We start from the raw sequence: 57491 nt of genomic DNA on the forward strand, positions 1-57491 counted from the left end.
GGGCGGCGCCTACGACGGGAACGAGGCACCGGGAGCCGCGCCTTGGGCGACCAACCTGGGGGTCGAGTGGGATGTGCCCGGCATAGCCGGCCTGACGCTTTCGGGCCGTGTCATCAACACCAGTTCGCAGTACGTGGACAACGCCAACAAGCTCAAGATACCGAATTGGACCCGCGTGGACGTCGGTGCGCGCTACGCCACCAAGGTCAGCGCAACCCCGGTCGTTTTCCGTGCGGGCATTCACAATCTATTCGACAAGAACTATTGGGAGGGCGTCAACTCCCCGGGCACGATTACCCTTGGCGCTCCGCGTACCTTCATGCTTTCGGCTACGATAGATTTTTGACTGGTCTGATCGAACACGAGCATGTCTTCTTCAATACATAGGGGCTGGGTGCTTACGCATAAATGGTCCAGTTTGATCTGCACCGTCTTTTTGCTAGTGATTTGCGCCACCGGGCTGCCTTTGGTTTTTTCCGAGCAAATCCACGACTGGCTGGAGCCGCACACCTATGTGCAACTGCCTGCGGGCACGCCGAACGCCAGCCTCGACGAGCTGGCCTCGTCCGCCCGTGCTTTGTATCCGCAGGAAGTCGTGACCTCGATCTTCGTGGACGACGACGAGCCGCAGGCCTACGTCTGGATGGCGCCGTCGTTCGAAACGGCCAAGCGCGATCCGAAGTCCGGGCACTTCGTGCGCTTCGACACGCGCACGGCCCAGGTGCTGGAGCAATCCAAGCCGATCGGGCAGCGTCCGCTGGGCTTCATGGACTGGATGCTGCGCTTGCACATGGATTTGTTCGCCGACTTGGCCGGCGAGCTGTTCCTGGGGGCGATGGCGGCGCTGTTCGTTGCCGCGATCGTGTCCGGCGTGGTGCTGTATGGGCCCTTCATGAGAAAGCTCGATTTCGGCACGGTGCGTTCGGGCCGCAGCCGGCGCCTGAAATGGTTGGATCTGCACAACCTCCTGGGCGCCGTGACGCTGGCCTGGGCCTTCGTGGTGGGGGCCACGGGCCTGATGAACGAGCTGTCCACGCCCTTGTTCGCGGTCTGGCAGCGCACCGATGTCAAGGCCCTGCTGCAGTCCTATCGGAACGAGCCGATGCCGCCCCAGGCCGGATTGAGTTCGGTGCAGGCCGCCTACGACACAGCCCGGCGCGCGGCGCCGGGCACGACGTTCACCGGCATCACCTATCCCGGCGCCGAAGGCGGCAGCCCCTATCATTACTTGCTCTGGGGGCACGGCAGCAGCACGCTGACTTCACGGCTGTTCACCCCGGTGCTGGTGGATGCCCGCAGCGGTGCGCTGACGGCGGTCGTGAAAATGCCCTGGTACCTGCGGGTACTGGAGGTCTCTCGCCCGCTGCACTTCGGCGACTATGGTGGCCTGCCGCTGAAGATCATCTGGGCGTTGCTCGATCTCATCACCATCGTGGTGCTGTGCAGCGGCCTGTATCTGTGGTTCGCTCGGCGCAGGACTCGTGCAGGGCGCCTGGAGCGGCTCGTCACGGCACGGGTGAGCAGATGAACCCGAGTGACTGCTGGGTCATATGATGGGGCCAGCGATGAAGTGTTTTCCGCCACATATATTTCGGGCTTGAACAACCTTTCAGAAGTGCATACCGTTGAGGACAGAAGACATGCCAGAAGGACGAAATGTATGGTTGTTCTCATACGGAACATTGCAGCTCGAGAACGTCCAGATCGAATCCTTCGGTCGCCTGCTGGAGGCCGAGGCCGATGCCATGCCCGGCTACAGCCAGACGATGGTAGAGATCACCGACCCTGAAGTTCTCCGTAAAAGCGGGCAGAAATTTCATCCCATAGTCGCGGCCACGGGAAATCCGGCCGACGAAGTCCCCGGCAAGGTTTTTCGCATCACGCAGGCGGAGTTGGCCGCGGCCGATAGTTACGAAGTTTCCGATTACAAGCGTGTTCTGGTTCGGCTCAAGTCTGGCAAGGATGCATGGGTGTATGTTCGCGCCTAAAGGCAGGGAGAGCATTGCAGCATGACGCTATCGGCCAAAGAGGCCGCGTAGGGCCGAAGTTCAGCGCCGCGGCCATGTGCCGCGCCCAGGCGCTGACTTCCACCTTGCCGATCATCGGTGTCGGGCTGAACGCCTGTGCCGGACGGTAGTGGTTTTTGAGCGCATGGGAACTTCGTCTGGTGTAGGGCGACCGGCCCGTTGAAGCTTGTGATCTCTTTTTGAACAGGGCGCCCGTATGGCGTTGCAAAAATCGCCTCTAATGGCGATAATTGATATTAATTCTTATTTAGATTGGTGCTGCGCTATGCAGACACCATGGATCAGCCCGTGCCAGATCAGGCATCTTCACCCAGCGTCGAGACTCTTTACTACAGCCATCATGGGTGGCTGCAGGGATGGCTGCGCCGCAAGCTCGGCAATGCGTTCGACGCGGCCGACCTGGCGCAGGACACCTTCGTGCGCGTGCTTCGTGGACGCGAACAGGGGGCTATCCGGGAGCCGCGGGCTTATCTCACCACTATTGCCAACGGCCTGGTCGTCAGCCACTGGCGCCGCAAGGCGCTCGAACAGGCTTGGCTCGACACTCTGGCAGTGCAGGCGGAAGCGGTCGCGCCATCCCCCGAGCAGCGTGCTTTGATCCTGGAAACGCTGGAAGAGATTGCCGCCTTGCTCGATGGTTTGCCCTCTCGCGTCCGGGAAGTCTTTCTATTTTCCCAGATCGACGGTCTGACATACCCAGAGATCGCTGTCCGCCTGGGCATCACCGTCAACGTGGTGCAAAAGGCCATGACCCGAGCCATGGCACAGTGCTACAAGGCACTGTACGTCGGTGGCTGATGGCCTTTGCTCGCTAATGGAAGATTCCGCCCGCTCCCCTTTGGATATCGCAGCCCCGGGTGCCGCCTCTGCCGTGGCGGGCGAGCCCGGAGGCGGGCATATCCCCGAGGCCATCGTGGAACGGGCCGTTGCCTGGTATGTGCGGCTTGCATCGGGCACAGCGACAGCTGGGGATCGGGCAGAATTCGACCGCTGGCGGGCGGCCCACCCCGATCATGCCCAGGCCTGGGCGCGCCTCGAGCACCTGGGCACCCGCTTGCAAGGCAGCGCAACGCGTGTCGCTCCGGCCCTTACCCGGGCGACGCTGGCACGGGCAGCCTCTTTTTCCAGCCGGCGCCGGGCGTTCAAGCGGTTGGCGTGGATCGGCGCGGGCGGCGCCGGCCTTTATCTCTTCCAGGATCAGGTTCCTTGGCGCAGCGAGCTTGCCATTGCGCTCTCGGATGTGCACACGTCGACCGGCGAGCGCCGCAGCCTGGTGCTTGCGGATGGAACGCGGCTGTTGCTGAACACGGCTACGGCCGTCGATTTGCGTTTCAGCGCCCGCGAACGCCGCATCGTCCTGCGCGGCGGCGAAATCATGATCGCTACAGCGCAGGATCCCGCCCGCCGGCCGTTCATTGTCGCCACGGCTGACGGAGAATTGAGGCCCATCGGAACCCGGTTCACGGTGCGACGCGACGCCGATGCCGGCGACCGGCACTACACCCAGCTCGCCGTAACCGAAGGCGCCGTCCAGGTTCGCGCGATACACGCAGGGCCGTTGCTCGTTCAAGCTCATCAACAGGTGCGTTTCACGCCCGACCGTATCGAGGCGCCTGTAGCGCTGGACGAAGATGGGCAGGGGTGGATCCATGGCATGTTCTCGGCCGAAGGCATGCGGCTGGCCGACTTTGTCGCCGAGTTGAGCCGCTACCGCCATGGAAGGCTGCGTTGCGCGCCGGAAGTGGCGAACCTGCGTATTACCGGCGTCTGGCCCCTGGACGGCCCCGATGCGACGGAACGGATACTCGACTCGCTGGGGCGGCGTCTGCCCGTACGGATAGTCCGTTACACCCGATACTGGGTGACGGTGGCTGCCCGATGATTCATTGTGCTTGCGCTGCCTGGGTTTCGGGTAGGCGATAGATACATCAAATTACAAATTGCCTGGCAGGTTTTTCGATCTCATGCGGCTTCCTTTCTAGAAGCCCTCGGGGATTGTTTTTATCCGTTCCTCGTCGGCGCTTTTCTTGATAACAAGCATCTACCGAGGAATCCGCATTATGGCTGCTCGCCGGGCACATCCGTCTTTTTCACCGACATCCCGCAGGCACCGCGATACAGGCGTTTGCCGTCCCGCCATGCTGGCGCGGCATTCGTGGGCACCTGTTGCACAGGCCGTGCTGTGGGTGTCGATGAGCGCCATGGCGTGGGCGCTTCCTGCGTCTTCCCAGGCCCAAAGCACGCAGGCCGCGGCGGCCGAATCGCGTCATCGTTTCGATATTCCGTCCGGCTCGCTGGACCAGGCGCTGGGCCGCTTCGGCCGGCAGTCAGGTGAGGCCATATCCGTCAACGCGGCGCTTACCGCTGGATTGAACAGCCCTGGCCTGCGTGGCAGCTATACCGCCGGCGATGCCCTGCGCCGGCTGCTGTCCGGCACCGGCCTGCAAGCAGTCCGTGACAATAATGGAGAATATACGTTGAGGCCTCTGCCGGTCTCCAAGGCCAATGGGAATGTGGCCACCTTGCCGGCGGTGACGGTGCTCGGAACCACGGAGACGGAGGCCGAGCGGCTCAATCCTCCCTTGTCGGTGGGATCCAAGACACCGTTGACGCAGCGCGAGATTCCGAATTCGGTCAGCGTGATCACCCAGCAGCAAATCATGGCGCAGAACGCGACCTCGGTCGACGATGTGCTGAAGTATGCGCCCGGCGTGGCCGTGGCGCTGGCCAACCCGAACGACACTTCTTATCTCGTGCGCGGCTTTCCGATCACGGCCATCCAGCTGGACGGCGTGCCGACGACGATTCCGTCCAGCGGCAGCGCGACGGTCGCCGACGATATCGCGATGTTCGATCGCGTCGAGGTGCTGCGCGGGCCAGCCGGCCTGTTCAATGGTTTCGGCGGAGATGGCGGTGCGGTCAATCTCGTGCGCAAGCGTGCGCCCTCAGCATTCGCGGCCTCGGCGGATTTGTCGGTGGGAACCTATGCCGACCATCGCGAACAAGTGGACATTGGCGGCCCGTTGAACGAGGCCGGCACACTGCGCGGCCGGCTGGTGGCAGTGCAGCATGATCAGCATTTGATGCAGGAAGGATCCTGGCAGCGGGATCAACAAGTATATGGCACGCTGGAAGCCGACCTGACTCCGACGCCGACCTGACTCCGACGACGACGGGTCGTATCGGCCTGAGCTATTCGAAGCAATCCGGCCATGTCATGTACGGGCTTCCGACTTATCTGGATTATTCGATCGTCGCTTTGCCACGCGACCGGTATCTCGGTGCGGACTGGGATCACCTGTCGGCCGAGAAGTGGAATGCCTTCGCCGAGATCGAGCAGAAGCTGTCCCATGGCTGGGCCGCGAAACTTGCATACAACCACATGCAGTCCAGCCAGCATTTCATGAACGGGATTCCGGGCTCGTATGTCGACCCGGTTACGTACGACGGCAATCCATACAGCTACAACTACAAGGACCGGAACACGCAGGATGCCGTCGACGCATATGCCAGCGGGCCATTCACGTTATTCGGCCGCAAGCATCAGTTGACGATAGGCGCGAACTATCTGCATCAGTCCGACCGCTCGACACAGTACTTCATCAATCCGGCCAGCGGGCTCGACATGTGGGGGGATTTCTTCACGAGCATCCTGGACACATCGGTTTATTCGAACGATTTTGCCGGAGGCCCGCAGAACGATTTCCGCACCGTGACCAACCAATACGGGGTCTACGGCAACGCACGCTTCAATATTCTCGATCCGCTGACGCTGATAGTCGGCGGGCGCGCCACGTGGTGGGACAACACCCTGACGCCGAATGCCGATCCCTACTACAACCAGTTCGGCGAAACCTATTCGCACAACCGGGCCGGGCCGAAAGTCACGCCGCTCGCCGGACTCGTCTACGACATCAACAACACTTATTCCGCGTATGCGAGCTACACATCGATCTACAAGCCGCAGACGTCGTTTTTTACCTATGACGGCCAGATGATCAAGCCCGTGACCGGCAAGCAATATGAAATCGGCCTGAAGGGCGAATACTTCGGCGGCAAGCTGAACACCTCGTTTGCATTATTCCAGATCGACGAAACCAACCGGGCCTTCTCCGACCCGGAACATGTGGGCTTTTATGTTGCCCAGGGCCGGGCGCGCAGCCAGGGGGTCGAGCTGACCGCAAGCGGCGAAGTCCTGCCCGGCCTTACATTGTCCACCGGCTACACGTATGTGGCGGTGCGCAGCCTCGACCAGAGCGTGACGTCCAGCACGCCATTCTCGTTCACGCCCAGGCACCAGTTCAAGCTGTGGGCGAACTACCAGTTGCCCGGCCAGTTGCATGATTGGAATGTCGGCGGCGCGCTGTACGCAACCAGCAGCACTTATTTCTCGGACGGCGTGGGCGACACGGTTGCTCCGGGCTATGCGACGATCGACGCGACGGTGGGCTATCAGTTTTCGAAGAAGCTGTCGGCATCGCTGAGCGTCACCAATCTGCTCGATCGCAAATATTTCTCGACAGTGGCGGGCGCTGCCGGCAATTACTACGGCAATCCCGCGAAAGTGCTGCTCGCGCTGCACTACAAGATGTAGCGGAGGAAATAGCGGGTCATGCGATCACATCGGGCTGGGAAAATGGTCAATGGCGTGATGCTGCTGCGAGGCTGCGCCCGCCGTCGGGCGCGGAATGCTTGCGCCTCGGCCTGCAGCCCGGATTGATAGGGGCGGCCGCGGTATGCCTGTCTCCTTGTGTTTCCCTGTATCGGCACGGCGCCTGGTTCTTGTGCTGGTTCTGGTCTTGCTGGCGTTTGCGCTGTGGTGGTTGCTGTTTCGTACCCGCGAGATCGTGGAAACCGTGCCCATAGTCCGCGGCGACATCGAGGTCAGCGTCACGGCGCTGGGCACCTTGCAGCCGCGCAGCTACGTGGACGTGGGGGCGCAGGCCTCGGGCGAGATCCGCCGTATCGCCGTCGAGCCGGGCAGCGTGGTGAAGAAGGGTGATCTTCTGGTGGAGATCGACCCGGCGGTGCAGCAGGCCAAGGTCGATGCGGATCGCGCCGCGCTCGACAGCCTGCGTGCGCAGCTGGCCGAGCAGGAGGCCGAGCGCGGCCTGGCCCAGGTGCAGTACGCCCGCCAGCGCCGCCTGGCGGAGCAGGATTCTGTCAGCCGGCAAGACCTCGACGCCGCCCGGGCAAGCTGGCGCGTGGCCGTGGCCCGCGTTGCGGACCTGCGGGCCCAGATCGAAGGCGCCTCTTCGACGCTCAAGGGCGACCAGGCTCAGCTCGGCTACACCCGTATCTACGCGCCGATGAGCGGCACGGTCATCACGCTCGATGCCCGGCAGGGCCAGACGCTGAACGCCACCTACCAGACGCCGAAGATCCTGCGCATCGCCGACCTATCCGCAATGACGGTCTGGATCCAGGTGTCGGAGGCCGACGTGCGGCGCGTCAGGCCCGGCATGCCGGTGTACTTCACCACGCTGGGCGACGATCGGCGCTGGACGGGCAGGGTGCGCCAGATCTTGCCCGCGCCGCCCAATCCGCCGGAATCCGCGTCGTCCGACTCCTCAAAGGCTGCCTCGGCGCCCACCGCCGGCAAGGTAGTGCTCTACACGGTGCTGTTCGACGTGGACAACGCCGACGGCGCGCTGATGCCGCAGATGAGCGCGCAGGTGTTCTTCGTCGAAGCCGCCGCGCATGGCGTGGTGCTGGCGCCGCTGACCGCGCTGCAGGCCATAGTGGGCAAGCCGGATCGGTACACGGTGCGGATCCAGGCCGCAGACGGCGGTATCGCGGCCCGCGAGATCCACACTGGTGTGCGCGACCGCCTGACGGCCGAGGTGTTGTCGGGCCTGGCGCCGGGCGACCGGCTCGTGACGGGCATCCGCCATGAGCGCGCCGCCGCCGGGAGGTTCAGGTGGTAAGGCAAGGTGCACCAGAAGGTATCGGTGCGCCGCTCGTCGAGGTGCCGCTGATCGAACTGCGCGAGGTGCGCAAGTCCTACGGCGGCGAGAATGGCGCCGCGGCGGTGGAGGTGCTGCGCGGCATTTCGCTGTCGATCCGCACCGGCGAGTTCGTGGCGCTGATGGGCGCCTCGGGCTCGGGCAAGTCGACCCTGATGCACATCCTGGGCTGCCTGGATCGGCCCGGCTCGGGCACCTACCTCTACGCCGGCCAGGACATCGCCGGCTTCTCGGCCGACGAGCTGGCCTGGTTGCGCCGGGAAGCGTTCGGCTTTGTGTTCCAGGGCTACCATTTGATCCGCACGCTGGATGCCCTGCGCAATGTCGAGGTGCCGGCCGTCTATGCCGGCCTGCCGGTGCCGGCGCGAACCGCGCGGGCGGCGGAACTGCTGCGGCGCCTGGGCCTGGGCGGGCGCCTGGGAAACCGGCCGGCGCAGCTCTCCGGAGGCCAGCAGCAGCGGGTGTCGATCGCTCGCGCCTTGATGAACGGCGGCCATGTCATCCTGGCCGACGAGCCCACCGGCGCCCTGGACAGCAAGAGCGGCGCCGAGGTCATGGCCCTGCTCGAAGAACTGGCCGGGGCGGGCCATACGGTCATTCTCATTACCCACGACCGCGATGTGGCGGCGCGGGCGCGGCGCATCGTCGAGATCCGGGACGGCCGGGTCATCGCCGATACGCAGCCGGCACAAGAGCCCTCCGCAGCGGCGCCATCCGCTGTGCCGCGAGCGGCATCGGCCGCCGCTTTGCCCTCATCTGGCGAGTTCGCCTTGTCATCCGCCGAGTTCGCCACGCAGATGCGGGCCGGCGTCGGCCATGCCGCCAGCGCCTGGATGGACGCCCGCGAGGCCGTGGCCTCGGCCTGGCGCACGCTGGGCGTGAATCGCTACCGCACGCTGCTCACGCTGCTGGGCATCGTCATCGGCGTGGCCTCGGTGATCGTCATGCTCGCCATCGGCATGGGCACCCGGGCTCGAGTCATCGAGAAGATGGCGCTATTCGGCACCAATCGCATGTACGTCGTGCCCGGCGGTGACAATCCCCGGGGCCTGGGCGGTACGCTCTCCGAATCCGATGTCACTCTGCTGCGGCCGGTGCTCAATGTAGCGGCGGCCATGCCGTTCCTGCAGGGACAGGTGACACTGCGGGCCGGCAACGTGGATGCGGCGGCCCGGGTGTGGTCGGTGACCCCAGACGCCCCGCGCATCCTGAACTGGAAGCCGTTGCGGGGCGTGTTCTTCACTTGGCAGGACGAGCGGGATCTCGCGACCGTGCTGCTGCTGGGCAAGAAGGTGCGCCAACGCCTGTTCGGCGCTACCGATGCCGTGGGCAGGTACGTGCTGGTCAACAACGTGCCGTTCCAGGTAATCGGTGAGTTAGCCGAAAAGGGCGCCGTGACCGGGGATTCGGACGACGACAACGTGGTGCTGATGCCGTTTTCTACCGGTAGCCGCCGGGTGCTCGGCCAGACCCATCTCTCCTGGATCTCGGTGCTGGTGGACGACCTGTCCAAGGCCGACGCCACGGAACAGGCCATCGCCGCGCAACTGCAGGCGGCGCATCACGTGAAGGATTTCCGCATCTACAACCAGGCCGCCGCCGTCAAGGCTCAGGAAGAGACGCAGAACACACTGACCCTGATGCTGGGGCTGATCGCCGCGATCTCGCTGCTGGTGGGCGGCATCGGGGTCATGAACATCATGCTGATGACAGTAAAAGAGCGCACGCGCGAAATCGGTATCCGCATGGCCACCGGGGCGCGTCAGCGCGACATCCAGCGCCAGTTCTTGACCGAGGCGGTGATGGTGTCGCTGGTGGGTGGCAGCGCCGGAGTGGTGCTGGGCCTGGTCATCGGCGCGGCGCTGATCTTCTGGAAGGTGCCTTTGATCTTCTCGGTGCGTGCGATCCTGGGAGCCTTCGGCTGTGCGCTGGCCACGGGGCTTATCTTCGGTTTCATGCCGGCGCGCCAGGCCGCACGGCTTGATCCGGTGGTGGCGCTGGCGAGCGAATAAATGTGATCCGCTCTTAGTCGAAACGAAGGAGTTCGCAGAGTCCGTGCTTATTGCCGCGACCTGTCCGCTCATCTGAGGCAAATCCATGTCGACTAAGATTCTCGTACCCAACGGGCGTGCTTGGCCGAACGTTGTTCGCGGCGCTGTAGGATGAGCGCTACTGCGAGGGCTGCGATCGCACTGGCCAAGCCCGTTGCGAATCCGCCGGCGTACCCCAGATGCGCGGCGATGCCGGTCACGGTGGAGGAAGTTGCCACTTCCCCCAGATCCCGGGTGCTCTGCACTGCCGTAATGTCGGTGCCGGCCTGTGCGCCGCGGCGGGCGAAAGCCATCGCCATGGTCATCACCGCTACCGAGGTGGCTCCCGCGCCAAAGCAGCCCAGCGCGGTTGCCAGCCACACCCACACGGCGGGAAGAGCGGGGCCGAGCGTGGACAGGCCTAGCCATAGCGCGCTTGCCAAGGCCGAAATCGCCACCCCGGCCACGAAAATAGTGTGGGAACCCAGCCGGCCCACCAGCCATGCGCCGCCCCCGCAGCCCAACACGACGGTTACCATGCCGCCCGCCATGCCAACGCGGCCCACGGCGTCGAGCGGCCATCCGGCGTCCACCAGCAGCAGCTTCGACAAGCCGTAGCCGGCCGCGGCGGTCATGGCCGAGAGCAAGGCGATGCACAGCAGGAGCAAGGCACCGGGGCGGCGGACAAAGCCAGCGAGGCTTGCTGGCTCCCGCGCCTGCAAGGCGTCGGGCGCGTCTTCGCGCCAGACTGCCGCGAGCAGCAGGCTGGCGCCTGCGACTGCGGCCAGCACGGTTAACGCCGCATGCTGGCCGAACAGACCAATCATGACCAGGCAGCCCGAGCCGCCGAAGAAAAACCCCACCATGGTTCCGCCGACCTGCAGTGCGTTGGCGCGCGCGAGTGCCGCGCCTTCGAAGTGTTCGGCAGTGAGCCCATCGGTTGCGATGTCCTGGGTGGCGCTCGCCAGCGAACCGATGGCGGCGAGTGCCACGATCCATGGCGCCGTGCCGGACGCCATGTCGAGCGCCGCAGCCGTGGCCAGACACAGCAGGACGGTCGCTTGCATGGGCAATATCCAGGTGCGGCGCCGACCCAACTTGGCGGACCAGCAGTTATCGACGCGGGAAGCCCACAGGAACTTGAGTACCCAGGGCAAGCCTACGAGGGGCAGAAAGGCCAAACTTGCCAGCGAAGCACCTTCACGGCGCAGCAGCGCAGGGAGCGCCTCCATCGCCAGGCCGAGTGGAATGCCCTGTGAAAAGTACAGCAGCGCGATCAAGAGCCACAGGTGGGTGCGGCGCAGTACGGGTTTCATGGTTGAGCCTCCAGGTCGGCACTACCCACACGGCGGTGTTCGCTGCCTTGGCTAGGTGTAATGAACATCAGCTTGCCGGCTTGCTGCACGCGCAGGCGATGCCAGTTGCCGCGCGGCACGATAAACCCCTGGCCGGCATGCAGTAGAACCGAGCGCTCGGAACCGCCCTCGCACGACAGAATGATCTCGACCTGTCCGGCGAGCAGGCAGAGGATTTCCTCGCCGCGTGGATGACGCTCCCAGTAATCCGCATGGACGGTACTGCCGTCGCTCACGGGCTTGATGCCCACGATCCAGTCGGCATCGACCCTCGCACGCTCGGCAAAAGGAACGCATCGGGCGGCCGAGTCGGTGTGCAGCGTCAACAGATTGCCGGTTAACTCAAAGGTTTGTTCCGTCTCATCAAGAGGAAATCGTGTCATCGGCAGATCCTTGGGGAAAGAGGGTAGTAAAAGGGTATGCGCGGGCGCGAAGCTTGCCGGCCAGCGAGCACAGGCCGCCTCCGGCAAGCAGCAAGAAGACGTCAATAACGAGTGCCGGCGCTTGGGCGCTCCATGCAAGGCCGGCGCTGCAGACTAGGTCGATGGCGCCCGCGAGCAAAAAACCCGGGCCAGATACGGCGGCGATGATAGTCACGCCATGGCGGCGGTACGCCGGCAGTGGCGACAGCACTGCGAAGGCCGCCCATACGACCCAGAACACCATTTGCTGTATCTCCGGCTTGGCCGGGAAGGAAGCGGGTAGAGCGCTGGTGACGAACATGAGTAGGGCGATCGCGCATAGCAGGCCGCCGCAAGTGCCCAATGCTGCGGCATGCACGGTGGCCACTTGTTGGTCTTGCGACTGGCGGCGCGCCAGCCACATCAGAATGCCGCTGGCCGTTAGCAATGCCGCGGCCAGCCCGCCGACGAAATGCAGGAGTGTGACGAGGGCGCCGCCATACTGTGCAAAGTGCAGGGGCTGGATCGCGATGAAGGCGCGCAGCCACATGCCCCGCCCGGCCATGCTGGCGTGGCGCAGCAGTTGGCCGTCGCCGGCTCGATACTGGTATTTTTCAAAGAGCGCCGTGCTCAATTGGCCGGGTTCGGTGCCGGCCAGGGTCAGGGTGGCGTTGGCATCGCCCCAGGATTGAAGGGTGACCGTCTCGAGCCGGAATGCGGGATGCGCAAGCTGGTGGCGCGACACCCGTTCATTGAGACTGGGCATGACTGCGGGATGCCCGGCCGGCCGGATCGTGGGAGCGGCCATCAACTCGCTCATCGCCTGTGGCATTCCGCCTGGGAATACGGCACGGGAAAGCGTCATCGTGCCTAGCGCACCCAGGCCGCTAAACACCCCAGTGACGCTGATCAACAGTAATAAGGGAAATAGCCAGAGGCCGATGAACTTATGTGCGTCGGCGGCCAGAGTGCGCCAGCCGCCCCGGATACGCAGTCGCGCACAAGCTGCCCAGCGGCGCGGATGCAGGACGATACCGCCCAGCAGCAATAGCGTCATCGCTACCCCCAGAAGAGAGACCGTGATGCGTCCGGCAAAGCCGCCATATAGGCTCTTGTGCAGTGTCGTAACGATCGCGCTCATCCGGGCCGGTTCGCGTACGACGACCCGCAGGCCCGCAGGATCCAACCACAGTGGCGGCGTGTGTGACGCGCCGCGGCGCTGATGCGCCCGAACCAGCCTTGTTCCATCAATATTCCGCGCGCAGTGTGAGCATGAGGCTGCGCGGCTCGCCGTAGCGGTTGTTCCAGGATGGGCTGGACAGGCTTTGGTAATAGGTTCGGTCGAACAGGTTGTTGACGTTGACCGCGGCCGTCACGCGGCGGCTGATGCGATAGCCGATCCTGGCGTTGACCAGCGCGTAGCCGCCTTGGCGCAAGGTGGTACCGCCCGATTGAACGGAGTAATCGCTTTGCGCCAGGACATCGAGCCCGATGCTCAGGCGCCGCGCATTCCAGGCAGGCGTATAGTTGCCCCACAGCCTCGCGATGTGGCGCGGCGTGAAGCTGGCGAAAGGTTGGCCCTCGGAGGTGGCGTCCTTCAAATATTTGGTGGTGTTGTAGGTATAGCTGGCCGACACACTCAGATTCGGTGTGAGCCGCCCAGTCGCTTCGGCTTCGATGCCTTGGCTTCTGACATCACCTCCCGTGATGTAGTAGCAAGCCTGGCCGACGCAGGGATGAGCGGGATCGGGCTGGGCACGGTTTCGCTGCCGGATGTCGAACGCCGCCAATGACACATTGAGCCTGCCGTGAGCCAGTTCTCCCTTTATGCCGGCCTCCAGATTGGTGCCTTCTATCGGGTTCAGCGCCTGGCCGCTCCAGGTCGCCTGGGTCTGTGGCTGAAACACCTGGGCGTAACTGGCATAGACCGACCATTGTGGAGTCAGCGCAAAGACCAGCCCGCCGTAAGGAGTGAGCTGAGTATCGGGCTTGGTGGTGGCGGTCGGCGTTTCCTGCTTCCACTGGCTCAGGCGCGCGCCTACGATCAGTTTGAGCGGATCGGCCAGGCTGAAGCGGCCCATGGCGTACAGGCCCGACTGATCGATGCGGGTCGATCCCGGCGAGCGGTAATCGCTTAGTGCGGGCTCGGGCACGCTGTGTGGATCCCAGGAAAAGACGTTCACAGGGACATTCAAAGCGGGCACGAAGCTTGCGGTGTACTGCTCGGTCTCGGTGTTCTGGAAATTCGCACCGAACAGTAATTCATGAGTACGCCCGAACAATTCGAAGGGGCCTGTGGCGTAGCCGTCCACGCTAGTCTGGGAGTTTTCGAACCGATAGGCCGCGCCCGTCAGGCGCGCACCCAGGCCGGTCGTGCGGTCGATGGCGCCGTTGGATCCGGCATATTTCAGGTGCGCATCGCTCGAAAGATGGTTGACGAGGATCTTGGACTGCCAGCCGTTGGAGAAATGGTGCTCCAGGCCCCCGAACATGCGGGTCGTGTCCCAATCAAAGCTGTCCCACGACGCGTCTAAATAGGTCGATCGTGGCAGGCCGATATCGCCGCCATCCGAATAGAAGGGCACGCCCGCCATGTTGGTGACCGAACGGATGCGCTGGTACTGGATGCCGGCGCTCAGCGTCGTGCGGCTACCCAGGTCGAGTTCACCGATGCCATAGAAATTGCTCGAGCGCTGCTTGCCGACATCGTAAAAGTAGCCACGGTCTTCCTGGCTGGCCACGACGCGGCCCCGCAGCGATCCGGAGGCATTCAGCGGCCCGCCCACATCCGCTTCGGCGCGGTAGCGATCCCAACTGCCGGCGCTGACCGCGGCGCTCGCGCCGAACTCTTTTTGCGGGCGCTTGGGCACCAGATTGACCGTGGCGGCTGGGTTGCCCGAGCCATGGAGCAGGCCGTTGGCGCCGCGCAGGATCTCCACGCGCTCATATATAGACATGTCCTGCGGCGGGGATGCCGTATTGCCCATCAGGATGGGTACGCCATCCTCTTCGAACGAGTCGATCTTGAAGCCCCGAGCGTAATAGGCGGTGGTGAGCTGCTGATAGGGCTGTACCGTGATACCCGGCGCCTGCTGCATGACATCGTCGAGTGTGCGCAGGTTCTGCTCCTGCATGCGCTCCTGATCGATGACGGTGATGGACTGGGGTGTGTCTTTGATCGACTGGGGAATTTTGGTGGTGGCGCTCACGTCCTCGTCGGGCGCCCCGGTCACCGTGATGGCGGGCAGCATGGCGGCGGCCCGGGACGCGTCCGCTACGTTGGGCGTGCCTTGCGCCATGGCGGCGCCGCAATATGCGTACAGCACAGACAAGGCGGCGCTTTCAATGTGCCGTTTCAATGCCCGTTGCGTAGGGCGGCGTGGTGCACGCCGTATTGTTGTCTTGGATGCGGGATCGACCATGGAGCTTGCCTTGTTATTGAGAATTAATCTCAATAGATGGTATGGGCAAGCCTGTGGAATCCTGTAGCGTTTGCGGAAGTTTTTCTGGCGATCGGGAAAGTTTCGAACCGGCGGGTACTTCAGCGCAGCAAGCTGGGTGCGATGCCGTAGCGCTTGCGAAATACTTTGGTGAAGTGCGAATCGGTGTAGCCGCAGGCATGCGCAGCTTCGGCCACGCTGATGTCGCCGGCGGCGAGCATCTGATGCGCCAACAGCAGGCGCTGGTCGCGCACGAATTCGTAGACACTGTGGCCGAATGCCTGGCGAAAGCCCGTGCTCAGCTTGTTGACGTTCAGGCCGGCCAGGCGCGCCAGTTCAGGCAGCGTCGGCGGTGATTGCAGCCGCTGCAGCACAATGTCGCGGGCCCGATTCAGCCGCTGCACGTCACTCGAGCGTAGTGATGCAGCAACGGTGCCGGTTTGCGCCGTCAGGGCGGCCATCACCGTTGCCGTCAGCTCGAGCGCCTTGCCTGCCAGATAGAAGGTGCGCATAGGCCCGGGGATCGGTGGCGAGAGCATCTGCCTGCCCAATGCCAGAATCGCCTTGTTGGCCCGTTGGTTCAGGCCGGCGGGAGACAGGCCAAGGCGTGTTCCGAAGCGTGGTGACAGCCAAGCGGGATCGAGGTCGAGATCATTGGCCAGCGTGTCCAGCGGCATCCGGACAGTCACATACTGCAAAGGCTCGGCAGTGCCGAACCGATGCTGAACACGATAGGGTGTTTCGCTGAGCGTGACGTGGTAAGCCGGGCCCGCGACACCAACCACTTCCTCGTCGGGAAAGCGCAACGACAGATGCCCGCCTAGGATCACGGCAAGCTTCAATCCCGGTTCGTTGTCTTCGATGATCTGCTCGGGCTCAGAGAACGTCAGCACGCCACCACTCAGAGAAACGCAGGGCGCGACAGAGGGCAACTCCCATCCGTAGGAGCGGTGGCTGGTATGGGGCATCGACAACGGCCTCCAGGGCAGGGTGCGTGACCCGTGGTTGATATCGATAAGGAAAGTATTAATTATAAACGAGAATCATTATCAATAATGTGGGCCGTGGACGTCGGCGAATAAGCCTTGCTGGCTGGCGCAGTAGGTCATTAGCGACAGTCGGAGCGCCAGCTTTCACCGTGTGCACAAAAATGTTGAATTTTCGCGCGATCCTGCCGCGCTAGTTCGCGTGCATTCTTCAAAGATACGTCGGGGAAGCGGCCGAGCACTTTCTCTTTGTTCTGTCCCCCCGAAGCGATATCGTAGACCCACGAAGCTTTGCCTTCGCGCGCTTGCCAGAGCGGCAACAATGGTGAGGCCATCCCCTATGCCTCGATCTACGGAACCGGCGTGTAGCCACGCCTTAAGTGTTCTATCTGTGACGGTCGTCGATTTAGCCACAATACGTTCTCCGATGTGTGTTTACGCAATAAACACCGGAGAACACGCGTGCTAACGCTGTTACAAAAGGGCGATTTAAGCAAAACCCGCAAAGCTAGCACTGGCGCGGCCTCCGGCCGGATCTGTGGGGGTTGTCGCGAAAATTTCGTGTAACAAGCCCAAAACCGAAATTTCCCCCACAGATACCCCCACAAATAGCGTGCGCTGCCCTGAGACCGCCTGCTACCTCTTGAAAGCCAAATTCATTAAAAACCAACGTTTTCGTGGAGTTTTCGGGGTGGTATGGAACCCCGTGAAACCCTACTCCAAATTTTGGGCCTGCTCTCTCATCTGTTCTATCAATAGTTTCAGATCAATGGCGGCGCGGGTGACGTCCAGGCCGCCTGCCTTGGAGCCCAGGGTGTTGGCTTCGCGGTTCATTTCCTGGAACAGGAAGTCCAGGCGCTTGCCGGTGCTGCCGGCCGTTTTCTTGCCGGCGGAAGCAGGGGCGGCGGAAGCCTGGTTCTTGCCGCGCCCGCTGGCGGGCTCGCCGCCGCGCAGCAGGTGCTCGAGTTCGGCGATGTGCGAGCGCAGGCGCGACAGTTCTTCGGCCACGTCGATGCGCAGCGCGAACAGCGAGGTTTCCTGGGCGATGCGGGCCGACAGTTCGGCGCCGCTGATCTGGGCAAAGCCGCCGGGGTTGGCGGCTTCCAGCGCTTCGCGCAGCCGGTTGGCAAGCTTTTCCTGGTGCTCGGCCAGCAATTGCGGCAGCTGGCTTTCTACTTGCCCGACGATTGCACCGGCCTGCGCGGCGCAATCGAGCATCATGGCCGCCAGGCGCTGGCCCTCGCGCTCGCGGTTGGACTGGAATTCGCCCAGCGCCTGCGTAGCCGCCTGCACGCAAGCGGCCGTCCAGGCATCGGGCTCGCTGGCGTCGGACTGTGCGCCGTTCGAACCGTTGAGCAATTCGCTCAGGCGCGGCGCGCGCAAATCGGGGATGACCGCGCGCGCGGCGGCCAGTTGTTGCGCGACCGTGGCCAGGTATTCCGGGTCGAGCTGGGTTTCGGACTTGGTGCGGGCCCGCGCGTACGAGGCGCGCACGTCCACTTTGCCGCGCAGCACGGCCTGGCCGATCAGCTCGCGCAGCGGGCCTTCGGCCAGGCGCAACTCGTCGGGAAGGCGGAAGTTCAGATCCAGGTAGCGGCTGTTGACGCTGCGCAGTTCGATGCTGAGGGTACCTTCGGGGGATTCGGCCCGTGCGCCGCCAAAGCCGGTCATGCTGCGTATCATGGAGTGTCCTGGATGAGATCGTCAAACCGACATTATTGCCGATCTTGCGCGTGGCTCTTGCCGGGTGCATACATGGCTATTGCCCGGGCTGTCCACTTCGCACCGGCAGCTTGCTGACCGGGCTGTTGCCGTAGCGGTTTCCAGAGGCTTATTGCCAAGACGGTTTGCGAAGACCGCAGCCCAAGACCATACCGCCGCCGCGCGCGTTCTAAAATACTCGTTTGCCCGGCCGCGCCCAGAGGTCGCAGCCGCTTGCCACCCTCTCTGGAATGATGATGTCGCCTGATACTTCGCCTGTACGCGCCTCGGCGCGCGCCCTCGACGAGCTGCGCCCGCTGTCGATCGAAACCGGCTATACGCGCTATGCCGAAGGCTCGGTGCTGATCCGCGCCGGCGGCACGCACGTGCTGTGCAACGCCAGCGTGCTGGACAAGGTTCCGCCGTTTCTGAAGGGCCGGGGGCAGGGCTGGGTTACCGCGGAATACGGCATGCTGCCGCGCGCCACGCATACGCGCGGCGACCGCGAGGCGGCGCGCGGCAAGCAAAGTGGCCGCACCCAGGAAATCCAGCGCCTGATCGGCCGCAGCCTGCGTGCGGTGTTCGACCTGCAGGCATTGGGCGAACGCACCCTGCACTTGGACTGCGACGTGCTGCAGGCCGACGGCGGCACGCGCTGCGCCAGCATTACCGGCGCCTGGGTGGCGGCGGCGCTGGCGGTGCGCGGCCTGCTGGACGGCGGCGCCATCGCGGCGGATCCGATCCGCGACAGCGTGGCGGCGGTTTCGGTCGGCCTGGTGGGGGGTGTCCCCATGCTGGATCTGGACTACGGCGAAGATTCGGGCTGCGATGCCGACGTCAATGTGGTGATGACGGGTGCCGGCGGCTACGTGGAAGTGCAGGGCACGGCCGAAGGGCTGGCCTTCGAGCGCGCCACGCTGGATCGCCTGCTGGATCTGGCGCGCGACGGTATTGCCCGTCTGGCAAGCCTGCAGCGCGAAGCACTGCAGCGCCCCGCGTAAGCGGGCCGTAAATGGCCCCAGGCCGCTTGATTCGCTGGTTCGAATCGTTCGAATAGTTCGAGTAGGAAATACATATTCATGTCCGAAAATTCTAGCCATAGCCCGGCACCCGGCCATAACGCCGCATCTGTTCGTGGCCCGGCATCTGGCCATAACGCAGAGTCTGTTCGTGGCCCGGCATCTGGCCATGGCGTTGCATCCGGCAACCGGGTGGTGCTGGCCTCGAACAATGCCGGCAAGCTGCGGGAGTTCGCCGCCATATTGGGCCAGGCCGGCCTGGCCATGGTGGCGCAAGGCGAGCTGGGGGTGGGCGAGGCCGAAGAGCCTTACGCGACCTTCGTGGAAAATGCCCTGGCCAAGGCGCGGCATGCCGCGCGCCACACCGGGCTGGCGGCGCTGGCCGACGATTCGGGCCTGTGTGTCGACGCCCTGGACGGCGCGCCCGGGGTATATTCGGCGCGCTACGCCACGCTGCATGGCGGGGAAAAATCCGATGCCGCCAATAATGCCTGCCTGATCCGCAATCTGGCGGGCGCGGTGGATCGCAGCGCCTCGTATGTGGCGGTGCTGGTGTACCTGCGTTCGGCCGACGACCCGCGGCCCTTGATTGCCCAGGGCGTGTGGCGCGGCAGCGTGCTGGAAGCGCCGCGCGGCTCGAACGGCTTCGGCTACGATCCTTATTTTTATCTGCCCGAGCTGGGGCACAGCGCCGCCGAGCTCGACCCGGCCGAGAAGAACCGGGTCAGCCATCGCGCGCGGGCCCTGGCCAGGCTGCTGCAGGCCTTGCGCGAAGAATAAAAAGGCGGAACCCGTGCCGCACCCGATCTTTACCATCCACCCCGATAAAAGCCTGCCGCAGGGCGCGACCGCCGCTGTCGAAGCGTCGTCCCGCCTGCACAGCCTGCCGCCGCTGTCGGTGTACGTGCACGTGCCCTGGTGCGTGCGCAAATGCCCATATTGCGACTTCAATTCGCATGCGCTGCGCGGCGAGCTGCCCGAGCGCCAGTACCTGGATGCCTTGCGCAGCGACATCGAGCAGTCGCTGCCGCTGATCTGGGGCCGCCGGGTCACCACCGTCTTCATCGGCGGCGGCACGCCCAGCCTGCTGTCGGCCGCCGCCGTGGACGAGATGCTGGCCATGCTGCGCAGCTATCTCACGGTGCTGCCGGATGCCGAAATCACGCTCGAAGCCAACCCCGGCACGGCGGAGGCCGGGCGCTTTGCCGATTACGCCCGCAGCGGGGTGAATCGAATTTCATTAGGTATACAAAGTTTCGACGACCGTGCCCTGCAGGCCCTGGGCCGCATCCATGACGCGCGCCAGGCGCGCGCCGCGGTGGATATGGCGCAGCAGGCGGTGCAGCGGGTCAACCTGGATCTGATGTACGCGCTGCCGGGCCAGACGCTGGACGGCTGCGCCGCAGACCTGCGCCAGGCCATGGCATACGGTACCAGCCATTTGTCGCTGTACCACCTGACCATGGAGCCCAATACGGTGTTCGCCAAGTATCCGCCGGTAGTGCCCGACGACGACACCAGCGCCGCCATGCAGGAACTGATCGCGCAGCACACGGCCGAGGGCGGCTGGGAACGCTACGAGGTCTCGGCCTACGCGCGGCCCGGGCAGCGCTGCCTGCACAATATGAATTACTGGGAATTCGGCGACTATCTGGGCGTCGGGCCCGGCGCCCACGGCAAGCTGTCGTTTCACGACCGCATTCTGCGCCAGGCGAAGGCGCGCAACCCGCAGTCCTGGATGGAGCGCGCATCACGCATGGACGGTAGCCATATCGCCGAACAACGCGAGGTGCAGGCGCAGGAACTGGGTTTCGAATTCATGCTGAATGCGCTGCGCCTGAAGGCGGGCGTGCCGGCCGCCCTGTTCACCGAACGCACCGGCCTGTCCATTCTGGCGCTGGCGCCCGCACTGGAAAGGGCGACTGCGCGCGGCCTGGTGGTGGCGGATCCTTCCAGGCTGCAGGCCACCGAGCTCGGCTGGCGGTTTTTGAATGATTTGTTGGCCGAGTTCCTGGAATGATGTGTGCCCAGCCCCGGCTCTGTTTTGCCCGTTACGCACTGTAATGGTGCATTATGGTTTTTCTCTTGCACTATAATTTGCACCATATTGGTGCGAATAGTTGGTGCGTTTGATGTTTTGCTTTTTTCGACCCGCGCTGCGATGCAAAAACACCCCAGGGATATTGCATTCAAAGCTGGCACAAGTATTGCTTTATACCTGGCAAACCTGTTTTCGGTTTGACCTAATTCCAGTCTAGGAGCCCCTATGTCCACCCCCGAAGATGTCGTACAGCTCATCAAAGACCGCGAAGTCGCCTTCGTCGATTTTCGCTTCACCGACACGATCGGCCGCGAACACCATATATCGGTGCCGGCCCATTCCGTGGATGAAGACAAGCTGGAGTCCGGCCAGGCCTTCGACGGCTCGTCCATCCCCGGCTGGAAGGGCATCGAAGCCTCCGACATGCTGCTGATTCCCGACCCGGAATCGGCCCGCCTGGATCCTTTCCGCGAAGAAACCACCCTGATCCTGACCTGCGACGTGGTCGAGCCCTCCGACCTGAAGGGCTATGACCGCGACCCGCGCTCGCTGGCCAAGCGTGCCGAGGCCTACCTGAAGTCCAGCGGCCTGGGCGACACCGCCTATTTCGGCCCGGAACCCGAATTCTTCGTGTTCGACGGCATTACCTGGAACGACGATATGTCGGGCTGTTTCGTCAAGATCAAGTCCGAAGAAGCGCCCTGGTCGCGCGGTCTGGAACTGGACGGCGGCAACCTCGGCCACCGCCCCGGCGTCAAGGGCGGCTATTTCCCGGTGCCTCCGGTCGACTCCTTCCAGGACATGCGCTCGGAAATGGTGCTGCTGATGGAACAGCAAGGCCTGCCGGTCGAAGTGCACCACCATGAAGTGGCGGCTCCCGGCCAGATGGAAATCGGCACCAAGTTCAGCACGCTGGTGCAGCGCGCCGACTGGAACCAGATCCTGAAGTACACCGTGCATAATGTTGCGCACGTCTATGGCAAGACCGCGACCTTCATGCCCAAGCCCATCGTCGGCGACAACGGCTCGGGCATGCACGTGCACCAGTCCATCTGGAAAGACGGCCAGAACCTGTTCGCCGGCAACGGCTATGCCGGCCTGTCCGAGTTCGCGCTGTACTACATAGGCGGCATCATCAAGCACGCCCGCGCGCTCAACGCCATTACCAACCCGGGCACCAACTCGTACAAGCGCCTGGTGCCGCACTTCGAAGCGCCCGTGAAGCTGGCCTATTCGGCCCGCAACCGCTCGGCGTCGATCCGCATCCCCTATGTCGGCAACCCCAAGGCGCGCCGCATCGAGGCCCGCTTCCCCGATCCCCTGGCCAACCCCTACCTGGCCTTCTCGGCCCTGATGATGGCCGGCCTGGACGGCGTGCAGAACAAGATTCACCCCGGCGACCCGGCCGACAAGAATCTGTACGACCTGCCGCCCGAGGAAGATGCCAAGATCCCGACGGTGTGCGCCTCGCTGGAACAGGCGGTGGAATACCTGGATCAGGATCGCGAGTTCCTGACCCGCGGCGGCGTGTTCAGCAACGACATGATCGACGCGTACATCGAGCTGAAGATGGCCGAGATCACCCGCCTGCGGATGACCTCGCACCCCGTCGAGTTCGACATGTACTACAGCCTGTAATACGCGGCTGCGGCCCCCGGGCTGCGCCGGGCCGCCGTGTCGCGTACGCGGCGGCCCGGCAAGCCGGCCCATCTGCGGCCTTCGATTTCAGTGGACTAGGGCCTGTTAGTGTGAACAGGCCCTAAAGGGTAGCGGCATGGATGTTTCGAGCTACGACTTGCTGGCCACTGCGGTATTGCTCCTGGACGAGCAGGGCAGGGTGGCGCATGTCAATGCGGCCGCCGAGGAATTGTTCGGCCTGTCGCGCAAGCAGTTGGCCGGCGCGCCCGCCCACGGCCTGTTCGGCCAGGACATAGGCCTGCAGGCGCGCTTTTCCCAGGCACTGCAGGGCCGCTTCGGCGTGCTGCGCCAGGATCTGGCGCTGGCGCGCCCGGACGGCGCCGTGCCGGTCAGCGTTACCCTGGTGCAGTTGCAGGGCCAGCCCTGGGCCGCGCTGCTGGAAGTGCGCGAACTCGAACACCACGTGCTGATCGAGCGCAACCGCCATCTTAGCCAGGAACTCGACGTGCAGCGTGAATCCCTGCGCAATCTGGCGCACGAAGTTAAGAACCCGCTGGGCGGGATCCGCGGCGCTGCGCAGCTGCTCGAGGCCGAGCTGGACGACGGCTCGCTGCGCGAATACACGCGTGTCATCATGTCCGAGGCCGACCGCCTCAGCGGCTTGGTCGACCGGCTGATCGCGCCGCAGCGCCAGTCGCTGAACGCCGCGCGCTTCAATATCCACGAAATTTGCGAACGCGTCTACGCCTTGCTGCGGGCCGAGTACGGCGCGCGCCTGCAGGTCGTGCGCGACTACGACGCCTCGGCGCCCGACCTGGTGGGCGACCGCGAGCGGCTGCTGCAGGCCTTGCTGAACATCGCGGGCAATGCCGCGCAGGCGCTTACCGAGAACGACACCGACGCGGCGCCGGTACTGACCCTGCGCACCCGCATCGGCCGCGGATTGATACTGGCCCGGCGCTCGGTGCGGATGGGGATCGTGGTCTCTGTCATCGACAATGGGCCGGGTGTCCCCGAGGCCTTGCGCGACAAGGTTTTTCATCCCCTGGTCACCGGCCGCGCCAGCGGCACGGGCCTGGGCTTGAGCCTGGCACAGGAATTCGTGCAGCAGCACGGCGGGGTCATCGAGTTCGATTCGGTGCCGGGCTACACCGAGTTCCGCATGATTCTGCCGCTGGAGCTGCCATGAGTGCCGCGGCGGCGGCGCGGCTCGATGTACGGCTGGCGCGCACCGGCGCGCGCCAGCGCCGTGGCCGGGTGCACGCGCCGGACAACACAGAAAGGTGGGCTGTATGAACTCCGTCTGGGTGGTCGACGACGACCAGAGCATACGCTGGGTGCTGGAAAAAGCCCTAGCCAAAGTGGCGATCGAGGTGCGCAGCTTCTCGAATGCCGCCGCGGCGCTCGAAGCGCTGCGCACCGAGACGCCGTCGGTGCTGGTTACCGACGTGCGCATGCCGGGCCAGGACGGCCTGAGCCTGCTGCAGACCATCAAGCAGCAACATCCCGGGCTGGCCGTGATCGTCATGACGGCCTTCACCGACCTGGACAGCACCGTCAAGGCCTTCCAGAAGGGTGCCTTCGACTATCTGGCCAAACCCTTCGATGTGAATGAAGCGGTGGCGCTAATCCGCCGCGCCGCGCAGGAACGCGAGGCGGCGCCGCAAGCGCAGCCCGCCTCCGGCCCGGCCGTCATGCTGCAATCGTCGTCGCTGGCCATGCAGGAAGTGTTCCGCGCCATAGGGCGGCTGGCCTCATCGCGCGCTACCGTGCTGATCACCGGCGAATCGGGCACGGGCAAGGAACTGATTGCGCGTGCCCTGCATACCCATAGCGTGCGCGCCGGCGGCCCCTTCATCGCCTTGAATGCCGCCGCCATCCCGCGCGACCTGCTCGAGGCCGAGCTGTTCGGCCACGAGCGCGGCGCCTTCACCGGCGCCACCGCCTCGCGCCAGGGGCGTTTCGAGGCTGCGAATGGCGGCACGCTGTTCCTGGACGAAATCGGCGACATGCCGCTGGAGCTGCAGACGCGGCTGCTGCGCGTGCTGGCCGAAGGCAGCTTCTACCGTGTCGGCGGCTCGCAGGCGGTCAAGGTGGACGTGCGCATCGTCGCCGCGACCCATCAGCCGCTGGAACAGCGCGTGGCCCAGGGCCAGTTCCGCGAAGACCTGTTCCACAGGCTGAACGTGATACGCCTGCGCCTGCCGCCGCTGCGCGAACGCAAGGAAGACATCCCGGCGCTGGCGCAGTTGTTCCTGGACAATAGTGCGCGCAGCCTGGGCGTGCCGGTGCGCCGGCTCACGCCTGCGGCGCTGCAGGCGCTGCGGGATTTCGATTATCCCGGCAATATCCGTCAGCTGGAGAACTTCTGCCACTGGATGTCGGTGATGTCCGCCAGCCAGGTGGTCGACGTCGGCGATTTGCCGCCGGAAATTCACGCCGGCGGGGGCACCTCGGCAGGCTCTAACCAGGGCATGGGTGTTGGTAGTGGCGCTGGTAATGGCGTGGGCAATGGTTTGGGCTCCGATCGGGGCCATGGCGCGGGCTCGGGCCTGGGCGGTGACGATGTTTCGGGAGCCCAGGCCATGCCGGCCTCTGCCTCTTACCCGGGTGGCGCCGTCCACGGCGCAGCGCAGGTCGCGGGCTGGGCCGGACTGCTGGCCGCCGACGCCCGCGCCCGGCTGGAACGCGGCGAACCCGCGGTCATGAGCACGCTGACGCGCGATTTCGAGCGCACCCTGCTGCGCACCGCGCTGGAACACAGCCGCGGCAAGCGCATCGAGGCCGCGCAGCGCCTGGGCATAGGGCGCAATACGCTGACCCGCAAGTGTCAGGAGCTGGGCCTGGAAGACGAATAATTTCGTTTCCAAATCAACCGTACACTTCGCCAGCTTCGCTTACTGTGCTTACTGTACTAGGCCACCTGTCTGCGCTTCGCTTTCGCGTTCACGATCGGTTTAGAAATGGGATGAGGGGCTCAGGCGGGTTGCTGTCCCGAGCCCGTCAGCGCCTCGTGCAGGCGCGGCGAGTCCAGGCGCTGCAGCCACCATTTCAGGCCTTCGCCCTGGGCCGGCTCGCGCCAGGCGTACACGGCCTGCTCGCGTATGGGGATGCCGGTGGCGGTCTGGCGCTGCACCAGTAAGCCCTGATCCAGCCAGGGCCGGGCCATGCACAGCGGCAGGTGGCTGACGCCCAGGCCGCGCACCAGCGCGTCGATCTTGCTGTGCATATTGGGCACGATCAGCAGCGGCTGGCGCGCATGGTAGCCGCGATCCTGAGGTTCCAGGCGGCGGCTGGTGTCGCTGACGACGATCGCGTGGCAGGCGAGCAGGTCGCCGGCAGCCAGCGCCCCTTCGTGCTGTGCCAGCGGGTGGCCCGGCGCCATGCAGAGCACGAAATCCACCGCGCCTATCGGCCGTGAACTGAAGCCGCCCGTCGGTGCGTGCAGCGCGTCGGCGCCGATCAGCAGGTCGGCGCGGCCAGTCAGCAGCGCGTCCCAGTTGCCGCCCAGCACCTCTTCGGTGAAGCGCAGCCGCGTCTGCGCGGCCAGGGCCTGGAACTCGGCCACCAAGTCCCAGATGGCCGCGGGATTCACGGCCGGGCTCAGGGCGATGCGCAGTTCGGTTTCCCAGCCGGTGGCGATGCGCCGCACGCGCAGGGCGATGTCTTCCAGTTCCGCCAGCACGTGCCGGCCATCCTCCAGCAGCGCGCGGCCCGCCGGGGTGAGGACGGCGTGCGGGCCGCGCCGGTCGAACAGCAGCACGTCCAGATCGTCTTCGAGCTTGCGTACGCTGTAGGTGACGGAAGAGGGCACTTTGTCCAGCGCCTGGGCGGCGCGCGCGAAGCTGCCATAGCGCGCGATCGCGTCGAGCATCACGAACATATCGGGGGTCAGGCTTTGCATGCGGCGGCAGGCTCCTGGACTGTGGCGGCGGCCGCCTCGGCAGCGGCGCGGCATTGCGGCACCCGAGCCTCGGCCGCGATGCGGCGGGCTCGCGGCAGCCTTCGGGCTTTGCGGCTCGCCGCCAGGAATTTCCGTGTCCGGCCGGGCCGAGGCGTCGATCCGGCTGCCGGGCAGGCTACATTCAAAAAATTTGAATATAGAGTTTAAAACGCCTCAGCCACAGGGGCAAGGCAATGTGTGAGAATTATTCCATAGCGGTTGGCACATCGGCGAATCCCAGCCCTTGGCCAACCATTCAATATTTTAAAACGGAGTATTCCATGAATGTCCTGCGACGCGCCACTGAACGGGGCCATGCCGAGCACGGCGGCTGGCTGAATTCCTATCACACGTTTTCCTTTGCCGATTACTACGACCCCGAGCACATGGGCTTTGGCGCGCTGCGCGTCATCAATGACGACCGCATCGCCGCCAGCCGTGGCTTCGGCGCCCATCCGCATCGCGACATGGAGATCATCACCTACCCGCTGGCGGGCTCGCTGCGCCATCAGGACAGCATGGGCCATGGCTCGACGATACGCCCGGGCATCGTGCAGCGCATGAGCGCCGGGCGCGGCGTGGTGCATTCGGAAATGAACCCCAGCCCCGACACCGAGGCGCATATCCTGCAGATCTGGATAGAGCCGAACGTGCGCGGCATCACGCCCGAATACGAAGAGAAGTCTTTCGACGAGGTTTACGTGCCCAATGCCCTGGTGCCGATCCTGTCGCCCGACGGCCGCGCATCCACCATGCGCATCCACCAGGATGCTCTCATGTACGCGGGCCGCTTCGACGGCGAGCTGCAGGTGGTTCACACGCTGCAGCCGGGCCGCAAGGCGTGGCTGCACGTGGCGCGCGGCGACATTCGCGTCAACGGCCAGGATCTGCACGCCGGCGACGCGCTGGCCGTGTCAGGCGAGGCGGAACTGCGCCTGGAACGCGCCGACGACGCGGAAGTGCTGTTGTTCGACCTGGCGTAACAGGCGCTGGGTAGCGGGGCGCTATCGGGAAAAACCCGTAGTCAGGTAAAATAGCAGTATCCAGCGGCCTCTCCCGGTTCTGGCCATGTACAGGCCGGGGCTGAGAGCAGGCCGCACCCCTATCTTCCACGAATCTTTATGGCAGCCTTCAACTCCGAGCAAGTTCTTAGTGTGCGTCACTGGAACGACACTTTGTTTTCCTTCACCACTACGCGTGATGCCGCGCTGCGCTTCCATAACGGCCATTTCGTCATGCTCGGCCTGGAAGTCGACGGCAAGCCGCTGGTGCGCGCCTACAGCATCGCCAGCGCCAACTACGAAGAAAATCTGGAATTCCTCAGCATCAAGGTGCAGAACGGCCCGCTGACCTCGCGCCTGCAGCACCTGCGCGAGGGCGATTCGGTGCTGGTCAGCCGCAAGCCGGTTGGCACGCTGGTGGTGCAAGACCTGAAGCCGGGCAAGCACCTGTACCTGTTCGCCACGGGCACGGGCCTTGCGCCCTTCATGAGCATCATCAAAGACCCCGAAGTCTACGAGCGCTTCGAGAAAGTCGTGCTGCTGCATGGCGTGCGCTATGCCAGCGAACTGGCCTATGCGGACTACATCCAGAAAGAACTGCCGGCCAATGAATATTTCGGCGAACAGATCCGCGACAAGCTGATCTACTATCCCACCGTCACGCGCGAACCTTTCCATCACCAGGGGCGCATCACCGAACTGGTGGAAAGCGGTAAGCTGTTCGAAGACATCGGCCTGCCGCCGCTCGATCCGGCCACCGACCGGGGCATGATCTGCGGCAGCCCGCACATGCTGGCCGACATCAGCAGCATGCTCGACCGGCGCGGTTTCGTGGTCTCGACCGGCGTCGGCCAGCCCGGCGACTACGTGGTGGAACGCGCGTTCGTCGAAAAATAAGCCCTGGGGGGCTGTTAATATTCTCTATAGATGATTACACTTCGATAGTTGTTTTCGTCTCATAGAGGTTACGCATGGCCAAGCAGATCATCCACACCGACGCGGCTCCCGCGGCGGTCGGCCCTTATTCCCAGGCGGTGGCGGCAGATTCGGGCAAGACTGTCTACCTGTCCGGCCAGATAGGGCTGGAGCCGGGTACCGGCGAACTCATATCGGAAAACTTCGAAGGCCAGGTGCGGCAGTCTTTCGCCAATCTGCAGGCAGTCATTACGGCCGCCGGCGGTACGCTCGACAGCATCGTCAAGCTTACGCTGTTCCTGACGGATCTCAGCAAGTTCGCCAGCGCCAACGCCATCATGGCCGACGTCATCCCGCAGCCTTACCCGGCGCGCTCCACCATCGGGGTGGCCAGCCTGCCCAAGGGCGCCCAGTTTGAAGTCGAAGCCGTCATCGTGGTCTAGCGCCGCCATGGCGCAGCCGCTCTCCGCCTGCCGGCGGCCCTCGTGGCCGGGCCCGGCGGCGTACCCGCACGGATGAGCGCCGCGCCGGCCGGCCGCGGCCCGCAGCGCGGCGCAAGCCCCGCCGCCACGCTAGAGCGCAAATTCCAGCGGCTCGGCCTGCGCGACGCGCAGGACTTCATCGTGCATCTGCCCATGCGCTACGAGGACGAGACTCAGGTCGTCCCCATAGGCGGCCTGCGCGCCGGCCAGACGGGGCAGGTCGAAGGCGAAGTGCTGCATTCCGAGGTGCAGTACCATCCGCGGCGCCAGCTGCATGCGCTGCTGGAAGACGGCACTGGCCGGCTGGCGCTGCGCTGGCTGCATTTTTATCCCAGCCAGCAAAAGCAATTGGCGCGCGGCCGGCGCCTGCGCGTGCGCGGCGAGGTGCGCGGCGGTTTTGCCGGCATCGAGATGGTGCATCCCAAGGTGGGTGCCGCGGACGCCGCGCTGCCCGAGGCGCTGACACCGGTCTATCCCAGCACCGACGGCCTGTCGCAGCCGGTGCTGCGCAAGGCCATCGACCGGGCGCTGCAGCAGGCCGACCTGTCCGACACGCTGCCCGAGGCGATCCGCGAACGCTACGGGCTGCTGCCCTTCGACCAGGCGATCCGCGTGCTGCATCATCCGCCGCCGCAACTGTCTTATCACGATCTGGTCGAACGCGGCCATCCGGCATGGAGCCGCATCAAGTTCGACGAGCTGCTGGCGCAGCAGCTGTCGCTGGCGCAGGCTCGCGCCGCGCGCCTGCGCCAGCGCGCTCGCAGCCTGGATCAGGACGGCCTGCTGCGCCGGCTGCGCGAACGGCTGCCTTTCACGCTGACGTCGGCCCAGGAACGCGCCGCCGCCGAGATCGCTGCCGATCTGCGCCGGCCCTTTCCCATGCATCGATTGCTGCAGGGCGACGTGGGCAGCGGCAAGACCGTGGTTGCCGCAATGGCCGCGGCCCAGGCGCTGTCCAGCGGGTCGCAGGTGGCCATCATGGCGCCCACCGAGATCCTGGCCGAGCAGCATTTCCAGAAGCTGGTGGCCTGGCTGGAGCCGCTGGGGGTAGAGATCGCCTGGCTTACGGGCAGCCTCGCGCCCAAGGCGCGCAAGGCTGCGCTGGCGGCCATTGCCGAGGGCCGGGCGGGCCTGGCCATCGGCACCCAGGCGCTGATCCAGGACAAAGTCGAATTCGCACGCCTGGATCTGGTCATACTCGACGAGCAGCATCGCTTCGGCGTGGGCCAGCGCCTGGAACTCAGCCGCAAAGGAGAGACGCAAGGCGAGCCGGGCTACATTCCGCACCAGCTGAACATGAGCGCCACGCCCATACCGCGCACTCTGGCCATGACCTTCTTCGCCGACCTGGACATCTCGGCAATCGACGAGCTGCCGCCCGGACGCAGCCCGGTGCTGACCAAGCTGGTGTCGGACGCGCGCCGCGACGAGGTGGTGGCGCGCGTGGTCGAAGAAGTGCGCCAGGGGCGCCAGGCCTATTGGGTCTGTCCGCTGGTCGAGGAAAGCGAGGCGCTGCAGCTGCAGACCGCGGTCGATACCCACGCGCGGCTGACGCAGGCGCTGCCGGGCCTGAGCGTGGGCCTGGTGCACGGGCGCCTGAAGCCGGCCGAGAAGGCGCAGGTGATGCAGGCCTTCCGCGACGGCGCCGTGGATCTGCTGGTAGCCACCACAGTCATAGAAGTCGGCGTCGACGTGCCCAATGCCTCGCTGATGATCATCGAGCACGCCGAACGCTTCGGGCTGGCGCAGCTGCATCAGTTGCGCGGCCGGGTAGGGCGCGGGTCGGCGCAGTCGGTCTGCGTGCTGATGTACCAGGCGCCGCTGTCGATGGTGGCGCGGCAGCGCCTGCGCGCCATGTACGAAACCACCGACGGCTTCGAGATTGCCCAGCGCGACCTCGAACAGCGCGGGCCCGGAGAATTCCTGGGAGTGCGCCAGTCGGGCGTGGAATTGCTGCGCTTCGCCAGCCTGGAAACCGATGCGCAGCTGGTTGAGCGCGCCAGGGCGGTGGCGCAGGAATTGCGGGAAGCCTTTCCGCGCCATGCGCGGGCCCATCTGGAACGCTGGATGCGCGGCCGGCAGGATTTTTTGCGCAGCTGAGAACCGCCGCCCTCGTCTCTTACTGAATTTGTTTTTGCAGGATGCAGATATGACCCTCACCGAATTGAAGTACATAGTGGCCGTGGCGCGCGAACGCCACTTCGGACGCGCGGCGGAAGCCTGTTTCGTCAGCCAGCCCACGCTGTCGGTGGCCATCCGCAAGCTCGAGGACGAACTGGGCGTGGTGTTGTTCGAGCGCGGCGGCACCGAGGTGGGGGTCACGCCGATAGGGCTGAAGGTGGTGGCGCAGGCGCAGCGCGTGCTGGAAGAGGGCGCCAACCTGCGCGAAATCGCGCGCGAAGGCCACGACCCGCTGGCCGGGCCGCTGCGCGTCGGGGTCATCCATACCGTCGGGCCGTACCTGCTGCCCAGGCTGGTGCCTGCGCAGATCTCCGCCACACCGCAGATGCCCTTGCTGCTGCAGGAAAACTTCACCGTGCGGCTGCTTGAATTGCTGCGCCAGGGCGAGATCGACTGCGCCATCGTCGCGCTGCCTTTGCCCGAGTCGGGCCTGATGATGCGGCCCCTGTACGACGAACCCTTTGTCGTGGCGGTGCCCCGCCATCATCCCTGGACCAAGCTCAAGGAGATCGACGCCAAAGATCTCAAGAAAGAAACCATGCTGCTGCTGGGCACCGGGCACTGCTTCCGCGACCAGGTGCTGGAAGTGTGCCCCGAACTGTCGCGCTATTCCGCCGCCAGCGACGGCATCCAGCGCACCTTCGAAGGCTCGTCGCTGGAAACCATCCGCCACATGGTTGCCGCCGGCATAGGCGTCACGGTGCTGCCCACCAGCTCGCTTTCCATGCCCGGCATGAACAGCGATCTGCTGAGCTACATTCCCTTCAAGAAACCGGTGCCCGACCGGCGCGTGGTGCTGGTCTGGCGCAAGAGCTTTCCGCGCCCGGCCGCCATCGAGGCGCTGGTGTCGGCCGTCTATGCCAGCGAACTGCCCGGCGTCAGTTACCTGCACGAAGAGAAGGCGGGCGAGCTGGCCGAGGCCTGATTCGCAGATGATCTTTCAGTGTATGCTTTGATACGGATTGGCCAAGCAAAAGAGAACGAGGCGCGAAGCCGCAGACGGTACAAGTAGTACGGCAAGGCAGCGCAACGCTGTTATCTTTTGGTTCGTCTACCCGTATGAGTTACGACAAGGAGGGCACTCATGAACATCCGCTATACCCCCGCAGCCGCCGCAATCGGCCTGGCCATCGGCATGCTGGTTTCGGCCAGCGCTGGCGCCGCCGACACCATACGCGTCGCCGTTGCCGGCCCCTTTACCGGCCCGGTCACGCAATACGGCGAGATGGTCAAGCAGGGCGTGGACACTGCCATCGAACAGATCAACGCCCAGGGCGGCGTCCTGGGCAAGAAGCTGGTGGCCGTCACCATGGACGACGCCTGCGAACCCAAGCAGGGCCCGGTGGTCGCCAACCGCGTGGTCAATGAAAAAATCCACTACGTAGTGGGCCATGTATGTTCCGGCGCCACCATCGCCGCCACCGACATCTACAACGACGAAGGCGTGGTCATGATCTCGCCCTCGGCCACCTCGCCGGCGGTCACCGACGGCAAGAACTACGACTTCATTTTCCGCACCATAGGCCGCGACGACCAGCAAGGCCCGGCGGCGGCCGACTTCATTGCCAAGCAGATCAAGCCCAAGCGCGTCGCGATCCTGCACGACAAGCAGTCCTACGGCCAGGGCATCGCCACCGCGGTCAAGAAAGAACTCGAAAAAGACGGCATCAAGGTCGTGATGTTCGAAGGCATCAACGCCGGCGACAGCGATTACTCGGCGGTCATTACCAAGTTGAAATCGGTCGACGCCGACTTCGTGTACTACGGCGGCTACCACCCGGAAATGGGCCTGCTGCTGCGCCAGGGCGCGGAACAGGGCCTGAAGGCGCGCTTCATGGGCCCCGAGGGCGTGGGCAATGCCGACATCAATGCCATCGCCGGCCCCGCCGTCGAAGGCATGCTGCTGACGCTGCCGGCCGACTACTCCAAGAACCCGGCCAACGCCGCGGTGGTCAAGGCCTTCAAAGACAAAAAGCGCGACGCCAGCGGCGCCTTCCAGCTGACTGCCTATTCGGCGCTGCTGGCCATTGCCGACGGCATCAAGGGCGTGGGCGCCGACGACCCCACCAAGGTGGCCGCCTACCTGCATAGCCATGCCATCGACACCCCGCTGGGCAAGATCTCGTGGAACAAGCAGGGCGACCTGACGAACTTCAAGTTCGAAGTGTTCACCTGGCACAAGGACGGCACCAAGACCGCCTATCAGTACCAGAAGTAAAGCGGCTTGTTCAAGCCCGGGCCGGGCCCGGCGCAGCCCTGGTGGGATGTACCGGCCCCGAAGCGGATTCGGCCCGGCGGCACGCGGGCCGCCGGCATGGCCATCCCCCCGACGCGGCCTCGATGGGCCGCGTTTTTTACAGCTTGACGTGCGGGATATTCGCCTCGGCAATCACCTGCGCCCATTTCTTGATTTCAGCACGTACGCGCGCCTGCAGCTGGGCGGGGGTCGAGCTTTCGGCAATCGCGCCTTGGGCCGTGAGGCTGGCCTGCACTTTCGGGGTGCGCAGTATCTTGGCGGTGGCGTCCGACAGACGGTTGATGATGGCGGCGGGAACGCCTGCGGGCGCTGCGAGCGCGGTCCAGGTATAGGCCTCGAAATTCGGAAAGCCTTCTTCCTTGAAGGTGGGGACGTCTGGCAGCGAAGGCAGCCGTTTCGGGGTGCCGATGGCCAGCGTCCGGATGGTGCCGTTTTTAATGTGCTGATATGAAGCCAGCACGTTGTCGAACATCACCGAGACCTGGCCGCCGATCAGATCCCTGATCGCCAGGCTGCTGCCTTTGTAAGGCACATGCACGATGTCCAGTCCATTCTGGCTCTTGAACAGCTCCATGGTCAGGTTGGGAGGCGAGCCTATGCCCGGCGACGCATAGTTGAGCTTGCCCGGATTGGCTTTGACCCAGGCGACGAATTCGGGCAAGGTTTTGGCCGGCACCGAGGGGTTTACGTTCAGCACCAGGGGCAGCACCGAGGTCAGCGAGATCTGTGCGAAATCCTTGACGGGATCGTAAGGCATGGGCTCGAATAGATCGGTGTTGATCGCGTGCGGCCCGTTGCCCGTGTGCAATATGGTGTAGCCGTCGGGCGCGGCGTGCGCCGCTGCGGCTTCGCCTATGATGCCCGACGCGCCGGCTCGATTTTCCACTATGAAAGATTGGCCGAACTCGGCCGTCAGCCTTTCGGCCAGGATGCGGGCGATGATGTCCGTCGCCCCGCCAGCGGGGAAAGGCACGATCATCCTGACGGGCCGGCTGGGCCACGTCTGCGCACTGGCGCTGCGCGCGCCGGCCATTCCCGCTATTCCCAGTGCGCTTGCGGTCGACAAGAAAGTTCTGCGTTTCATACTTGGGCTGGCTCCTCTTTTTTTAGGGCGTCGGCAGGGTGCCTGTTGGGTTTATGCGGCGCGGTAAAAGGGCTCGTCGCCAAGTATCGTGGTGCGGCGCATCAGGCGGCGGTAGCGATCGTCGAACTCAGTGGCCCGATGCATGGTCGAGCGGTTGTCCCAGAACACCAAATCGCCGGGGCGCCATTTGTGTGCGTAGACGAATTGCGGCTGCGTGGCGAAGTCGCTGAGCTCGATGACCAGTTTGCGGCCTTCGCTTTCCTCCATGCCTTCGATCGTGCGCGTCAAGCCTTCGCCCACATAAAGGGCTTGCTGGCCCGTGCTGGAGTGCGTGCGAACCACCGGATGCGCCACGGGAGGCGTTTTGGCTTCTTCTTCGGGGGTCAGCTGCGTGCGGTGCTTCAAGTAAGTGCGGTAGTGCCACGGGTAGTCATGTATCGCCCTGAGGGTCGCCAAATGCTTTTGGTCTTCGGAGTCCAGCGCCTCGTAGGCGGCGTACATGCTGGCGAATTGCGTATCGGCGCCCACGGGCGGACATTCCACGCAATAGAGCAGGGAACCCATGCTCGGGCGCTTGACGAAGGACATGTCGGAGTGCCAGAGCATGCCAGCGCGATCCGCGCCGATTTTCTCGCCCTTGTCGTTGACGACATTGGAGATGAGCGTAACTTCGGGGCACTCGCTCATATTGAATCGGCTCAGCACATGGCCGACCAGTGGGCCGAAGTGTGCGCTGAAGTCGCGGTGCGCGACAGGCGGCAATTCCTGGTTGCGGAATACCGCCACGCCATGGCGCTCCCAGGCGTCCTTGATGTCGCGGATGACGTGTGCTTGCAGCGGGGAAGCAAGATCCACCCCTTCGATCTCCACGCCTACATGCTCGCTGAGCTTGCGAATAGTGATGCCGCTGTGCTCGTAGTGATAGGTGTCCGACGCGGTGTCCGTTGCGCTGCTCATTGTTTTCTCCATTAATTGTCTCATTGTCGACAATTAAATTCTACCTAAGCGTACGCGCTATGGAAAAGAGAAATTTGTTTCTATTTGTGTCTTGATGACGGGCCGATATGCCCTATTGTCGACAGCCTCAATGGCCGGCGCTGAGTATGCTTTGCGCGTAGGTCAGGTTATCCGTGACCATTTGTTTGCCGGCCTGATTGGCGGTCGCCGCGTCGCGGCGGCCGAGTGCGTCGAGCACCTTTTGCCAGTTCCGCACGGACTGCGCCCGTCTTTGCGTCGAAGACAGTCCGAGCTTCGTGTAGCGGGCCACTTGCAGCGACATCTGGCTCAAGAGCGCCGCGAGTTTGCGGTTGCCGCAGCGGGTGCAGATGTAAGTGGCCATATTGGCCGACAGCTCGGCGTGGATGAGCGCCGTGGCCTGCTCGTCGGGCGCGGCGATAGCCTGGACGCGAGCCAGCGTTTCGCCGAGGAATTGCAGGTCTTTGTCGGTGGCGCGAGCGGTGAACAGCTCGAAGGCCACGCCCAGCAGCGCCGCGCGGATCTGGTAGATCTCCAGCATTTCCTCGGCACTTAACTGGGTCACGCTCGCACCATGCCGCGGGCGTATCGACACCACGCCGTCCCGTTCCAGGATCCGCAGCGCTTCGCGAATACTGCTGCGGCCGACGCCGAACAGCTCGGCCAGGGGAATTTCGCGCAGGCTGGCCCCCGGTTGGATCTCGCCCTTGATGATGCCGTCTGCAATGGCCTTGGCGATTTGCTCCGGTAACGTGACGAACTGGGAAAGTGGGCCGAGTTGCATGGGTTTCGCGGATCGAATGCGGGAAGGCGCTTACGCCCAATAAAAGAAATTCGTAGATGAAATTCGTAGATATTACATCGGCAATGCTCAAGCTTCGATGCGCTTGCCGGTGTCGGCGTCGTACCAGTGCAGGGCGCGGCCCGAGACGCTGCCCACGTCGAGCTTGTCGCCCACCTGGATGGGCCGATCGGCGGTCAGGCCCACCGGGCAGCGCAGGACGATCTGGGTGGCGCCGTGGCGGCCATGGATCAGCTGCTCGGAACCCAGGATTTCGACCATTTCGATTTCGACGGGTATGCCGTGCGTGTGCAGCTGCATGTCTTCGGGCCGCACACCCATAATGGCCTTCCTGCCGGCCAGCGCCGCGGGCACGACATCGGGCTTGATGTCGAGTGTGCTGCCGGCGTCGCCGACGACGCGGCGCCCGGCGTCGATTTGTACCGGCAGCAGATTCATGGGCGGCGAGCCGATGAAGCTGGCGACGAAGGTCGAGGCGGGCTTCTCGAAGACTTCGGTGGGCGTGCCGATCTGTTCGGGTATGCCTTTGTTCATGACCACCATGCGGTGGGCCAGGGTCATGGCCTCGACCTGGTCGTGGGTGACGTACAGGCTGGTGGTGCCGAGCCTGCGGTGCAGCTTCTGGATTTCCAGCCGCATCTGCACGCGCAGCTTGGCGTCCAGGTTGGACAACGGTTCGTCGAACAGGAACACCTTGGGCTCGCGCACGATGGCGCGGCCCATGGCCACTCGCTGGCGCTGGCCGCCCGAGAGCTGGCGCGGACGCCGATCCAGCAAATGGTCGAGTTCCAGGATCTGCGCCGCGTTGTCCACGCGCTGGCGGATCTGTTCTTTGCTGAACTTGCGGATCTTCAGCCCGTAGGCCATGTTGTCGAACACCGACATGTGCGGATACAGGGCATAGTTCTGGAACACCATGGCGATGTCGCGCTCGGCGGGTTCCAGGTCGTTGACGACCTTGTCGCCGATGGCGATCTGGCCGCCGGTAATGCTTTCCAGGCCCGCCACCATGCGCATCAGGGTGGATTTGCCGCAGCCCGAGGGGCCGACGATGACGATGAATTCGCCGTCGGCCACGTCCAGCGTCACGCCGTGGATCACAGCTACATTGCCCGGGTAGGTCTTGGTGACGTTGCGAAAGCTAAGTGTTGCCATATGCGGGTTTCCTGTTATACGGGCTTGCAATCAAGAAGATAACGGCGTTGCTTCGCCCGGCCAGTACTAGTTGTATTGTTCTCCGGCTTCGCGCCTTGTTCTCTTCTGGATTGCAAGCCCGTCATTTCTCGGCGTCGACCAGGCCCTTAACGAACCATTTTTGCATGAATATGACCACCGCCGCCGGGGGCAGCATGGCCAGGATGGCCGTGGCCATGACCAGGTTCCACGACGTGACGCTGTCGCCGCCGGCGATCATGCTCTTGATGCCGATGACGATGGGGTACATGCGTTCCTGGGTGGTGATGATGAGCGGCCAGAGATACTGGTTCCAGCCGTAGATGAACTGGATCACGAACAGCGCCGCGATGCTGGTGCGCGACAGCGGGAACAAGATGTCCTTGAAGAAGCGCATCGGCCCGGCGCCGTCTATGCGCGCGGCCTCGACCAGTTCGTCGGGCACGGTCAGGAAGAACTGGCGGAACAGGAAAGTGGCGGTGGCCGAGGCGATCAGCGGCAGCGTCAGCCCCGCGTAGCTGTTCAGCATGCCCAGGCCGGCCACCACCTTGTAGGTCGGGGCGATGCGTACTTCTACCGGCAGCATCAGCGTGACGAAGATCATCCAGAAAAAGAACATGCGCAGGCGAAAGCGAAAGTACACCACCGCGAAGGCCGACAGCATGGATATGGCGATCTTGCCGATGGCGATGACCAGGGCCATGACGGTGCTGACCCACATCATGCGGCCCACCGGCGGCGTGCTGTGGTCGGTGCCGAACAACACCGTCATGTAGTTGTGCACGAACTGGTTGCCGGGCAGCAGCGACATGGGCGCTTGCGCCACTTGCTGCATGGTCTGGGTCGAGGCGATGAAGGTGATGTACAGCGGGAAGGCGACGATGGCCACGCCCGCGATAAGAATCAGGTGCGAGAGTAAATCCAGGTAGGGGCGGCGTTGAATCATGGCGGGGCGTCCGTGGCGTTCTTAGTTATTGTTGGGCTCAATAATTGACCTTGCGGTCGATGTAGCGGAACTGCACCACCGTCAGCACGATGACGATCAGCATCAGTATCACCGACTGCGAAGCCGAGGAGCCTATGTCCAGGCCCTTGAAGCCGGAGTTGTAGACCTTGTACACCAGGATGGCCGTAGAGGTGCCGGGGCCGCCTTGGGTCATGATGTCGATAATGGCGAAGGTGTCGAAGAACGCGTAGATGACGTTGACCACCAGCAGGAAGAAGGTGGTGGGCGACAGCAGCGGGAAGACGATGGTCCAGAAGCGTCGCGCGGGGCTCGCGCCGTCGATGGCAGCGGCCTCGATCAGCGAGCGCGGTATGGATTGCAGGCCGGCCAGGAAAAACAGGAAGTTGTACGAAATCTGCTTCCATACCGAGGCCAGCACCACCAGCGTCATGGCGTCGTAGCCGTCCAGGCGCGGGTTCCAGGAAAAGCCCAGCCGCGCCAGGTACACCGCTATCACGCCCACCGACGGCGAGAACATGAACATCCAGAGCACGCCGGCCACCGCGGTGGCCACGGCGTAGGGCCAGATCAGCAGGGTCTTGTAGACCCCGGCGGCCTTGACGACGCGATCGGCCATGACTGCCAGCAACAGCGAGATGCTCAGGCCCAGCACCGATACCGACAGCGAGAAGACGGCCGTGATCTCGAAAGAGTTGACGTAGTCGGAATTGGCGAACAAATCGGCGAAATTGCTCAGGCCGACGAACTGCGAAGACAGGCCGAACGGGTCTTCGATGCGGAATGACTGCCACATGGCCTGCCCGGCGGGCAGGAAAAAGAACACGACGGTAATGGCCAGCTGCGGCGCCAGCAGCAGGTAGGGCAGCACTTTATGGGTGAAGACGACGCGTTTTTCCATGTTTCAGTGCCTGTTCACGCTAATAAAGAAACCGCGAGGAGCCCGTGCATCCGGGGCTAGCCTCGCGGTTCTTTGCATACGACTATCGCCGCTTGTATTATTTGACGCTCTTCTGGAAACGCTCGAGCAGTTCGTTGCCGCGCTTCACCATGATGTCGAGCCCGGCCTTGGCATCGACCTTGCCGGCGAAGATCTGTTCCATTTCGCCGTCTTCGATGTCGCGGATCTGCGGCAGGTAGCCCAGGCGCACGCCGCGCGAATTGGCGGTGGTGTTGGCGTTGAGTTCTTGCACGGCGATCTCGGTGCCGGGGTTCTTTTCATAGAAGCCCGATTTCTTGGTAAGGTCGTAGCCGGCCTTGGTAATGGGCACGTAGCCGGTGCCCTGGTGCCAGGCGGCGGACTGCTCGGGGCTGGCCAGGAACTTGAAGAACTTGGTTATGCCCTTGTAGACCTCGGGCTTCTTGTGGGCGAAGACCCACAGCGAGGCGCCGCCGATGATGGTGTTCTGCGGCGCGCCCTTGACGTCGGGGTAGTAGGGCAGGGTAGAGGTGCCCAGCGCGAACTTGCCGTTCTTCAGGATGCTGGCGCGCGTGCCGCTGGAACCGGTGAACATGCCGCACTTGCCCGAGATGAACAGCGCATTGGCGGTGTCGCCGCGCCCGCCATAGGTGAAGGCGCCGTCTTTGGCCATGGCGGCCAGGAACTTCATGTGGCGCACGAACAGCGGCTTGTCGATCTGCAGGCGCGCACCCAGGCCGCCGAAGCCGTTGTCTTCAGAGGCATAGGGCACGTTGTGCCAGGCCGCGAAGTTCTCGAGCTGGATCCAGGACGGCCAGTTGGTGGTGTAGCCGCATTCCATGCCGGAGGCGCGCAGCTTCTTGGCGGCCTCGGCCACTTCCTTCCAGGTGTGGGGCGCCTTGTCGGGATCGAGGCCGGCCTTCTTGAAGGCGTCTTTGTTGTAATAGAACACCGGCGTGGAGCTGTTGAACGGCATGGACACCAGCTTGCCGGAAGAAGACGAGTAGTAGCTGGCCACGGCGCCCAGGAACAGCTTGGGGTCGATGGGGTCGCCGGCCTTCTCGGACATTTCCTGCACGGGCACGATGGCGCCCTTGGCGTACATCATGGTGGCGGTGCCGACCTCGAACACCTGCAGGATGTCGGGCGCATTGCCGCCGCGGAACGCGGCGATGCCGGCGTTCATGGTTTCGGGGTACGAGCCCTTGTACACCGCATGCACGACATAGTCGGACTGGCTCTTGTTGAATTGGTCGACGATGGAATTGACGCGCTCGCCCAGGGGGCCTTGCATGGCGTGCCAGAAAGTGATTTGCGTTGCCGCGTGGGCCGTACCCAGGGCGGCAAGCGCGCCGGCAAGGGTCAGGGCTAGGTGTTTCGCTCTCATGAGCTTGTTCTCCTTGGAAAAAACCTGTCGCGGCAGGATGTGCGCGGCCGGATTCATAAACAGTGAACAGTCTATGACGCGTTTGTGACGATGACGTGAATTTAGCCACACCGGCCCTATCGGTCAATGCCTATAAGTACCATGCGTGGGGAAGCGTTGCGCAGCCGGGTCGCCAGAGAGGGCGGCTATACAGAAAATCGTACAATACGCGTGCTATGGACTCCGAACTCACACTTTCCTTCATCGGCGGCGGCAATATGGCCACCGCCCTGGGCGCCGGCCTGATCGGCAAGCGTTGCGCCGCACAAGACGTGCACGTCATCGACCCGACCGAAGCCGTGCTGCAGCAGTGGCGCCAGAAGGGCGCCAGCGCTGCCGCCGCCCCCGGCGCGCAACTGTCCGCCTGCCGGGTCTGGGTCTTCGCCGTCAAGCCGCAGCACCTGAAGGCCGCGGCGCAGGCCTGCCGCCCGTTTCTCACGCCCGGCACCCTGGTCGTCAGCATCGCCGCCGGAATCACCAGCGGCACGCTGGCGCGCTGGCTGGGCGAGCCCGGTCGGCCCTGGCAGCGCCTGGTGCGCTGCATGCCCAATACCCCGGCCCTGATCGGCGCCGGCATCACCGGCCTGATGGCCCTGCCCGCCGTCTCCGACGACGACCGCGCCCTGGCCCAGCAAATGCTGCGCGCGGTGGGCGAAACCGTCTGGGTCGACGACGATGCCGCGCTGGACGCGGTCACCGCGCTGTCGGGCAGCGGCCCGGCCTACGTATTCCTGTTCCTGGAAGCCATGCTGCAGGGCGGCCGGGATCTGGGCCTGAACGACGAGCAGGCGCGCAAGCTGGCGCTGGCCACGCTGTCGGGCGCCACCCAGCTGGCGGCGCTGTCGCCCGAACCTCCGGCCACGCTGCGCGAGCGGGTCACTTCCAAGGGCGGCACCACGGCCGCCGCGCTGGCCGTGTTCCAGCAGCGCGGTTTCGCCGGCATCGTGCAACAGGCCATGCGCGCCGCCTGCGATCGCGCCGCCGAACTGGCCCAGGAGCTCGACGCATGAATACTCTTGCCTCGAGCCCTGCCGCGCGGCAGCGCAGCTTCGTAGCCATGACCCCGGTGCAGTTCCTGCTGGCCGTGCTGGCCATGGGCGTGGTGGTGGTGGGTTCCAACATCCTGGTGCAGTACCCCATCAGCCACTGGCTCACCTGGGGCGGGCTGTCGTACCCGGTGGCCTTCCTGGTCACCGACGTGCTGAACCGCCGCTTCGGGGCTCCGGCGGCGCGGCGCGTGGCGGTGGCCGGCTTCGTGGCCGCACTCATCGTCTCCGCCTGGGTCGCCACGCCACGCATCGCCGCGGCCTCGGGCCTGGCCTATCTGTGCGCGCAGCTGGCCGACATCCATGTCTTCGACCGCCTGCGCGACCAGCGCTGGTGGCGCGCGCCGCTCATCGGGGGGGTGGCAGGCGCCATACTCGATACTTGCGTATTTTTCAGCGTGGCCTTTGCCGGCACGGGCGTGCACTGGGTCGCGCTGGCTTTGGGCGACCTGGCCGTCAAGCTGCTGGTCAATGTCACCATGCTGGCCCCGTTCCGGGCCATGATGTGGAACCTGGCACGGCCGGCCACGGCCGCCGCGGTCTCGGCGCAGCACAACGTTTAGGGGCTATTCCTTAGTGACAAGCGCGGGCCGGGTGCGCAGAATGGCGGCGCCCCGACCGGGAGCAGGCAGCGGATCTGAACCTGCGTATCAGGCAAGCAGCACACTGCGCTCCAGGGCAGGCTTACGCGCAGGCGGGCCGTGCGCCCATGAGCCAGGCCGGCGGTTCTGGGGCTTGCGGTAACGCAGGCCACCCGGCCTTGCGGGCATAAAAAAGAGGGGCCTTGCGACATGTCAGATTTCATTCCCGAGCTTACGCAGCAGCTTTTCAACGGCCTGTCGCTGGGCGCCATCTACGCCCTGATCGCCATCGGCTACACCATGGTGTACGGCATCATCGGCATGATCAACTTCGCTCACGGCGACATCTACATGATCGGCGCCTATGTCGGCCTGGTGACATTGTCGGCCGTGGGCGTCAACAGCGGCTTGCCGCTGCCGCTGCTGGTGCTGCTCATGCTGGCGGTGGCGGCCGGCGTCACCGCGGTGTATGGCTACGCGATCGAGAAGGTGGCCTATGCGCCGCTGCGCAAGAGCCCGCGGCTGGTGGCGCTGATATCGGCCATCGGCATGTCGATTTTCCTCGAGAACTGGGTGGCGATCGGGCAGGGCGCGCGCGACATGGCGGTGCCGGCGCTGATCCACGGGGCGGTGCAGTTCGACATGAGCCCCGACTTCCGTGTCTCGGTGCCCTATGCGCGCATCATGATCATCGCCGTGACCGTGCTGCTGATGATCGCGCTGACACTGTTCATCAAGTATTCCCGCACCGGCCGCGCCTCGCGCGCCTGCGCGCAGGACATACACATGGCCAACCTGCTGGGCATAGACACCAACCGCATCATCTCCTTTACCTTCGTCATCGGCGCGATGCTGGCGGCGGTGGGCGGGGTGCTGATCGCTCTGGCCATCGGCAAGCTCAACCCCTTCATCGGCTTCCTGGCCGGCATCAAGGCCTTTACCGCGGCGGTGCTGGGCGGCATAGGCAGCGTGCCCGGTGCCATGCTGGGCGGTGTGCTGCTGGGCCTGGCCGAGACGCTGGCCGCCGCCTATATCTCTTCCCAATACAAGGACATCGTGGCTTTCGCGCTGCTGGTGCTGATTCTGCTGTTCCGGCCCACCGGGCTGCTGGGCAAGCCCGAGGTGGAAAAGGTATGAAGGGCCGCAACTTTACTCATGCGCTGGTCGCCGCCATCATGGCCGGCGTCATCATTGCCCCGGTGTTCGGCCTGCAGATCGTGCGCCGCGGCATGCAGACGCAGCTGCAGCCGGAATGGGGCATGATCGTGGCCGGCATGGCCATCGTCTTCGTCTTCCAGCTGCTGCGGCCGCTGGCCGCGGGCCTGCCGGGCGTGGGCGGGCGCGTGCGCCTGCGCATGCCGGTGCTGGGCGAACGCGGCCGCCGGCGCATGCTGGCCGCGCTGGTGGTGTTCGCGGCCATCTGGCCCTTCTTCACCGGCCGCGCGCAGGTCGACCTGGCTACGCTGGTGCTGATCTACGTGCTGCTGGGCCTGGGCCTGAACATCGTGGTGGGCTTTGCCGGCCTGCTGGATCTGGGTTTCGTCGGTTTCTACGCGGTGGGCGCCTACACCTACGGCCTGCTGTACCACTGGGCCGGCTGGGGCTTCTGGGAGGCCCTGCCGCTGTCGGGCCTGTTCGCGGCCTTGTTCGGCTTCGCCCTGGGCTTCCCGGTGCTGCGCTTGCGCGGCGACTATCTGGCCATCGTCACTTTGGGTTTCGGCGAGATCATCCGCCTGATGCTGATCAACCTGTATCCCCTGACCGGCGGCCCCGACGGCATCGCCGGCATACCCAAGCCGACCCTGTTCGGCTACGCCATGGTGCGCCGCGCGCCGGCGGGCGAGACCACTTTCCACCAGCTGATGGGCTGGACTTTCAACCCCAATGACGTGGTGGTGTACCTGTACCTGACCGCGCTGCTGCTGGCGCTGCTGGCTCTGTTCGTGTCCTCGCGCGTGATCCGCATGCCCATAGGCCGCGCCTGGGAAGCCCTGCGCGAAGACGAGATCGCCTGCCGTTCGCTGGGCTTGAACCCGACCCGCATCAAGCTCTCGGCCTTCACCATGGGGGCCATGTTCGCCGGCCTGGGCGGCGCGTTCTTCGCGGCGCGCCAGGGGCTGGTCAACCCCGAATCCTTCACTTTCATCGAATCGGCCCTGATCCTGTCCATCGTGGTGCTGGGCGGCATGGGCTCGCAGGTCGGCGTCATCCTGGCGGCCATCATTCTTACCGTGGTGCCGGAACTGGCGCGCGAATTCGCCCAATACCGCATGCTGATCTTCGGCCTGGTCATGGTGCTGATGATGATGTGGCGCCCGCAAGGCTTGCTGCCGGTCAAGCGTCCGCAGGTGGAGCTGCCGGCATGACGAGCCCCGCCTTGCTGAAAGTCTCGGGCCTGAGCATGCGCTTCGGCGGCCTGCTGGCCGTGGACGGTGTCGGGTTCGAGGTGGGCGGCGACGAGGTGTTCGCCATCATCGGCCCCAACGGCGCCGGCAAGACCACCGTATTCAATTGCGTGGGTGGCTTCTACAAGCCTAGCGGCGGCTCTATTTTCCTGGAAGAGCGCCGCATCAACGGGCTGGCCAGCCACAAGGTGGCGCAGCGCGGCCTGGTGCGCACCTTCCAGAATGTGCGCCTGTTCAAGCAGCTTACCGTGCTCGAGAACCTGCTGGTGGCGCAGCATACGCGCCTGCAGACCGGGTTCCTGCAGGGCCTGTTCAAGGTGCCTTCGTATCGCCGCTCCGAGCGCCGTGCGCTGGAAAACGCCGTGCAGTGGCTGGACTTCATGGGCATACGCGAGTACGCCAACCGCGAGGCCGGCAACCTGGCCTACGGCCACCAGCGCCGGCTGGAAATCGCGCGCTGCATGATCACCCAGCCGCGCCTGCTGATGCTGGACGAGCCCGCCGCCGGCCTGAACCCCCAGGAAAAACGCGACCTGCAGCGGCTCATCGACCGCCTGCGCAAGGAATTCGGCGTGGCGGTGCTGCTCATCGAGCACGACATGAGCCTGGTCATGGGCGTGTCCGACCGCATCCTGGTCATGGAACACGGCAGGCCCATCATGACGGGCCTGCCCGCCGAGGTGCGGGCCGATCCGCGCGTCATCAAGGCGTACCTGGGGGAAGAATAAGTGCTCAAGCTGGACAACGTGCACACCTACTATGGCGCCATCCAGGCCCTGGACGGCGTATCGGTCGAGGTGCGGCAGGGCGAGATCGTGACGCTGATCGGCGCCAACGGCGCGGGCAAGACCACGCTGCTGATGACGGTTTGCGGCTCGCCCCGGGCGCGCAGCGGCCGCATCGAATTCGAAGGCCAGGACATCAGCGGCGAGGACACCCACGCCATCATGCGCCGCGGCATCGCCATTTCACCCGAAGGGCGGCGGGTATTTTCGGATCTGACCGTCACCGAGAACCTGCAGATGGGCGGCTTCTTCCTGGACAAGGCCGGCGTCGCCGCAGGCATCGATCATGTATATACGTTGTTTCCACGCTTGAAAGAGCGCGCCCGCCAGCGCGCCGGCACCATGTCGGGCGGCGAGCAGCAGATGCTGGCCATAGGCCGGGCGCTGATGACGCGCCCCAAGCTGCTGCTGCTGGACGAGCCCACCTTGGGCCTGGCGCCGCTGATCATTGCGCAGATCTTCGAGATCATCCAGGCCATACGGCAGCAGGGCGTGACCGTGTTCCTGGTCGAGCAGAACGCCCACAAGGCGCTGCAGATCGCCGACCGCGGCTATGTGCTGGAAACCGGCAGGGTGATGCTGGCCGACAGCGGGGCCAATCTGCTGAGCAATGACGAGGTGCGGCGCGCCTACCTGGGGGCTTGAAGGCGGCCGATGTGTGCGGCGCGCCTGCCTGGAGGCTTGAAGGCAGCCGCTGTGTGCGGCTGCTTCGGCAGGCGGAGTGTGCCTCCGTATTGCCGCACAATCAATGCAGGTTCTTGGCCACCGGCCGGGCTCATGCCGCGGCCCGGCAGGCAGCCGCCGCGTTGCGCGCGGCTATTCCAGGCCCTGTTTCTTGAGGGCTGCCTGCACGCCGGCGTCGGCATGCATGCGCTCGTAGTGGGCCTGCAGGTTCGCCATGCCGCCGATATCCAGCTGCTTGGCCTTGGCCCAGCGTGTAATGGTGTACAGATAGGGGTCGGCGACCGAACGCTGGTCGCCCAGCCAGTTCCTGCCGGCCAGGTGCTTGTCGGCCACGCCGAACAGGAACACTACGCGCGCGGCGGCCTTCTCGGCCAGTTCTTTCTGGCCCGCTTCGCTGCTGACGTAGGCCCCCGGCCCGAATACCAGGCTGAAGGTGCGATGCAGGTCGGAATTGCAGAAGCCCAGCCAGCGGCGAGTCTCGGCGCGCTGGCGCGGGGTCTGGCCGACCAGGTCGGCCTTGGGATTGAGTTCCGCCACGTATTCCAGCGTAGCCGCGCTTTGCGTCAACACGAAGTCGCCGTCCACCAATACCGGTACCGAGCCCAGGGGGTTCAGGGCCAGGTAGGCGGGCTCTTTGATTTCGCTGCGGCTGACGGCCTGCAGTTCGTAAGGGGTGCCGGTCCATTCCAGGACGATCTGGGTGGCGAGCGGGCAGGCGCCGGGCAGGTAATACAGTTTCATATGCATGCGCGGAAGGCTCCGGGCTGTTGCGCCGGAGAGGGATAGCGCGCCACGCTCGATGTCGTGGCCCTGTTCCGCGTCCTCCTTCGTATCAAAAACGCTATCGGGTATGTGCAGAGGGGTGATGCTGGAATCCGGGTGGCCGGTGTACGGCGTACGCCAGCCACCGATTATCTTATCAGTGTTGTCAAACGCTACGGCCTGCCGGCCGCGGCGGTCTTGTCTTTGCGTGGCGCCCCGGCCGGTGACGTTCGGGCGGGGCGGCAGGGCTTGCGATCAGGACTCGCCTTCGGCGCCGTCGGGGCGCAGGTGCAGATCCAGGAACTTTTCCATGCGGCCGTAGAACTCGAACTTGTTCTCGTCGTTGTGGAAGCCGTGCCCTTCGTTGTCCTTGACGATGTATTCCACCTCGACGCCGCGCGAGCGCAGCGCCGCCACCATCTGGTCGCTTTCGTCCTTGTTTACGCGCGGGTCGTGCGCGCCCTGGGCGATCAGCAGCGGCGTGCGGATCTTGCCGGCATTCAGCGCCGGCGACGTAGCTTCCAGGCGCTCGCGGTCGCGTTCCGGGTCGCCCACCATGCTGTGCATTTTTTCCAGCATGGGCTTCCAGTATGGCGGGATGGTGTTCAGGAAGGTCAGCAGGTTCGACACGCCCACATAGTCCACCGCCGCGGCGTACAGATCGGGGGTGTAGGTGATGCCGGCCAGCGTGGCGTAGCCGCCGTAGCTGCCGCCATAGATGGCAATGCGCGCCGGGTCGGCGATGCCTTCGTCGACCAGCCATTGCACGCCGTCGGTGATGTCGTCTTGCATCGCCAGGCCCCACTGGCCGAAGCTGGCTTCCCAGAAGCGCCGGCCGTAGCCGGTGGAGCCGCGGAAATTCATTTGCAGCACGCAGTAGCCGCGGTTGGCCAGGAACTGGGCTTCCGGGTTGAAGCCCCAGCCGTCGCGCGCCCAGGGGCCGCCATGCGGGTTGACCACGCAGGGCAGGGCCTGCGCGGGGCGCCCCGGCGGCAAGGTCAGGTAGCCGTGGATCCACAGGCCGTCGCGGCTGCGGTACTTGATGGGGCGCACCTGCGCCATGTCCTGTTCGCGCAGGTGGGGGTTGATGTCGCCCAGCTTGCTGACCGTGCCGCTGTCGGCGTCGAAGATGTAGCGGCTGCCGGGCGTGCGGTCGTTGTAGGCCGCGACGATGAACTTGGTTTCGTCGCGCGTGGCGTCCTGGAATGCGACCTCGTAGCCGGGCAGCAGGGCGCGCACCTGCGCGTAGCGCTTTTCGCTGAGCATGTCGAAAAAATGGTATTGCGGCTTGTCGGTCTGGTAGGCGGCCGCCGTCAGCACCTTGCGCAGCCGCGAGTAAGACGCGCCGTCCAGGTCGACGCTGTCGGTGCTGTACACCGTGTGTTCTGCGTCGGGCGCCCGCGGGTCGATGCGCACCAGTGCCAGCAGGTCGCGCCCGCGGTTGCTCAGCGCATACAGCGAACGATCGTCGAAATCGAAGAACATGGGGCTGACGGTGGTACGGAAGTCGGTATCGATAATCGCCGTGAAGGCGTCGCTTTCGTTTTCCCGGTACAGCACCGTGGTGCGCAGGCCGTCGCTGGCCAGCGCCACGCGCACCCGCCCGGCGTGGTCGGTCTGCCAGCCGACGATATTGCCCGGGTTCTCGGCCACCCGCTCCAGTGCGCCGCTGCGGATGTCGGCGCGATAAACGTCGAAGACCTCGGGGTTGCGGCCGTTGTGGCCTATGAGTATGTGCTGCGGGTCGTCCGGCAGGTCGTCCTCGACGCCGGCGCGCACGCCCTCGAAGGGTGTGAGGTCGGTGACGGCGCCACTGGCGACGTCCACCGCCAGCACGTGGAAGTTCTCGTCGCCGTTGAAATCCTTGGCGTACAGAATGGTGTGCGAACCCTTCCAGAAGAACTGGCCTATGTCGCGCAGCGTTTCCGAAGTCAGCCGCCGCGCCGTGCCCACCGGCCGGCTGCCTTCCAGCGCCTGCACGAATATATTCATGCGCGTCGGCTGCCCGTCTATGGACACAGGCTCCATGAACGCCAGCGTGGCGCCGTCTTCCGACAGCCGGAAAAAGCCGCGCTCGGGGTTGCGGAAGAAGTCTTCGATGGGATAGCGCGGTGGCGGTTCCGTAGCGGCGGCCGGGGCATCCGGCATGGCGGATAGACGGAACGGCGGCTTGAATAACTGGGTCGGCAGCATGGTGTATCCGTAGTTGATCGCTGATATGCGGGCGCGCCGCATACAGCGCGCCGTGCTTCAGGTCAACTATATCCCGGATGCAGTCCGGCTGCGCGAGAGCGGGTTCCTTCGTCTGGCCGATGGGGCTGCGGACATTGCCATGCGCGGGCACGCTGCTGGTCGGTTTTTCCGCCGCGGCCATTTGTTTTATATACTCGGTGACTCTGCCGGCCCGAGCCACGCTGCCCGGTTCGAGGCCGCCTCCATTGCCTCTCATCCTTACTGGAACCCCATGACTGCTCGCCCATTGCGTGTCGTCTTTCTGGATCGCGACACGATTTCACCGCAGACGGTGCTGCGCCCGCTGTCTTTTCCGCACGAGCTGACAGTACATGCGCGCACCGGCAAAGGCGAGGTGGCGGCCCGCATCGCTGCGGCGGACATAGTCATCAGCAACAAGGCGCCGTTGCCGGCCGAAGCGCTGGCGCAGGCGCCGAACCTGAAAATGATCGCCGTGGCCGCCACCGGCACCGACATGGTCGACCTGCGCGCTTGTGCGCAGCGGGGCATCGTGGTGTCCAATATACGCGGCTATGCCGTGCATACCGTGCCCGAACATACTTTCGCGCTGATTTTCGCCCTGCGGCGCAGCATCGTCGCCTATCGCGATTCGGTCAAGGCGGGCCGCTGGCAGCAGGCGGCCCAGTTCTGCTATTTCGACTATCCCATCCGCGACCTGGCCGGCTCCACGCTCGGGCTGATAGGCTCGGGCGTCCTGGGCCAGGCCGTCGCAGGCATCGGCCGTGCGCTGGGCATGCGGGTGCTGTTCGCGGGCCGCAAGGGCCAGGCGCAGCCCGCGGCGCCGTATACGACGTTCGAGCAAGTGCTGGAACAAAGCGACGTCATCAGCCTGCATTGCCCGCTCAACGAGCAGACGCGCGGCCTGATCGGCGCGGCGGAATTCGCCCGCATGCGGCGCCGGCCGCTGCTGGTGAACACCGCGCGCGGCGGCCTGGTCGATGAAGCGGCGCTGGAACGCGCCCTGCGCGGCGGCCAATTGGCGGGCGCGGGTTTCGACGTGGCCAGCCCCGAGCCTCCCGCCGCCGACAGCATCCTCATGCGTCTGCTGGATCTGCCTAATTTCATCCTTACCCCGCATGTGGCCTGGGCCAGCGACGAGGCGGTGCAGGCGCTGGCCGACCAGCTCGTCGACAATATCGAGGCATACTGCCGCGGCGAGCCGCGCAATGCGGTTGCGGTGGGTATATAGAACATGCGTATCGTCATAGCCCCCGATTCATACAAGGAAAGCCTGAGCGCGGCCGAGGTGGCGCGCGCCATCGAGGCCGGTGTACTCGATGTGCTGCCGCAGGCCCAGACCGTGTGCGTGCCCATGGCTGATGGCGGCGAGGGTTCTTTGGCGGCGGTGGCTGCCGCGACCCGCGCCGAATTGCGCAAGGCCGTGGTGCGCGATGCCAACGGCCGCGACCACGAGGCCGAGTGGGCCTTGCTGCCCGATGATGCGGCCTTTATAGAAATTGCCGCCGCAGCCGGGCTCGAGCAGATTGCGCCGAACCTGCGCAATCCTTTGCGCGCCACCAGCTATGGCGTCGGGCAGCTCATCCTGCAGGCGCTGCAGGCCGGAGCCCGGCGCATTACCATCGGCCTGGGCGGCAGCGCCTGCAACGACGGCGGCGCGGGCATGCTGCAGGCGCTGGGCCTGCGGCTGCTGGACGCCCAGGGGCAAGAGCTGCCGCCCGGCGGCGCGGCCTTGCGGAGCCTGCATGCGCTGTCGGCGGACGGACTGGATCCGCGCGTGGCCGACACCCGCTTCGAAGTGGCCATGGACGTCGACAACCCCTTGTGCGGCCCGCAAGGCGCCTCGGCCGTATTCGGCCCGCAGAAGGGCGCCGATGCGCGGCAGGTGGCGGAACTCGACGCGGCGCTGGCGCATTTCGCCGATGTCTGCGCCGCGCTAATGGGCAAGGACGAACGCCAGACGCCGGGCGCCGGCGCAGCCGGTGGCCTGGGCTACGCGATCAAGCAGTTCCTGGGCGCGAGCTTTCGGCCCGGCGCCGAACTGGTGGCCGAGCTGGCTGGCCTGCCCGCTGCCTTGCAGGGCGCCGACCTGGTCTTCACCGGCGAGGGCCGCATGGATGCCCAGACGCCGCATGGCAAGACGCCCGTGGGGGTGGCGCGCTACGCGCAGCGCCTGGGCATCCCGGTATTCGCCTTGGCCGGATCGCTGGGGCCGGGCTACGAGGCCGTGTACGCCGCCGGCATCACCGCCGCCTTCAGCCTGGCCCCGGGGCCTATCACGCTGGAACAGGCCTGCCGCGAGGCCCCGCAATTGCTGCGGCAGCGTGCCGGCGATATCGTCCGCGCCTGGCGCGCCAAGGCGTCCTGACGCCTTCGAGCCCTTGCGGAAAGTAGTACAGTGACACTAGTGCCGCGGCCTGCGGCGCGTTGCGTGCCGGCGGCGCAGCGTGCGTGTGGGCGCCGCGCCTGAATCGTCATTTCCGGAACACCCTCACATGCCTCATCCCATACGCCTTGCAATCAACGGCTACGGCCGCATAGGCCGTTGTTTCCTGCGCGCGCTGCACGAATCGCCGCTGCGCCACTCGTTCCAGGTCGTCGCCATCAACGAGCCGGCCGACCTCGACTCCATGGCGTACCTCACGCGCTTCGACTCCACCCACGGCATCTTCCCCGGAGACGTGCAGCAGCGCGACGAAGGCCTGGTAATAGATGGTGTGCCGATACACGTCAGCCATGCCCGCGAGCCGGAAGGTGTCGACTGGGCGGCGCTGGATATCGATATTCTGGTGGAGTGTTCCGGCCGCTACGGCACGCGCGCCGAGCTGGAACGCTTCCTGGCGGCCGGCTGCCCGCGGCTGCTGCTCTCGCATCCGGGCCGCAGCGCGCGCGATATTGATTTCACCCTGATCTACGGCATCAACCAGCACGCGCTTACCGGCGAAGAACGCCTGGTTTCCAACGCGTCCTGCACCACCAATGCCGTGGTGCCGGTGCTAAACCAACTGCAGCAGGCTTTTGGCGTCGAACACGCGTTCCTCACCACACTGCATTCGGTCATGAACGACCAGCCCCTGATAGACGGCTATCATCATTCCGACCTGCGGCGCACCCGTTCGGCCATGCAGTCCATCGTCCCGGTGGCCACGGGCCTGGCCCAAGGGGTAGAGCGCTTCCTGCCGGCGCTGGCCGGCAAGGTGCAGGCCAAGGCCATCCGCGTACCCACGCTGAACGTGTCGGCCATCGACATCATGGCGCAGCTGTCGAGCGACGCCGATGGCGAACGGCTGCATGCGCTGCTGCGCACGGCGGCGCAGCGCCAGCCGCGCCTGCAGGCGTATTCCGACGCGCCGCATGCCTCGGTGGACTTCAACCACGACCCGCATTCCGTCGTCGTCGACGGCAGCCAGACGCGCATGAACGGGCCGCGCCTGGCCAATATCTTCATCTGGTTCGACAACGAATGGGGCTTCGCGTGCCGGCTGCTCGATGCCGTGCAGGCCTGGTCGGCGCTGTTCGCGCCACACGCCGAAGAGGCGCCCGAGGCGGCACTACGGCATGGCTGACGGCGTGGCTGACGGCGTGGCGAGCGCAGGAACTGGGGCAGGGCGCTGTCCCGCGCTCCTTGCCCGGCTTGGCCGGTGCCCGGCCCAGGGCGCCGGCTGCTGGTGCCGGCCCGGATCCCGAGGGCATCCGGATGTATATTCTGGTTCCTGTATACATAGAAACAGGGCGCGCATGGCGGCGCCCGCAAGCATATAGATATAGCGATCAAGGAGTTGCACAATGGCTACAACCCGCGTGGAAAAAGATTCGATGGGCTCCATCGAGGTACCCGCAGACCATTACTGGGGCGCGCAGACGCAGCGTTCGATACAAAACTTCCCCATAGGCGTGGCGCGTTTCAAGTGGCAGGCGCCCATCATCGAGGCCCTGGGCATCCTGAAGAAATCGGCGGCGCAGGCCAATGCCGAGCTGGGCGAACTGCCGCAGAACATTGCCGACCTGATCGTGCGCGCCGCCGACGAAGTCATCCGCGGCGAGCGCAACGAAGAGTTTCCCCTGGTGGTGTTCCAGACGGGTTCCGGCACCCAGTCGAACATGAACGCCAACGAGGTCATTGCCAACCGCGCCATCGAACTGGCGGGCGGGGTCATGGGCAGCAAGGCGCCGGTACACCCCAATGACCATGTGAATCGCGGGCAGTCGTCCAACGATACCTTCCCCACGGCCATGCACATCGCCGTGGGCCGCGAACTGCAGCGCCACCTGTTTCCCGCCGTCGAGCTGCTGCGCGACACCCTGGCGGCCAAGTCCGAACAGTACAAGGACGTCGTCAAGACCGGCCGCACCCACCTGCAGGACGCCACGCCCATCACGCTGGGCCAGGAAATCGGCGGCTGGGTGGCGCAGCTCGAGTTCGGCCTGGAAGCGCTGCGCGCGGCGCTGCCCGGCATTTACGACCTGGCCATAGGCGGCACGGCGGTCGGCACCGGCCTGAATGCCCATCCGCGCTTCGGCGACACCGCCGCGGCGCACATCGCCGAGATCACCGGCCTGCCGTTCCGTTCCGCCAGGAACAAGTTCTTCGCATTGTCGGCGCACGACGCCCTGGTGAACCTGTCGGGCGCGCTGCGCACCCTGGCCGGCGCGCTCATGAAGATCGCCAACGACGTGCGCTGGCTGGCCAGCGGCCCGCGCTGCGGCATAGGCGAACTGCACATCCCCGACAACGAGCCCGGTTCTTCCATCATGCCCGGCAAGGTCAACCCCACGCAATGCGAAGCCATGACCATGGTTTGCGTGCAGGTGTACGGCAACGACGCCGCCACGGCGTTCGCCGGCAGCCAGGGCAATTTCCAGCTCAACGTATACAAGCCCGTGATGGTGCACAACGTACTGGAAAGCATACAGTTGCTGGGCGACTCCTGCCGCGCCTTCAACGACCACTGCGCGGTGGGCATCGAACCCAACCTGGATCGCATTGCCGCCAATCTGGAAAAGAACCTGATGCTGGTCACCGCGCTGAACCGCCACATCGGCTACGACAAGGCGGCCGCCATCGCCAAGAAGGCTCAGCACGAACAGACCACCCTGCGCAGCGCAGCACTGGCCCTGGGCTACGTCACGGCTGAACAGTACGACGAATGGATCGTGCCGATGGACATGACTCATTCTTGATTTTCACGGGCAGGCCCCGTGCCGGCCACACCGGTCGTACGGGGCCTCGCGCTTATGTCCGCCCGATCTGGCAACCGGCCTGGCGCCAGATCCAGCGCCAGGCGCCGGCCGGCGTGCCATGGCTCGCCGGGTTCTTCATCCTGCAATGCGTACAGGCCATAAGTCGAGACCCCACCATGACGATCCGCATACAGATCAAGCGCGCTTACGAAGAAGCCCAGCCGTCCGACGGCTATCGGGCATTTGTCGACAGGCTGTGGCCGCGCGGCCTGTCCAAAGAAACCTTCAAGTTCGATGCCTGGTACAAGGATCTGGCGCCCAGTGCCGAGCTGCGCACTTGGTTTGGCCACAAGGTGGAAAACTGGGAGCAATTCAAGGACAGCTACCGCTCCGAACTGCGCGCGCCCGAGCAGCAGGAGCGCATGCGCGAGCTGCTGGCCGCCGCCGGCAAGCAGGCGATCACCTTGCTGTACGCCGCCAAAGATACCGAGCACAACCAGGCCGTGGTTCTGGCCGCCGAGCTGCAGGCCATGAGCACCGCAGCCCGCAAGCGGGCGCCGCGCAAGTCGGCCTGACGCCCGCATAGGCCGGCGTTCGCCGGTGCTGGGCGGAAGTTGACGAAAGGTTGGCGAGAGCTTGGCGGTGCTTGCCGATGAGCGCGGCTTCCGGCGCCGGTCGACCCTGCCCGCGTTCTTTTCCAGGCTTCCTCCAAAATTAATTGACATACTATCAAATAAAAAATACTATATTTGACATAGATTCAATTTTTAGGAGAAAGCAGTGGAGACAGCCACTCGCTCGGGCGCCACGGCAGGCATGCGCGGCGCTTCCTGGGACGCGCAATTGATGCAGCGGCCCTACCAGGTGGTTCCCTATGCCCTGGGCACGGCAGACGGCCAGCGCACGCTGGGCTTCTTGTTCACCGCCAGCGGCAAAGAGCGCAAGGTGGTGTCCATCATGCATCCGCGCGAAATGGCGGTTACGCATTACATGGTGCCGTGGGTGCTGGACGCGGGCTATGCCTGCTGGGTGCAGGGGCCGCGCTCCATCGGCAACGATCTGCGGCTCGAACACGAAATCGCCTTGCTCGATGTGGCGGCCGGCATGGCCCACTTGCGTACACTGGGCTACGAGAAAATCGTGTTGCTCGGCAACTCGGGCGGGGCCGGCCTGTACACTTTCTACAACCAGCAGTCGCTGGTGCCCGCCGGGCAGCGCATCGCCTCGACCCCCGCGGGCCGCCCCACGCGGCTGCGCGAGGCCTCCATGCCGGAGGTCGACGGCATGATACTGATATCGCCCCATCCAGGGCAGGGCAGGCTGCTGATGTCCGGCCTCGACCCTTCGGTCGCCGATGAAAACGACCCGATGCAGACCGACCCGGCCCTGGATCCGTTTTCCGAGGCCAACGGTTTCGACCCCGCCACGTGCAGCGCCCGCTACGAGCCGGCATTCGTGACGCGCTACAGGGCGGCGCAGCGCGAGCGGGTGTCGCGCATAGACCGGCATGCCCGCAATCTGATACAAGCCCGGCAAGAGGCCCGCCGCAAGGTCAAGGCCGGCACTGCCAGCGCGCTGGAACGGCGTGTTGCCGCGCATGCGCCTATTTTCCAGGTCTGGCGCACCGATGCCGATCTGCGCGCCTGGGACATTACGCTAGACCCTTCGGATCGCAAGACGGGCTCGTTGTGGGGCAAGGATCCGTTCGTGTCGAACTGGGGCAGCGTGGGTTTCGCACGGGTGGTGACGCCCGAGTCCTGGTTGTCGACCTGGTCGGGCCTGTCTTCCAACGCATCGCTGGAAAAGACCGTGGGCGCCATACGCCAGCCCGTGCTGCTGCTCGAATACACCGGCGACCAGTGCACCTTCCCGGACGATATCGCCGCCATCTACGCCTCCATAGGCAGCCAGGACAAGCAGCACGTGCGCGTGCGCGGCAACCACCATGGCATGGCGCTGAGCCGCGAGGAAGAGCCGGGCCAGCGCATCGCCGGACGCCGGATCGTGCAATGGCTGGAAGGTCTTTGACATGCCGGGAATCGCAATGAAACCGGAAACGCTGCGCCCCAAGGTGCTGCTGGAGGGCGTACGCTACCCCGATCTGCCGCGCCTGCAGGACTACGTCGAAAAGGGGGTGCTCACGCGCGAGACGCTCGCAGGGGCGCTGCGCCAGTCGTGCGCCGCCCATGCCGGACGCATCGCCTTGGCGGGCCCCGAAGCAGAACTCAGCTATCAAGATTTCGACGAGCGCAGCGAGCGCCTGGCCGCGGCGCTGCTGCAGCTGGGCCTGCGGCCCCTGGATCGGGCCATCTTCCAATGCGGCAACTGCAATGAGCTGCTATTGGCTTTCTACGCCTGCCTGAAGGCGGCCATCATACCGGTCTGCGCCCTGCATGCTTACCGCAAGCACGAAATCGGCTATCTGGGCAAGCTGGCCGAAGCGCGCATGCACCTGGTAATGGGCGACGATCCGAAGTTCGACGACGTCGCTTTTGCCGTGGCAATGCAGGACGAAGTGCCGAGCCTGGAATTCGTCGTCCAGGCGCGCGGCGCCCAGCGGGGCAAGGCGGTGTCGCTGGCCGGCCTGATCGCATCCATGCCCTTGCAGCGTGCCCGCGAGCTGTTGGCGGATGTAGAGGTGGATCCTTTCCAGGTCGCGGTGTTCCAGCTCTCGGGCGGAACCACGGGCGTGCCGAAGATCATCCCACGCTTCCACAATGAATATCTGTACAACATGCGTGCGGTGGCGCGCTGGAACGGTTATACGTCCGAAGACGTGCTGTTCTTTCCCACACCCTACATGCACAACCTGAACATGGGTTGTTTCTTCGGGCCGTTCCTGCTGACAGGGGCTTGCGTGACGGTGGCCACGGATCTGGGCGAGCAGTCGCTGCGCCAGCTGGTGCGCGATTACCAGCCTACGTGGTTCGGCGTCGCCGGGCCCATCCTGACCCGCATCGCGCCCGAGCTACTGCTGGCCGACGAGTCGGTGCGCGCCCGGCGCCGCTTCATAGGGCCGCGCAACGCGGCGGGCATACGGCGCGCGACCGGGTCTCCTACGTATCACATTTTCGGCATGACCGAGGGCGTCATCATGTTCGCCCGCGCCG

Annotated in this window: 51 protein-coding genes (2 of these 51 only partly in view); 34 read left to right on the forward strand and 17 right to left on the reverse strand. The window is 64.9% G+C overall.

Annotated elements, in window-relative coordinates; genetic code table 11:
- From CEY11_RS00530 to CEY11_RS00570, 9 genes are all read left to right on the forward strand, one after another.
- On the forward strand, window positions 1-346 hold the 3' end of the coding sequence (locus CEY11_RS00530) for a TonB-dependent receptor (protein WP_143322631.1). It extends 2129 nt beyond the left edge of the window; only the last 346 of its 2475 coding nucleotides appear in the window; its start codon lies beyond the left edge, outside the window; the stop codon is at window positions 344-346.
- 21 nt (window positions 347-367) lie between these two features.
- On the forward strand, window positions 368-1528 hold the full coding sequence (locus tag CEY11_RS00535) for a PepSY-associated TM helix domain-containing protein (protein WP_088601396.1): 1161 nt from the start codon (window positions 368-370) through the stop codon (window positions 1526-1528).
- 112 nt (window positions 1529-1640) lie between these two features.
- Window positions 1641-1988, forward strand: coding sequence for a gamma-glutamylcyclotransferase family protein (locus CEY11_RS00540; RefSeq protein WP_088601397.1), 348 nt, complete (start codon window positions 1641-1643; stop codon window positions 1986-1988).
- Between the two features lie 315 nt (window positions 1989-2303).
- Window positions 2304-2825 (forward strand): sigma-70 family RNA polymerase sigma factor, encoded by a 522-nt coding sequence (locus CEY11_RS00545; protein ID WP_088601566.1) that lies wholly within the window; start codon window positions 2304-2306, stop codon window positions 2823-2825.
- 40 nt (window positions 2826-2865) lie between these two features.
- Window positions 2866-3909: a FecR domain-containing protein gene (locus tag CEY11_RS00550; protein WP_158215150.1), complete on the forward strand. Its 1044-nt coding sequence runs from the start codon at window positions 2866-2868 to the stop codon at window positions 3907-3909.
- Window positions 3910-4165: 256 nt separating this feature from the next.
- Window positions 4166-5188: a TonB-dependent siderophore receptor gene (locus CEY11_RS00555; RefSeq protein WP_158215151.1), complete on the forward strand. Its 1023-nt coding sequence runs from the start codon at window positions 4166-4168 to the stop codon at window positions 5186-5188.
- A gap of 26 nt (window positions 5189-5214) precedes the next feature.
- Window positions 5215-6621, forward strand: a complete 1407-nt coding sequence (locus tag CEY11_RS00560; protein WP_332888350.1) for a TonB-dependent siderophore receptor — start codon at window positions 5215-5217, stop codon at window positions 6619-6621.
- A gap of 142 nt (window positions 6622-6763) precedes the next feature.
- Window positions 6764-7954: an efflux RND transporter periplasmic adaptor subunit gene (locus CEY11_RS00565; RefSeq protein ID WP_088601401.1), complete on the forward strand. Its 1191-nt coding sequence runs from the start codon at window positions 6764-6766 to the stop codon at window positions 7952-7954.
- Window positions 7948-10005 carry a MacB family efflux pump subunit gene (locus CEY11_RS00570; protein ID WP_233154654.1) on the forward strand — a complete coding sequence of 686 codons (2058 nt, stop codon included), beginning with the start codon at window positions 7948-7950 and terminating at the stop codon, window positions 10003-10005. Before CEY11_RS00565 ends, CEY11_RS00570 begins: the two co-directional genes overlap by 7 nt.
- Window positions 10006-10097: 92 nt before the next feature.
- Here CEY11_RS00570 and CEY11_RS00575 read toward each other — a convergent pair whose 3' ends face one another.
- The 7 genes from CEY11_RS00575 to CEY11_RS00600 form a co-directional block, all read right to left on the reverse strand.
- On the reverse strand, window positions 10098-11339 hold the full coding sequence (locus tag CEY11_RS00575; RefSeq protein ID WP_088601402.1) for a RhtX/FptX family siderophore transporter: 1242 nt from the start codon (window positions 11337-11339) through the stop codon (window positions 10098-10100).
- Window positions 11336-11761, reverse strand: a complete 426-nt coding sequence (locus CEY11_RS00580) for a cupin domain-containing protein (protein ID WP_143322632.1) — start codon at window positions 11759-11761, stop codon at window positions 11336-11338. Before CEY11_RS00580 ends, CEY11_RS00575 begins: the two co-directional genes overlap by 4 nt.
- The gene (locus CEY11_RS00585) at window positions 11742-13112 is read right to left on the reverse strand and encodes a PepSY-associated TM helix domain-containing protein (protein ID WP_332888351.1); all 1371 of its coding nucleotides are present in this window, start codon (window positions 13110-13112) and stop codon (window positions 11742-11744) included. Before CEY11_RS00585 ends, CEY11_RS00580 begins: the two co-directional genes overlap by 20 nt.
- Window positions 13027-15078, reverse strand: a complete 2052-nt coding sequence (locus tag CEY11_RS00590; RefSeq protein ID WP_088601568.1) for a TonB-dependent siderophore receptor — start codon at window positions 15076-15078, stop codon at window positions 13027-13029. The genes CEY11_RS00585 and CEY11_RS00590 overlap by 86 nt, the downstream gene beginning before the upstream one ends.
- 242 nt (window positions 15079-15320) lie before the next feature.
- Window positions 15321-16187 (reverse strand): helix-turn-helix transcriptional regulator, encoded by an 867-nt coding sequence (locus CEY11_RS00595; RefSeq protein ID WP_088601405.1) that lies wholly within the window; start codon window positions 16185-16187, stop codon window positions 15321-15323.
- A 140-nt stretch (window positions 16188-16327) separates the two neighbouring features.
- A complete protein-coding gene (locus CEY11_RS24955) occupies window positions 16328-16540 on the reverse strand; it encodes an Arm DNA-binding domain-containing protein (protein ID WP_143322636.1) in 213 nt (70 codons plus the stop codon).
- Window positions 16541-16919: 379 nt separating this feature from the next.
- A complete protein-coding gene (locus CEY11_RS00600; RefSeq protein WP_088601406.1) occupies window positions 16920-17888 on the reverse strand; it encodes a YicC family protein in 969 nt (322 codons plus the stop codon).
- Window positions 17889-18163: 275 nt separating this feature from the next.
- On the opposite strand from CEY11_RS00600, the gene rph reads away from it, so the two are divergent.
- From rph to ntrC, 6 genes are all read left to right on the forward strand, one after another.
- The gene (rph, locus tag CEY11_RS00605; protein ID WP_198958799.1) at window positions 18164-18907 is read left to right on the forward strand and encodes a ribonuclease PH; all 744 of its coding nucleotides are present in this window, start codon (window positions 18164-18166) and stop codon (window positions 18905-18907) included.
- Between the two features lie 210 nt (window positions 18908-19117).
- Window positions 19118-19705 (forward strand): RdgB/HAM1 family non-canonical purine NTP pyrophosphatase, encoded by a 588-nt coding sequence (gene rdgB / locus CEY11_RS00610; RefSeq protein ID WP_233154667.1) that lies wholly within the window; start codon window positions 19118-19120, stop codon window positions 19703-19705.
- A gap of 34 nt (window positions 19706-19739) precedes the next feature.
- Entirely contained in the window at window positions 19740-20945 is a 1206-nt protein-coding gene (hemW, locus tag CEY11_RS00615; RefSeq protein ID WP_408608094.1) for a radical SAM family heme chaperone HemW, read from the forward strand.
- Between the two features lie 246 nt (window positions 20946-21191).
- Window positions 21192-22604, forward strand: a complete 1413-nt coding sequence (gene glnA / locus CEY11_RS00620) for a type I glutamate--ammonia ligase (RefSeq protein WP_088601409.1) — start codon at window positions 21192-21194, stop codon at window positions 22602-22604.
- Between the two features lie 136 nt (window positions 22605-22740).
- Window positions 22741-23793 (forward strand): nitrogen regulation protein NR(II), encoded by a 1053-nt coding sequence (gene glnL / locus CEY11_RS00625; protein WP_088601410.1) that lies wholly within the window; start codon window positions 22741-22743, stop codon window positions 23791-23793.
- 103 nt (window positions 23794-23896) lie between these two features.
- Complete coding sequence (ntrC, locus tag CEY11_RS00630) at window positions 23897-25462, forward strand: nitrogen regulation protein NR(I) (protein WP_088601411.1); 1566 nt, start codon at window positions 23897-23899, stop codon at window positions 25460-25462.
- Window positions 25463-25581: 119 nt separating this feature from the next.
- Here ntrC and CEY11_RS00635 read toward each other — a convergent pair whose 3' ends face one another.
- Entirely contained in the window at window positions 25582-26508 is a 927-nt protein-coding gene (locus tag CEY11_RS00635; protein ID WP_088601412.1) for a LysR family transcriptional regulator, read from the reverse strand.
- A gap of 320 nt (window positions 26509-26828) precedes the next feature.
- On the opposite strand from CEY11_RS00635, the gene CEY11_RS00640 reads away from it, so the two are divergent.
- From CEY11_RS00640 to CEY11_RS00665, 6 genes are all read left to right on the forward strand, one after another.
- Window positions 26829-27530 (forward strand): pirin family protein, encoded by a 702-nt coding sequence (locus CEY11_RS00640; RefSeq protein WP_088601413.1) that lies wholly within the window; start codon window positions 26829-26831, stop codon window positions 27528-27530.
- Between the two features lie 138 nt (window positions 27531-27668).
- A complete protein-coding gene (locus tag CEY11_RS00645) occupies window positions 27669-28445 on the forward strand; it encodes a ferredoxin--NADP reductase (protein WP_088601414.1) in 777 nt (258 codons plus the stop codon).
- Between the two features lie 74 nt (window positions 28446-28519).
- Window positions 28520-28906 carry a Rid family detoxifying hydrolase gene (locus CEY11_RS00650; protein WP_088601415.1) on the forward strand — a complete coding sequence of 129 codons (387 nt, stop codon included), beginning with the start codon at window positions 28520-28522 and terminating at the stop codon, window positions 28904-28906.
- A gap of 72 nt (window positions 28907-28978) precedes the next feature.
- Window positions 28979-31045, forward strand: a complete 2067-nt coding sequence (recG, locus tag CEY11_RS00655) for an ATP-dependent DNA helicase RecG (protein ID WP_088601416.1) — start codon at window positions 28979-28981, stop codon at window positions 31043-31045.
- Between the two features lie 49 nt (window positions 31046-31094).
- Window positions 31095-32051 (forward strand): LysR substrate-binding domain-containing protein, encoded by a 957-nt coding sequence (locus tag CEY11_RS00660; RefSeq protein WP_088601417.1) that lies wholly within the window; start codon window positions 31095-31097, stop codon window positions 32049-32051.
- Window positions 32052-32210: 159 nt separating this feature from the next.
- Window positions 32211-33344 (forward strand): branched-chain amino acid ABC transporter substrate-binding protein, encoded by a 1134-nt coding sequence (locus CEY11_RS00665; protein WP_088601418.1) that lies wholly within the window; start codon window positions 32211-32213, stop codon window positions 33342-33344.
- A 136-nt stretch (window positions 33345-33480) separates the two neighbouring features.
- On the opposite strand, the gene CEY11_RS00670 is transcribed toward CEY11_RS00665, so the two are convergent.
- From CEY11_RS00670 to ugpB, 7 genes are all read right to left on the reverse strand, one after another.
- Window positions 33481-34467 carry a Bug family tripartite tricarboxylate transporter substrate binding protein gene (locus CEY11_RS00670; protein WP_198958800.1) on the reverse strand — a complete coding sequence of 329 codons (987 nt, stop codon included), beginning with the start codon at window positions 34465-34467 and terminating at the stop codon, window positions 33481-33483.
- 51 nt (window positions 34468-34518) lie between these two features.
- On the reverse strand, window positions 34519-35424 hold the full coding sequence (locus CEY11_RS00675) for a TauD/TfdA dioxygenase family protein (RefSeq protein ID WP_158215152.1): 906 nt from the start codon (window positions 35422-35424) through the stop codon (window positions 34519-34521).
- 127 nt (window positions 35425-35551) lie between these two features.
- A complete protein-coding gene (locus CEY11_RS00680; protein WP_088601421.1) occupies window positions 35552-36226 on the reverse strand; it encodes a GntR family transcriptional regulator in 675 nt (224 codons plus the stop codon).
- Window positions 36227-36313: 87 nt separating this feature from the next.
- Complete coding sequence (locus CEY11_RS00685; protein ID WP_088601422.1) at window positions 36314-37399, reverse strand: sn-glycerol-3-phosphate import ATP-binding protein UgpC; 1086 nt, start codon at window positions 37397-37399, stop codon at window positions 36314-36316.
- 121 nt (window positions 37400-37520) lie between these two features.
- The gene (gene ugpE, locus CEY11_RS00690; RefSeq protein WP_088601423.1) at window positions 37521-38363 is read right to left on the reverse strand and encodes a sn-glycerol-3-phosphate ABC transporter permease UgpE; all 843 of its coding nucleotides are present in this window, start codon (window positions 38361-38363) and stop codon (window positions 37521-37523) included.
- 37 nt (window positions 38364-38400) lie between these two features.
- Window positions 38401-39282: a sn-glycerol-3-phosphate ABC transporter permease UgpA gene (gene ugpA / locus CEY11_RS00695; RefSeq protein WP_088601424.1), complete on the reverse strand. Its 882-nt coding sequence runs from the start codon at window positions 39280-39282 to the stop codon at window positions 38401-38403.
- Window positions 39283-39379: 97 nt separating this feature from the next.
- A complete protein-coding gene (gene ugpB, locus CEY11_RS00700; RefSeq protein WP_088601570.1) occupies window positions 39380-40687 on the reverse strand; it encodes a sn-glycerol-3-phosphate ABC transporter substrate-binding protein UgpB in 1308 nt (435 codons plus the stop codon).
- Between the two features lie 215 nt (window positions 40688-40902).
- Here ugpB and proC point away from each other — a divergent pair, with 215 nt between their 5' ends.
- The 6 genes from proC to CEY11_RS00730 all read left to right on the forward strand — a co-directional run bounded on the left by proC (window position 40903) and on the right by CEY11_RS00730 (window position 46188).
- Window positions 40903-41736, forward strand: coding sequence for a pyrroline-5-carboxylate reductase (gene proC / locus CEY11_RS00705; RefSeq protein ID WP_088601425.1), 834 nt, complete (start codon window positions 40903-40905; stop codon window positions 41734-41736).
- Between the two features lie 47 nt (window positions 41737-41783).
- On the forward strand, window positions 41784-42335 hold the full coding sequence (locus CEY11_RS00710) for a VUT family protein (RefSeq protein ID WP_088601571.1): 552 nt from the start codon (window positions 41784-41786) through the stop codon (window positions 42333-42335).
- A 228-nt stretch (window positions 42336-42563) separates the two neighbouring features.
- Complete coding sequence (livH, locus tag CEY11_RS00715; protein WP_088601426.1) at window positions 42564-43490, forward strand: high-affinity branched-chain amino acid ABC transporter permease LivH; 927 nt, start codon at window positions 42564-42566, stop codon at window positions 43488-43490.
- Window positions 43487-44719: a high-affinity branched-chain amino acid ABC transporter permease LivM gene (livM, locus tag CEY11_RS00720; protein WP_088601427.1), complete on the forward strand. Its 1233-nt coding sequence runs from the start codon at window positions 43487-43489 to the stop codon at window positions 44717-44719. The genes livH and livM overlap by 4 nt, the downstream gene beginning before the upstream one ends.
- Complete coding sequence (livG, locus tag CEY11_RS00725) at window positions 44716-45486, forward strand: high-affinity branched-chain amino acid ABC transporter ATP-binding protein LivG (RefSeq protein ID WP_088601428.1); 771 nt, start codon at window positions 44716-44718, stop codon at window positions 45484-45486. Before livM ends, livG begins: the two co-directional genes overlap by 4 nt.
- A complete protein-coding gene (locus CEY11_RS00730) occupies window positions 45487-46188 on the forward strand; it encodes an ABC transporter ATP-binding protein (RefSeq protein WP_088601429.1) in 702 nt (233 codons plus the stop codon).
- A gap of 171 nt (window positions 46189-46359) precedes the next feature.
- On the opposite strand, the gene CEY11_RS00735 is transcribed toward CEY11_RS00730, so the two are convergent.
- Entirely contained in the window at window positions 46360-46968 is a 609-nt protein-coding gene (locus CEY11_RS00735) for a glutathione S-transferase family protein (RefSeq protein WP_088601572.1), read from the reverse strand.
- A 276-nt stretch (window positions 46969-47244) separates the two neighbouring features.
- A complete protein-coding gene (locus CEY11_RS00740; protein WP_088601573.1) occupies window positions 47245-49137 on the reverse strand; it encodes an alpha/beta hydrolase family protein in 1893 nt (630 codons plus the stop codon).
- Between the two features lie 316 nt (window positions 49138-49453).
- Here CEY11_RS00740 and CEY11_RS00745 point away from each other — a divergent pair, with 316 nt between their 5' ends.
- The 7 genes from CEY11_RS00745 to CEY11_RS00775 all read left to right on the forward strand — a co-directional run.
- Complete coding sequence (locus CEY11_RS00745; RefSeq protein WP_088601430.1) at window positions 49454-50431, forward strand: D-2-hydroxyacid dehydrogenase; 978 nt, start codon at window positions 49454-49456, stop codon at window positions 50429-50431.
- Between the two features lie 3 nt (window positions 50432-50434).
- Window positions 50435-51568 carry a glycerate kinase gene (locus CEY11_RS00750; RefSeq protein WP_088601431.1) on the forward strand — a complete coding sequence of 378 codons (1134 nt, stop codon included), beginning with the start codon at window positions 50435-50437 and terminating at the stop codon, window positions 51566-51568.
- A 127-nt stretch (window positions 51569-51695) separates the two neighbouring features.
- Window positions 51696-52766, forward strand: coding sequence for a type I glyceraldehyde-3-phosphate dehydrogenase (locus CEY11_RS00755; protein ID WP_088601432.1), 1071 nt, complete (start codon window positions 51696-51698; stop codon window positions 52764-52766).
- Between the two features lie 220 nt (window positions 52767-52986).
- Complete coding sequence (gene fumC, locus CEY11_RS00760) at window positions 52987-54381, forward strand: class II fumarate hydratase (RefSeq protein WP_088601433.1); 1395 nt, start codon at window positions 52987-52989, stop codon at window positions 54379-54381.
- Window positions 54382-54494: 113 nt separating this feature from the next.
- Window positions 54495-54956 (forward strand): DUF488 domain-containing protein, encoded by a 462-nt coding sequence (locus CEY11_RS00765; protein ID WP_408608090.1) that lies wholly within the window; start codon window positions 54495-54497, stop codon window positions 54954-54956.
- 271 nt (window positions 54957-55227) lie between these two features.
- The gene (locus CEY11_RS00770) at window positions 55228-56409 is read left to right on the forward strand and encodes an alpha/beta fold hydrolase (protein WP_088601575.1); all 1182 of its coding nucleotides are present in this window, start codon (window positions 55228-55230) and stop codon (window positions 56407-56409) included.
- 16 nt (window positions 56410-56425) lie between these two features.
- Window positions 56426-57491, forward strand: partial view of an AMP-binding protein gene (locus CEY11_RS00775; RefSeq protein ID WP_088601576.1) — the 5' portion only. It continues 635 nt past the right edge of the window; only the first 1066 of its 1701 coding nucleotides appear in the window; its start codon is at window positions 56426-56428; its stop codon lies beyond the right edge, outside the window.

Source organism: Candidimonas nitroreducens (assembly GCF_002209565.1).
In the GTDB taxonomy this organism is placed as follows: domain Bacteria; phylum Pseudomonadota; class Gammaproteobacteria; order Burkholderiales; family Burkholderiaceae_B; genus Candidimonas; species Candidimonas nitroreducens.

Excerpts from the sequence above, each read along its gene's own strand:
- CEY11_RS00535 (WP_088601396.1), top strand. The coding sequence starts at position 368 with ATGTCTTCTTCAATACATAGGGGCTGGGTGCTTACGCATAAATGGTCC.
- CEY11_RS00540 (WP_088601397.1), top strand. The coding sequence starts at position 1,641 with ATGCCAGAAGGACGAAATGTATGGTTGTTCTCATACGGAACATTGCAG.
- CEY11_RS00545 (WP_088601566.1), top strand. The coding sequence starts at position 2,304 with ATGGATCAGCCCGTGCCAGATCAGGCATCTTCACCCAGCGTCGAGACT.
- CEY11_RS00555 (WP_158215151.1), top strand. The coding sequence starts at position 4,166 with ATGCTGGCGCGGCATTCGTGGGCACCTGTTGCACAGGCCGTGCTGTGG.
- CEY11_RS00565 (WP_088601401.1), top strand. The coding sequence starts at position 6,764 with ATGCCTGTCTCCTTGTGTTTCCCTGTATCGGCACGGCGCCTGGTTCTT.
- CEY11_RS00575 (WP_088601402.1), bottom strand. The coding sequence starts at position 11,339 with ATGAAACCCGTACTGCGCCGCACCCACCTGTGGCTCTTGATCGCGCTG.
- CEY11_RS00580 (WP_143322632.1), bottom strand. The coding sequence starts at position 11,761 with ATGACACGATTTCCTCTTGATGAGACGGAACAAACCTTTGAGTTAACC.
- CEY11_RS00590 (WP_088601568.1), bottom strand. The coding sequence starts at position 15,078 with ATGGCGCAAGGCACGCCCAACGTAGCGGACGCGTCCCGGGCCGCCGCC.
- CEY11_RS00595 (WP_088601405.1), bottom strand. The coding sequence starts at position 16,187 with ATGCCCCATACCAGCCACCGCTCCTACGGATGGGAGTTGCCCTCTGTC.
- CEY11_RS24955 (WP_143322636.1), bottom strand. The coding sequence starts at position 16,540 with ATGGCCTCACCATTGTTGCCGCTCTGGCAAGCGCGCGAAGGCAAAGCT.
- CEY11_RS00600 (WP_088601406.1), bottom strand. The coding sequence starts at position 17,888 with ATGATACGCAGCATGACCGGCTTTGGCGGCGCACGGGCCGAATCCCCC.
- rph (WP_198958799.1), top strand. The coding sequence starts at position 18,164 with ATGTCGCCTGATACTTCGCCTGTACGCGCCTCGGCGCGCGCCCTCGAC.
- glnA (WP_088601409.1), top strand. The coding sequence starts at position 21,192 with ATGTCCACCCCCGAAGATGTCGTACAGCTCATCAAAGACCGCGAAGTC.
- glnL (WP_088601410.1), top strand. The coding sequence starts at position 22,741 with ATGGATGTTTCGAGCTACGACTTGCTGGCCACTGCGGTATTGCTCCTG.
- ntrC (WP_088601411.1), top strand. The coding sequence starts at position 23,897 with ATGAACTCCGTCTGGGTGGTCGACGACGACCAGAGCATACGCTGGGTG.
- CEY11_RS00635 (WP_088601412.1), bottom strand. The coding sequence starts at position 26,508 with ATGCAAAGCCTGACCCCCGATATGTTCGTGATGCTCGACGCGATCGCG.
- CEY11_RS00640 (WP_088601413.1), top strand. The coding sequence starts at position 26,829 with ATGAATGTCCTGCGACGCGCCACTGAACGGGGCCATGCCGAGCACGGC.
- CEY11_RS00645 (WP_088601414.1), top strand. The coding sequence starts at position 27,669 with ATGGCAGCCTTCAACTCCGAGCAAGTTCTTAGTGTGCGTCACTGGAAC.
- CEY11_RS00650 (WP_088601415.1), top strand. The coding sequence starts at position 28,520 with ATGGCCAAGCAGATCATCCACACCGACGCGGCTCCCGCGGCGGTCGGC.
- recG (WP_088601416.1), top strand. The coding sequence starts at position 28,979 with ATGAGCGCCGCGCCGGCCGGCCGCGGCCCGCAGCGCGGCGCAAGCCCC.
- CEY11_RS00660 (WP_088601417.1), top strand. The coding sequence starts at position 31,095 with ATGACCCTCACCGAATTGAAGTACATAGTGGCCGTGGCGCGCGAACGC.
- CEY11_RS00665 (WP_088601418.1), top strand. The coding sequence starts at position 32,211 with ATGAACATCCGCTATACCCCCGCAGCCGCCGCAATCGGCCTGGCCATC.
- CEY11_RS00670 (WP_198958800.1), bottom strand. The coding sequence starts at position 34,467 with ATGAAACGCAGAACTTTCTTGTCGACCGCAAGCGCACTGGGAATAGCG.
- CEY11_RS00675 (WP_158215152.1), bottom strand. The coding sequence starts at position 35,424 with ATGAGCAGCGCAACGGACACCGCGTCGGACACCTATCACTACGAGCAC.
- CEY11_RS00680 (WP_088601421.1), bottom strand. The coding sequence starts at position 36,226 with ATGCAACTCGGCCCACTTTCCCAGTTCGTCACGTTACCGGAGCAAATC.
- CEY11_RS00685 (WP_088601422.1), bottom strand. The coding sequence starts at position 37,399 with ATGGCAACACTTAGCTTTCGCAACGTCACCAAGACCTACCCGGGCAAT.
- ugpE (WP_088601423.1), bottom strand. The coding sequence starts at position 38,363 with ATGATTCAACGCCGCCCCTACCTGGATTTACTCTCGCACCTGATTCTT.
- ugpA (WP_088601424.1), bottom strand. The coding sequence starts at position 39,282 with ATGGAAAAACGCGTCGTCTTCACCCATAAAGTGCTGCCCTACCTGCTG.
- ugpB (WP_088601570.1), bottom strand. The coding sequence starts at position 40,687 with ATGAGAGCGAAACACCTAGCCCTGACCCTTGCCGGCGCGCTTGCCGCC.
- proC (WP_088601425.1), top strand. The coding sequence starts at position 40,903 with ATGGACTCCGAACTCACACTTTCCTTCATCGGCGGCGGCAATATGGCC.
- CEY11_RS00710 (WP_088601571.1), top strand. The coding sequence starts at position 41,784 with ATGACCCCGGTGCAGTTCCTGCTGGCCGTGCTGGCCATGGGCGTGGTG.
- livH (WP_088601426.1), top strand. The coding sequence starts at position 42,564 with ATGTCAGATTTCATTCCCGAGCTTACGCAGCAGCTTTTCAACGGCCTG.
- livM (WP_088601427.1), top strand. The coding sequence starts at position 43,487 with ATGAAGGGCCGCAACTTTACTCATGCGCTGGTCGCCGCCATCATGGCC.
- livG (WP_088601428.1), top strand. The coding sequence starts at position 44,716 with ATGACGAGCCCCGCCTTGCTGAAAGTCTCGGGCCTGAGCATGCGCTTC.
- CEY11_RS00735 (WP_088601572.1), bottom strand. The coding sequence starts at position 46,968 with ATGAAACTGTATTACCTGCCCGGCGCCTGCCCGCTCGCCACCCAGATC.
- CEY11_RS00740 (WP_088601573.1), bottom strand. The coding sequence starts at position 49,137 with ATGCCGGATGCCCCGGCCGCCGCTACGGAACCGCCACCGCGCTATCCC.
- CEY11_RS00745 (WP_088601430.1), top strand. The coding sequence starts at position 49,454 with ATGACTGCTCGCCCATTGCGTGTCGTCTTTCTGGATCGCGACACGATT.
- CEY11_RS00750 (WP_088601431.1), top strand. The coding sequence starts at position 50,435 with ATGCGTATCGTCATAGCCCCCGATTCATACAAGGAAAGCCTGAGCGCG.
- CEY11_RS00755 (WP_088601432.1), top strand. The coding sequence starts at position 51,696 with ATGCCTCATCCCATACGCCTTGCAATCAACGGCTACGGCCGCATAGGC.
- fumC (WP_088601433.1), top strand. The coding sequence starts at position 52,987 with ATGGCTACAACCCGCGTGGAAAAAGATTCGATGGGCTCCATCGAGGTA.
- CEY11_RS00770 (WP_088601575.1), top strand. The coding sequence starts at position 55,228 with ATGCAGCGGCCCTACCAGGTGGTTCCCTATGCCCTGGGCACGGCAGAC.